Here is a 47129-nt window from a genome sequence, read left to right as displayed (position 1 = left end):
CCTGTCCTGTTGGAAATGCTTTTAGCGAGCATAGCAGCAGTTAGAGGAAATCCGTGAAATCAGTCAGAAAAAAATCTGCTTTCGAAGCAGATTTTTAGAACGCCTGAGGCGTTTAATCATCAGATTAAACGGTGAATGCGTTCGGTTCTGACTGATTTTGCGGATTTCCTCTTACTGCTGCTTGGCGCAGCGGCTGTATTTCCAACAGGACAGGTGCTTTTCACAGTCCGTCCCGGCTCACGGTAAGCGCCCCCTCCATCCGCGCCCGAGTCTAAAGCTCGTTCGCTAATTCCCGATTTAGTGGAAGACCTCTATATGATGTTTTACATTCTCATAAGTCCCCCGCACCATCGCTTCATTCAGCGCAAAGTAGTTATGCTTTCCATCCGACCGCAGATATTCCTCCGCCCTCTTTACAAGGCTGTTGAAACTGGCTGTCGCAATATTTACCTTCACGATTCCAAGCGAGATTGCCTTTCTAAAATCTCCATCCGTTATCCCGCTGCCTCCGTGGAGCACAAGTGGTACATTTGTCTTCTCATGAATTTCCTGCAGTACATCAAACGCAAGTTTGGGAGCAGACGGGTAATTGCCGTGTGCATTTCCAATGGCAACTGCCAGTGCATCAATCCCCGTGCGCTCACAAAACAGCTTTGCATCCTCCGGATTGGTACAGCGGATCCCATGGTCGCAGCTGCCGTCCTCACTTCCGCCTACCAGTCCCAGTTCTGCTTCCACAGTGGCACCATACTGTCTGGCCGCTTTCACAACTTCCTGTGTGCGTACTATATTTTCTTCAAAAGGATACGTGGAACTGTCAAACATGACTGACGTAAAGCCCAGTTCCAGCGCTTCTTCCACTGTATCCATGGTCAGTCCGTGGTCCAGGTGAACTGCTATATCCACCTTCGCCGCTTTGGCAGCATGCACCATCATCGGTCCCATCAGTTCAAGCGGAGAATGTTTCAGCCGGACCTCTGCAATCTGCAGAATTATGGGTGTATCCAGCTCTTCCGCCGCCTGGACCGCACCTTTTACCATCTCCATATTGCCCACGCTGAATGCACCGACTCCTCTGTTATTGTTTACCGCCTGTTCCATTAATGATTTCATCGTTACTAAGGACATTTTTTTGCTCCTCCCTATCTCTCTTGTTCCATTTCCAGCGCGCGTTTTCTGCCCAACTGCCTGTTCAACAGCTGCAGGCAGATGAAGGCCACCACCGCAAACACCGTTCCAGCCGCAAATACCGCATACATTTCATAGCCTCTGCCGGTCAGAACTCCTGTAATGGCCGGGGCGGCAATCGTCGCAATGACAATGCCAAACATAACAAATCCATAGTTCTCACCGGAATGCTCAAGCCCAAATATGGAGCTTGTAAAGGACGGAAAGCTACCCATAATCCCGCCGTAGCATCCGTACATCAGGATAATTGCAGCTGTTACCGCATAGGAACGTGACACACACAGTACGGCCATGGATGCCACGGATACTGCTAACACGCCTTTGATACATACCACTCTTCCCACCCGGTCAGCCAACGCAGGGAGTACAAGCCTTGTCCCGGCATTTACAATGGATCCGATCATAACCGCACCTACCGCAATTGAGGACGGAATCCCCAGCTCTATCTGATGGGTCTGGGATACCGGCGATATCATAAAATAGGAGACCAGGCCGCACAGCATAGTGGCCAGCAGAAGATAAAAATCACGGGTCCGCATCATTTCTGAGGAACTATACTGTTTCTGCACTGCCGCTTTTCCCTGTGTCTTCAAAAGCTCTGCCTCCGCTTCCTGCCTCCATTTCTTATCCGGCGCAAAGAAAAAGATACTGCTCAGCAGCCAGGATAATGTAATTGCCGCTCCGATCACAAGAAATGTAAGCCTGGCGCCGCCCATTTCCAGCAGCTGTCTGCTGATGGGGGCGAGGAAAAAGCCGCACAGACCGTTTGCCGTCACAACAATCCCGGAGGCGAATCCGGTCCTTCCCGGGAACCATTTCTGTGCCGTGGATATAATGGTGATATAGAGCATGCCCTGCCCGAATCCCTGCATCACTCCATAGGTAAGATAGATGGGAAGAGGCGACGGGACGATTAAGAATGCAGACAGTAAAATACCAGCCGCAAAGATTCCGCCTCCGATAAAAACAACCATCCGCGGACTTCGTTTATCCTGAATGCGCCCACCCACAATGTTTCCGAACACGAATGTGCAAAGTGCAAGATAGAAACACATCGATGCCTGTCCCTGTGTCCACCCGGCCTGTTCCATTACATAGGGCTGGTAGATGGACCAGACATGGGGGTACCCCGTAAAAAATATGGCAAAGGCGCCGGATATCATCATCAATCCTCTTTGTCTTTTCTGAGTTGTTGTTAATTTCATCATTCTTCTCTCTTATTCCTTTTTCTGTCAGGCCGTCCTTCTGCATCCGGTGCCGGTGCTGCCGGAAATTCCCGGCAGCGCCGCCGTACAATCGTTCACAGCCCTAATTACAGGGATACATTACCAGAGGTTCCTGTACAGCTGTCCGATATCCGCCTGACTGATCTCACGCCTTGTGTTCTGCGGGCTTCCGCTGTCCATTGCATCAAAGGCCATTTTTTCAATTACATCAAAGAATGCCTGCTTCTCAATTCCAAACTCTGCAAGCGTTGGTGTCTCCAATTCCTCTGTCAGCCTCACTGCTGCTGCCAGGAATATTTCTGCCGCTTCTTTTTCTGAATCCTCTAAAGATGCGGCGCCAATTGCCCTGCCCAGTTCTGCGAATCTGTCATATGCACCTTCCAGCGCATAACTTAAACATACCTTGATCAGCATGGCGTTGGAAAGACCGTGTGCTACATGGAACAATGCGCCTATGGGACGGCTCATTCCATGTATCAGTGTTACCGATGCATTGTTAAAGGCAATCCCCGCCTCCAGGGCCGCCACTGACATTTCCACTCTGGCTTCCTCATTTTTCCCGTCATGATATGCCGCCGGCAGATAACTGAAGATTCGTTTTACGGCGGATAGTGCAAATGTATCCGATAATGTCTGGGCTTTTCTGGAAGTATAAGCCTCCACAGCGTGACACAGTGCATCCAGTCCCGTTGCTGCCGTGATCTTTGGCGGCGCTGTCATGGTAAACTGCGGATCAATAACTGCCAGATCCGGCATTAGTACTTTGCCCTTTAAAAGCATTTTAATGTCTTTTTTTGTATCTGTTATAATTGTAAACTGTGTCGCTTCTGACCCGGTTCCTGCTGTGGTGGGTATTGCTGCCATGGGCGGCATCTCTGCGTCTATTATTTTCCCCATGTAATCAGAGATATTTCCACCGTTCACTGCCAGGGATCCGATCGCCTTCATGGAATCGATCGGACTTCCCCCGCCCAGGGCAATCAGGAAATCACAACCTGCTTCCCGGTACTGCTTTACACCATTTTCAATCATCGTATCCGTAGGTTCCCCTGTGATTTCTGAATAAACTATATATTCGATCCCCTGGTTTTTCAGTGCATTTTCAACCTTCGCACAGTTTCCAAGTTCAATCATTACTTTATCCGTTACCAGCATTGCTTTCTTTCCAAACTGCCCAAGCGTGGCCTCTGCCATATCAAGAGCTCCTGCTCCTGTTATCATCTGTCCCGGTACAATAAATTCTCTTCCCATTTTTCCTTCTCCTTCTATACTAAATTTTAGAATTCGGCATCGTGAAGCCAGGTATATCTTTCATCTTCACAGCGGTCTGTCTGCAGCCACGGATTGCCCTCCAGATGGCGGATCATCCAGCAGGTATACATCTGGAAGCCCGGTGCTGCTGCCTGTGGATGCAGTTCGCCTCCCGGTATGGCAGAAAAGCTGTTGTTGACACTTTTAAATACCTGATCCCCTACAAAGCTGGCTCCAAATCCCTCCGGTCTGTCAAACTTAAAAAGATATGTTTCCGGCTGCGGATGCCTGTGCGGAAGATAACCGGACCAGTTTCCCCGGTCATTCAGCACTTCTCCCAGCACCATGTTGGATTTTGGAGAAATTTCATGATCAAAAATGGTGTTTACTCTGCGTTTCGCCACATTTCCGAACTTGCCCTGGCAGGAATAGTTCCACGGGGCATCCTTGGGGCTATAAAGACGGGCTGGAAATTCTCTGTTGTTTTTTGTACACTGCACAAGAATCTCTGAGGCTTCTGCCGCCTCCACTTCCACTGCTGTGTCTTTGCAGACATGCACGCACCAGGGCCCCTCTGTAAAGACATCTTTTCTGCTGACTGTTTCCTGCCTTTGTTCCCATCTACAGGTGATTTTCCCTGACAACAAAAGCACTGCCGTCTCTTCCCCTGCCCGGAAAAATTTTCTGGTCTCGCCCGCTGCCATGTGGTACACGCGAATGTCCATCATCATATCTTTATACTCGTTATCATAGGTTGTAAGAATCATCTCTCCATTTTTATCAAACTCCGGATATCCAAATACGCTGCTCATGCTGAATCCTCCTTTTTTACAATCAATAGTTTCTCGCTGCGTTTCTGCCTTCCAGCACGCCTTCACATGCTTTTCTTACAGATTCTTTTTCAGAAGTTGTGGCAATTCCTACGTTCCACCAGGATTCATATCCGTCCGTCATAGTTTTCGGAATGACCTTCAGGTCGAACAGGCAGGCAATATCCTGTTTCTTTGCGTCCTCAAGAGCCTTCTCCAGTTCTCCGATTGTTCTGCATGTATATGTTTTTAGTCCATAGCCTTCTCCGATTTTTGCATAGTCTACCGGGATCAGATCTCCGCATGGCTTCCTGCCGTCTGTATAGCGGAATTCGGTTGCCAGGCTGCCGATTCCGTGGTTCATTTCCAGATTGTTGATACAGCCAAAACCGCAGTTGTCAAATATCAGGATGTTTACCTTTTTCTGTTCCTGCATAATCGTCATGATTTCACTGTGCAGCATCTGGAAGCTGGAATCGCCCACTACGCAGTATACTTCGTTGTCCGGCTCCGCAAATTTTACGCCCAGCGTGGCCGCCACCTCGTATCCCATGCAGGAATAGCCGTACTCTGCATGATAGCCGCCTCTTTTGTCCGTGGTCCACATTCTCTGCATACAGCTAGGAAGGGAACCGCCTGCCGTAATGATTGTCGCATCCTGATCAATGACTCTGCGGATCGCCGCAAGAGCCGCCGTCTGGGTAATCTTTCCGTTCGTAAGCCGGACAAATTCAGGAACCGTTCTTGGATCTCTGGCCTGAATCATAGGCTCAAAATCATCCCCTGTGTATTCGATTCCTGCAAGACGTACCATCTCTTCATCCCAGATGCGTTTTGCTTCTTCGATTTCACCGTTGTAAGAGGATACATATCCTTTTGCCCTTAATTTTTCTGCCAGCGCCTCTACTGTTGCTTTGGCATCTCCCACTGCTTTTACTGCGTCCATTTTATATGCATGAAAACGGCAGTTGTTAATCGTAACAAACTGCGCTTCTTCATTTTTAAACAACCACTTCGAGCTTGTTGTAAAGTCTGACAATCTGGAGCCGATGGCAATCACCACATCCGCATCCCTTGCGATTACATTGGAAGCATAAGTACCGGTCACTCCAATACCGCCCAGACAGTAGGGATGGCTGGATCTGCACGCACTCTTACCTGCCTGGCTTTCTCCGAATGGAATCCGGAATTCTTCGCAGAACTGTTCAACCGTCCCGCCGGCCTCGGAGTAGCGTACACCGCCGCCTACAATCACAAGCGGCTTCTCTGCGTTTGCAATAATCCCGGCTATGTCGTCCAGTTCTTCTTCCACCGCTGCCGGCCTGGTGATTCTGTGCACCCGCTTTTTGAAGAAATATTCCGGGAAATCAAAGGACTCCCCTTCTACATCCTGGCACAGTCCGATACAGCATGCACCTGTCTCTGCCGGATCTGTCAAAACTCTCATGGCATTGATCAGGGCCGTCATGATCATCTCCGGACGAGTAATTCTGTCCCAATACTTGCAGACCGGTTTGAACGCATCGTTTGTTGTTGTTGCCAGGCTGCTGCTCTGCTCTAACTGCTGCAGCACCGGATCCGGCTGCCTGGATGCAAAAGTGTCTGCCGGGAATACAAGCAGCGGTATATTATTTACGGTTGCTGTGGCACAGGCCGTCACCATGTTGGCTGCTCCCGGTCCGACGGAAGATGCACAGGGTATGATTTTTCTGCGGTTATTCTGCTTGGCAAATGCAATGGCCGTGTGGCACATTCCCTGTTCATTCCTCCCCTGCATCACCCGCAGGCTGCCCGGATTGCTGTCCAGTGCTTCGCCCAGTCCTACTGCAATCCCATGTCCGAAGATGGTAAAGAATCCTTCTACAAACTTTGTTTCCACACCATCCATGCACACATACTGCTGATCCAGAAATCTTACAATTGCCTGTGCTGTCGTCATTCTTACTGTTTTATTCATAACGCTCTTTTCTCCTTTTCTACTCTGCAATCGCTTCGTCACGCTCACTCTGCCGCGCCGTCCTATACTCTGGCGATCATCTCGCCGAACTGTTCTTTTTCCTCTTTGATAAAGGCATGAACCGCGTCCGGTCCGGGAAGTGAGTCTGAGCAGTTATTGCTCCTGACCATCATGGACGCTTCTGCAGATCCGAATTCCAGACAGTCTATAATATCCCAGCCCTGGTACAGTCCGTATAAGAAACCAGAACCGTATCCGTCTCCTCCGCCAAATCCTTTTCTGGCTTCCACCGGAAACGGTTTGATGCTGAAACTCTGTCCATCGTCCGTATAGGCCGTAGAGCCTTTCATGCCATGCTTGATCACAACAATTCTGGCTCCGCAGGTCTGCCAGTATGCGGAGCTCTCCGCATCTGTCATGCCCGGCTGAATCAGCTTTTCTGTCAGGTCGAATTCCTCTCTGGAACCCATGATGATGTCTGCTTCCTTTGCTACTATGGAATAGTAGATTGAAATCTCATCACTGTTCTTCCAGTTGTATTCTCTATAGTCGATATCAAAAATGATTCTTGTGCCGTTCTTCTTTGCCAGCAGGACTGCTTTGATTGCCGCCTCTCTGGATGGGCTTTCAGCCAGTGCCGTGCCGGAGATCAGGATGGCCTTTGTATTTTTTATGTATGTTTCATCAATATCATCTACGTGGAGCTGCAGATCCGCGATACAGTTACGGTACATTAGAATACTGCTTTCCTTCGATGAGAGCATCTCGGTAAATGTCAGTCCCAGCTTTTCGCCGTTTGTGCATCTGGTAATGTGGGAGGTATCGATTCCCTGTTCGTTAAAATAGTCGACTACATAATCACCGAACTGATCATCGGATACCTTGCCGAGAAATCCCGCCTTCAGGCCGTGACGGGTAACACCGACTGCAATGTTGGCCGGAGAGCCGCCCACGAACTTCTCAAACATATGTACATTCTTCAGAGGTTTAAACTCCTCTTTTACCTGCTCGTTGTATGCAGGGTTAAAATCAATTGCTACACGTCCAAGCAGGACAAGGTCCATTGGTCTTGATTCATCAAATTCGATATACTTCATGTTCTCTTCCTCCATTTTTTAATGATTGGCTGCTTCTTTTTTGCGTGTCCATTTTCCTTTTCCTTCGTGCTTTTATATTAGCACGCCAAATATTTGCGTGCAAGTTATTTTAACACACTTTTGCTTTTTCTACTTTTTGCATAATTTTAAAGAGGTTTTTTTGATATGTTCTCATTCCAGGACCTTAATCGCACGCTTTGCACGCAAAGTTATTAAAAGGCAAAACTTTGGTACAAGGAATGAATCCCTGGAAAAGAGCACCAAAACAGAATTCCTTGGCACCGATACCAGTTATGTTGTATCCAGCGGATATATTTATCCCATTTTCGGGGCGTTCCGCAGCCTGTTGAAATATGATGTAATCAATCAGGAGGTTTCCCGCCTGTTTGATCCTCTTGAAGTGTGGAATGAAGTAGGGGTAAGTATTGTGCAAAATACATTTGAAACTTACACAAACCCGCAGTTAGCGGGCAAAGATAAACAGCTGTGGCTGTCAAATTACAGAATTGTGGAAACACAGAGTTTGAGAAAACTTTTAAGTGAAGCACGATGATTCATGTATGACTGTATGAAGGATAATTTTTGTACCGGTATAATCAGACTGCTGTCCTCGTCTTATTGCTCAACAGGGTAATATGACGGGAACAGCAAATGACCATGCAAATATTTAGCCCAGTACTCTGGCTGACAATTCTTTTACTAAAAACTGCCTGATATATAAATTATTTTCTTCATTCAGCGTTGGCATAAATGCCATATATCTACATTTCTGAAAGCTCTCTCCGTCCAGGCTGAAGGAATAGCCAGTCACACATTTTGGATTGCAGTCCTCCGGATTGATCAGTCTCTTGCAAACAGACGATTTCCGGATGTCTTTTTTCATCTTTTCGGGCAGATCATTAAGAAAGTCCGCATACTTTCCGAGATTCTCCGGATAAATACGTAGTTTCACTCCGGTTTTTCTGAATACAAAAGTTGCCAGTGTCTTTTTTGTATCACAGAAAACATAAGAAACAACAGGTCCGCTCTTGGCTGATTTTATATCACATTTACAATTATTCTGCGTCAGATAATCATTTAATTCCTTTACAAATTCCTGATTTTTACTGTCAACACTTGCAAGAAATAAATCAAATTTTTCATCCATATTATATATACTCTCCTTTTATTTTTCCTCTACAGGTATCCATATCTGCGCCAGATAATCCGGATCGTAGGGATTTCCGCTGCTGTACCACTCCAGCTCCGGACAATCTGCATGATTAAAAGGATAATTAATCAGCCATTCTCCTGTCAGATATCTCCACCCGTTTTGTATCCCCTGGGGCACCGGTCCTCTGCAGTCAAAGATTGCCCATGTTGCCTGAGGAACCACAAACTCGCTGAATCCCCGGGGCACTTCCCGGTCCGTCATCACCATGATAGAGTACTCCGCTTCATTCGATCGCTCATCCAGATCTCCAAGCAGGCCAAACAGGCCCTGGGGTTTGCCCACATCCATGGATATCAGTGAAGAAAAGGTGCCATCTCTTTGACATTCACTCCAAAATGCCGGGATTTTAGTCAAATGCGCATCGTCCGCATGTGAAATCCGAATGCTCTTCCCCGCCAGACGGAATGCATCTTTTTGCTCCAGTTTCCAGGAATACTGCTGTTTCATTGAGATCTGCATCTTGGGCAGAATCCGCAGCTGATTCTCATCACGCCTGGCCTCTATGGGGGATATCCCATGAAACTGCTGAAATGCCTTTGTAAATGATGTGGGAGAATCGTATCCATATTTGTAGCTGATATCCACTACTTTTAGATCTGTACTCTTCAGATCATATCCTGCCAGAGTCATTTTTCTGGAACGGACATACTCTGCAAAACTTATGCCATTCATATATGAAAATACTTTCTGGAAGAAGCCATACGAGCAGCCGGCTATTTTAGATATCTCCTGCACATCAACAGGTTCTTCCTTCCTCTGCAGATGGTTTTCAACATAATCAATAATGATCTGTAACTTTTCATTCCATTCCATATAGCTGTTCCTTTCGCCTGCAGTTCTATTATTCTAACATTTATATAATAAGGTTTCATCTCATTTTTAGTACTCATTGGATAGCATCATTTCTTTACAATATTATAATCTCCTAAATATACTTATAAAGTTTCCCATAAAAGCCCTGCCCATACTTGCTTTACAGTACACGGTACATTACCCGGTATACGGAGTTTTCCTCTGATTAGAAGGAATTTATTCCCACTATAAAAAGGACAGAACCTTATAACAGCTCTGTCCCTTTTTATAATCGGAGTCTTTGTTGTCCGGCGATTATCTATGTTTTCCTCTATTTCTTCAATGGTAAATCTGTATTATCCGTAAAAGAACCGATTGCTATTGTGACAATATCGACAATCCAGCCGATTCCAAAACACCCTGCTGTAAGAAACCAGATCAAACCTGTTCCTATTTTACCCACATAAAACCTGTGTACGCCCAGATATCCAAGTAATATACACAGTACCAATGCAACCATTTTGCTCCTTGAACTGCAAACCCTTACATATTGCGGGGTTTGATACCCGCTATATACATATCCCTCATCTGCATACCCAGGATTAGTTACACCCTGCGGATTACCATATCCATTCCCCGCTCCATTATCCTGTGCTTCCTGCGGTTGTTCATAACCGCAATAAGCACAAGTCGCCCCCTCTAAAGGCGCTCCACATGCCGGACATGTACCTGCCATAATTTTTTCTCCTTTACTAATACGATTTTTAGGCATTTGATAAATGCCATAAACCCTTGATTTTACTGGGTTTTGTTACTTGATTTATATAAATTCTCTCTCCACAAGTGGTAAAATATAGGTAACAACACCAATACATCTTACAACCTATGGAGGAGAAAATTTATGACTGTTAAATATCATCAGATTGCTTTAAGTGACTTTTTTCAGACTGTCAAAACAAACTTATCAATGATTCACCCTCATTAGTTGATCACAACTATAGTTCTGACTCATTTGCACTCTCATCTTAATACAAAATACGAATTACATTTTCACATAACATGAGTATATCAAATTCGACTCCCATTCTCAATCTAAATCAGTACTTAAAATTAATTATTTACCTTCCTTTTTATAATATCATGATCTATCTATTTATTGCTTTCCCTTTATCTTCCCATAATATGAATTTGCAGTATAAAGAGCCGCCGCCGGATTATGTCCCAGAACACGGTCTTTCACCACCAGAGTCGTAACCGGTGCTTTTGAATACTTATAAAAAAGGCTGTCATGTCCCACACATAGTCCCATTAGGATATTAAGATCTGTTTCTTCTTTATTCAGTCTCATGGCCTGATGAATCGGGTTACACATATTAACCCCCACCGCCTTGCATTCCTCCGGGATTCCAACTTCCGTCTTTTCCACCGCGCCCGCTTTACACGCAACCCCAAACACTTCAAACCCATGGCTTCTTAAAATCTGAGCCAGTGTTCTGGATTCGTTAATTAAGCCAACGCATGTGGCAATACCCAGTTTATGATAATTCATCCGTTTTGCAAACTCTATGGTCTCTTCTACTCTGGTCATCTTGCAGTAAAATTCGTACTCTACCTCTGCGGCATTCAGCATAATACGCTTATTTTCTTCATCATCATATTCTTTTATCGCTGCGTCCATCAGTTCCGGGTCTCCATTCTCTGTCGTCAGGCAAAAATTAGGATAAGCCTTATTCCCCACATCACAATTAACCATTCCGCAATCTATGCAGCTTCTTGTAATCTTATCAGTCATTATCTTTGTATCTCCCATTCTTTACTATACAGCTTTTCAAAGCAGCTCCTGATATCCGGTCAATCATTATCTTCATTCTCTTTATAAGTACAGGGTGCGTAAGTAACACATTTACCACACACCTCGCTTCCCATTGTATTCTCTGCGCCCTCACTGTTTAGATAAGAACTGCCGTATTCTGTATGTTTCATAGCGTTTTCCCGGCACATATCATAACACTTTTTTCTGTCATAACAATCATATGTAAGTGCATGAGCAGGACAGTGTTCCACACAGACTCCGCAGACTCCTTTTTGCTTGTACAGACACTGCTCCATCTCCATAGGTTTTCCTGGTTCAACATCCAGATTCGTCACAATTGTCGTAAGTCGTCCGCAGCATCCTGCTTTCGTGATCAGCATATTGTTCAGGCCAAATGTTCCGATTCCTGCGGCATAAGCAAAATGCCTGTGTGACCAGTTACTTTTTAGTATCTTATTATCAAAAACAACTGCTTCCGGTGCAGTCAAACCATTGTATCCATGCTTCTTCAACAATTCTATCACTATATTACTAAGTGCGGGAAACATTCCATTGGTTATCTCATAAGCCTGAGCCCATTCTGCGGATGCAAGTTGATCTGTGCTTTTATTGCTCAGTGCAACCTTTTTCGTAAACGGTATAAAACAGCATAAAACTATCGAGGCATTCTCCATCACATCTTCCGGAAGCTGATGCGAGCGTCTCATCGTCTCAGTTAATATAATGATTTTACCATATATCTGCCTTCCCCTCAATGCAAAATGGCGGTCTACTAATCTGTAGACCGCCCCATTATCCTGTTATTAAAGGTTCACAACATTTTTAATATCTGCTTTTATTCTATTTTACATACTGGTTCCTGACAGGCCTCTGCATCCACTCCGACCGTTAATTCTGTGACTCGTTCGCCTGAACTGTATTTTCTTTGACTTTACAAAGTTTAAAGGAACCACTCCGGCTCTTTCCGTACCTTCATTAAATTGCTTTCCAGTCTTTCTACAAGACCCTCGAACGCAGGTCCGGAAGCCCCCCTTGCATGTGCCGGACAATTTTTTACACAGGCAAAACAGTCAATACATTTCGTTTCATCTGTCTGGCGGGGATTCTCCCTGTCAATCGCCTCCGTGGGACAGACTGAAACACAGGTACCACAGCCTGTGCAGGATTCATCCGCTATTGGATGGAAGGGCATAACTTTGGTTTCTTTATAAGGATGGTTCCCGTTTACTTCCAGTTTATGCTCCTCATGATCCTCACAGAGTGCTTCCTGAACCTTCTTCGCAAAGAGATCCATTTTCATTTCGTCATCAGCATCCGGACGGCCTGATGCAATTTTATCAGAAAATGTATGAGGTGCAATCCATGCAGCAGCTGCCATTCCGACAAATCCGTTCTCCTCGCAGATGTCCTTCACCTCCAGAAGTGCATCTTCGTACTCTCTGTTCCCATAGCTCACAGTGAAAATTGCAGGGGTGTGGTTTCCCTGAAGCTGACCGAAAATACCGCCCTCGATGGAAGGCAGCCTTCCGGCATAAACCGGCGCGCCAAAGATAACCAGATCACTGCCGGAAAATGTATAATTCTTCCGGCGGTTCTCCGGCTTTGTCATGTCTATTGCTTCATAATCCGCTGACAGCCGTCTGGCTATCCCTTCCACATATTTTTTGGTTCCCTGTGTGGGGCTGAAATAGATAGCAAAAACATTTTGAATCTTCATAACTTTTCCCTCCTATAATTCATTACATATCAGTCTCTGTTTCTGTCTATGCTTTACAATAAATGTTGAAAACACATCGGCTGTCAGCTTAAATGCAGCCATCTGTTTCTTTGTCCAGCTTCTGTTCTGACGGCACTCATCGAAGCCCACATAGCCAACCAATTCCCCTTCATCCAGCATTGCACACTGTAGCATGGAACGTATGCCCTGTGGTTCCAGCACAGTGAATACATCCGGATGTGTATTCTCAATCTCAGAACAATAGAAAATTCCGCTTTTATCGAAATTCTTAATATAATCACCAAGCTCATCTATGTAGGAAATATTTTGTAAATTTTTGATCTGTGGCTCCACCCCGCTGGCACACCATTCAAAGGTATTGGAACAGGTCAGTCCGTCATCAGAACTTTCAAAAATATAAGCACGGCTTACATCATAGGAACGGCCGATGATCTCCAGAAGCCGGTTGACAGAAGCCTCGATATCCGTTGCCGAATACAGAATCCGAAAAGCATACTGAGACAGGCGCATTCCTGTTGTCTGCATTTCTTCGCTGACTATATTCTCACCTATTGCCGTTTTTAGAATTTCGTCTGGTTTTTTCATAAACTCCGGAGTATAAAATGTCACTCCGCCGCGGCCAGCTTTTTTACGGGCATAAAGCGCCAGATCGGCATATTTGTAAAGTGTACGGTAATCTGCTTCACCAGGTTTTGAAAGTGCCACCCCAATACTGCAGGATATTGGAGCCACTCCTTCCACAGGCGTAATCATATGCAGATTGTCAAGCAGCTTTTCTGCCTTTTTTTCCACCTCCCTCTCACCTTTCATCTCCGACAGGAAAATCAAAAACTCATCCCCGCCTATGCGCCCAGCAACATCGTTTTCACATATATTGTCCTTAATAGCCACAGCAACATCGGAAAGCAGGTTGTCGCCCACAAGGTGCCCATAAGTGTCGTTAACCGATTTAAAGTTGTCGATATCCAGGATAAGAAGTGCCCTGATAGTCTCTATATTGTCTAATGCAAGCAGACTTTCCACCATGATTTTTACGGTTTCCTTATTGTAAAGTCCGGTAAGCGGATCTTTTTGTGCCTGATCAACCAACTCCTGCACCCGCTTTTTTTCATTGTCAATATCGACAATCACCCCCACAGCTTTAATAGGCTGCCCCTCAGAATTAAATTGGGTTGTAGCTCTGATTCTGCACCAGTAATACTGCCCGATTATATCCCTGATTCTAAATTCCGTCTCGGAATAGGGTACGCCAGCTTCAGTTTCCTGCATAATTTTTATAAACGCCTGAATATCGTCCGGATAAATATTATTTGAATTTGGTATTCGCTCGCTTATTTTTGTGTCTATGGCATCGTAGCCGAATTTTTTGTACCAGTTCTTAGAAAAAAGTAATGTATCCTTTTGGATATCCCACTCGAAAATAATATCAGTTGCCTGATCCATTATAACCTGGTGACGCTCAAGTGAGAGCCGCAAATCTTCCTGTTCCTTTTTCCGCTCGGTTAATTCAATAAGCAGGCAATAAAAATTTTCACCACCGTCACCATCCTCCAACAGCCGTCCCTTATCCAGAATCCACATCGGAGTCCCGTTTTTACACAGTACCCGGTACTCCAACTCAATATCCCGCCCTTTTCTCAGCTGCTCATGTGTGGTTGAAAGAAGTGTGGTCCGATCGTCAGGATGAACCATTTCAATAAAATTATTGTGAAATAATGTGCTTATTTCCTCACGGCTGTAGCCAAACATAGCCAGAAAACTGTCGGACATCGTAATAAGAGTAAGGTTGGAATCGTTTTTGCACTGGTGCGCTCCCCCTGGGATATTACGATTCAATACTTCCAGCTGACGATTACGTATATCCAACGTCTGACGCAGCTCTGTGCTGTCTGCTCTGGCAGATTTCTGCACATAGTAATGCCCCAGCTCCTGTCCCTCATCCGGACGTGACAAGTGCATATGGACCAGCTTCATTCCCTGCGGTGTTTTGTTCAAAAGCAGCGTAAAACGCTGCTTATTCTCCGAAAAAGTGCTGTCCTGCGGCACCGCTTTCACTCCTCCGTAAACCAGGCAGTAAGTGTCAGAACATGGCACTGCATTAAACCACTGTTCGGCAATATGGAACCCGTCGGAATATTCACTGAGTTCCCTCGACAGGGAGATCTCCAGATCCTCCAGGTTATAGCTGATTTCATCCTCTCCTGTACCTATACAGGATATATTTTCGTCCATGACATGCAGAAGGCTGTTGAAATCGCGCTGTACAAGATATTTATCTGATAAAATCCGGGCAAATTCCAATGCCTCGGCTTTCAGGTCATTTTGGCTTTGTCGGCTGGTTGGGATTTTTTCATGCTCCATCCGTTTCTCCTATCTTATAGATCTGCGTTTGTTTATGGCGGTTGCTGGTGTATGGGAAAATTATCTGCTTATATTTCTGCTATTAACTATGTTGCTTAATCCAATCTAATACTTTGCTCTGACCGCTTTTCCCCGATGCAATGCTTAAGCCTAAATCAACCAGTTCATCAACCGTATATTCTACTTCCATCCCGTTAAGTTCCATGGGAGTCAGCATTGCTAAAACACCAATTCTTTTATTTACATCATTGAATGCATGATTATTTACCAGCCCCAAACACAAACAGGCTGCCCTTTTCCGTTTGATATGGTGTATTTAATGCTGAATCTAATAAATTCTCATCCCTCAATCCATCCAGACCACCCGTTTGCCTGATTAACATACAATGCATACTTATAATCTGTTGTTTACTTAAGCTAATCATTTTGCAAGTTCCTCAAAAGCCCTCATATGCTTTTTTAATATTTTAGCAGATACTTCTTCTACGGTCTGATCATCCGCAACACTATCCTCTTCTATCTTACTGTAATCGAGAATTACATATCGGGGACTGTTGTTTTTTAAAATGACTGCTGCACCATTTTCATCAACTAATTTGGCTACTTTAGAAAAATTTTGATTTGCATCTGTCATTGATACTAAGCTCTTTAAATTAATCTGCATATTTTCACATCCTTTCCTAAATTTATTATACGCAATATATAGGATATATTCAACCTATAACTATATTTTTCTAATTCCCATGTTAAAAATGTTAACTATTATAGTGGAAAGTGCAAAAAGCTGCCAGCAATATACCCCATGGCATACTGTGACAGCTTTATACACTACTCCTTACATGGTCCGGTTGTATTCCTCACCACTAAAGTAGGCTCCAAAATCACCCGTTCCGGCTTGGAATCCTCATTTTCTAATTGTTTCAGCATCAGCCTCGCAGCATGCTCACTCATCTTGTCCACATGCTGACTGATTGTTGTCAGTTCAATCCCCTTCATAGCAGAGAACTCTATATTATCAAAGCTGACAATAGACAAATCTTCCGGAATCTGAAGCCCACCTTCCCTGCATCCGTCAATAAAACCAATTGCTGTCATGTCGTTAACCACTACCATTGCACTTGGCCTCACCTCTGATTCCTCCAGAAACTGCCGTGCAAGGCTGATACCTGTTTCCATCTTCAAGTCACTGTCATAGACATATTCCTCATGAAATGGAAGACTAAAGTTTCGAAGAGCCTGACGATAACCTTCGAACCGCTGCGAAGATGCGGAAGAGACCCCCGGCCCCCTGATAAAGCCAATATTTTTATGTCCGAACTCCAACAAATGCATAACCGCCATATATCCTGCCTGAAAGTTATCCGTCAGCACAGAATCTCCCGTATAAGATGGCAGTATTCTATTAACCAGAACCATCGGTACGTCCATGGAATCCAGCATATCCTTAACAATCTCTGTCTGGGCAGTAATCAGTATCAATCCAACAAAATTGAACTGTATCGTTATTTTTAGAAACTCTAATTCTCGCTGTACGTTGTATTCACTATTGAAAACCATGACCATATAGCCACGGTTATTCAATATTCTCTGAATGTTAAAAGCCAGGTCTGCATAGAAAGGATTTCGAATATCCCCCAATATCAAAGCCACTATATTCACACGGCCTTTACTAAGACTTTGAGCAATTGTGTTAGGTTTGTACCCTATCTCATCTACCAGATCCAATACTTTTTTCCGAAGCTCTGCGCCCACACCGCTGTTGCCGTTGATTGCACGGGAAACCGTAGACTTTGACACCCCCAGCATTTCTGCTACATCTGAAATGCTATATTTTCCATTTTTCATAAGCTTTTTCCCTTATATTTCCTCTGATATACAAATTCTATGATAATTTCCCTTTAAAATCAACCATTTTATTTGTTGTGCTTCTACTATATCACATCTACAGTTAATCTGCTGACAATGAACTGAACTATTATTGTCTTAATTTCGGCGCACGGCTATTCACCATAAGAATTGCTACCAGAATAATTCCCTGAATCAAAGAACGCAAACCTGCTGCCATGTTCATTGCCTGAAGTATATTCGTAATTAGAATCAGCACTAATGCACCCAACGCACCTCCGATAAATGTCCCCTTCCCTCCGGTCAGTTTTGTTCCTCCAATGACAACCGCTGCAACAGACAACATCGTATAACTGTTTGCCATATTCATCTGTGCAGTGCCCGCATATCCTACCAGCATAAGTCCTGCCAGACCAGCCACCGCGCCGGCAAAAACATAAGCTAATATAATGATGAATTTACTGTTAATTCCACATAAATTTGCAGCATTCCTGTTATTTCCTGCGAGAAAAAGGCTTCTGCCATACTTACTTTTTCTAAGAAAAAACACTTCCAACAAAACTAATAGGATAATAATAACTGTCGGAAGGATACGTAATGGGCCAACAAGTGTTTTCGAAATGCTCTGAAGCTCCGGACTGACAGTCACTGATGGCTGCCCTTTTGTGACCAAAATAGAGAATCCATTTACCACACTTGACATAATCAATGTCATAACAAGAGGAACGACCTTCAACACTTGTACTCCAATTCCATTCAGCAATCCTACTGCCGCTCCCATCAAAATCGTTGCCGGAACCATCAGCGCAAATGATAATGCACTTGACCCCACAGCCACCATTGGACCAAATAAGGCAGTCATTGACATAATTGCACCAATTGACATATCCAGCCCGCTATCTCCAGATATAATAACAGCCGCCTGTCCAATTGATGCCATGGTTAATATAGATGTTGTCATAAGAATACTTGAAATATTATTCATTGACAAAAAACCAGAGCTTAGAGCCTGTCCCAATATCATAAGAGCGATACTGCCAACAATTGCAGGCAGGTATGGATTATTGAGTTTTTTCGCTTTTTCCATTACTTTACACCTCCCTTAAATATGCTCTTTATTTTTGCCTTCAATTCTTTATCTGCTGCAATAATAGAGAACACAACGCCAATCAGGAGAATCAACCCCTGTATAAAGCTTTGTACAAAAGAACTCAAATTTGCAGAGACTACTATTGAAATCAGTATACTTAAGAAGGCTGCGCCAAATATTCCCCCCCAGATATTACCTATACCTCCATTCAAGGACACCCCGCCAATAACAGCAGCAGCTATGGAATTCATACTCATGGTGGCACCAATAGACGGACTCCCTGCACAGGTATTTGCGCTGATGCACACTCCTGCAATTCCAGCTGCAAGGCCAGCAAAGGTATGCACAAAAAAACGCAGTGCTACAACATTAACTCCTGATGCATATGCTTTCTTTACATCTTTTCCCAAAGCAAATAATTGAAGACCAGCCGGCATACTCATAACAATAATCCAAATTATGACCAACACCAATATCATAACAATCGGCATAGGAATCACACCAAGCAGATTACTGCTGTACCAGTCCGCAAAGCTGAAGTCAATTGAGCCTCCGGGATAAGGAAGTATCCATAAAGCAATACCTGCAAAAGCTGTTGATGTCGCAAATGTAGTTAACAAAGGATTCACGCGCATTACACCAATAATAAAACCATTCAACATACCGCAGAGAATTGCACAGCCCACTGCTATCAACACTGCCGCTGTGACCGAAAACCCTTTTTCACACAGTGTAACTATTACCACATTAACAAGAGATACAATAGAGCCAAGCGAAATGTCTGTTCCCGCCACTAAAATCGTTGCCGTAACACCTATCGCAACACAAATCGCAGCAGCATTTGTGGCAATAAATGATCGAAAAAATGATAGACTCAACCCACCAGTTATAATGCCATTAATACCTAAAAAAATAAGAAAGAGAAGCAGTGACGGAAATGCACTCCATCCCATAACTTTTTTCACCTTTGTCATACTTTCGCACCTGCCTCTCTATTTTCAATATCTTTCTGTGGCATGGAATTTACCGGCATGGAAGCTGCTGATATGTTTTCTCTGTTAATAGCATCTCCTTCCAGTACCGCTGAAATCCGTCCTTCATACATGACTATAACCCTGGATGTATCTACCATAGATGTAATGCTCACCAATTCATCATCATCGCTTGAAATCATGATAACTGCATTACCCTCTTTTGCAAGTCCCGCAAAGACCTGATGCAAATCCGTTCTTGCCTTGACATCTATTCCTTTTGTTGGGTCATCAGCAAGCAAAAGTCTCGGTTTCGTACACAGCCACCTTCCCACCACTACCTTCTGCTGGTTTCCTCCTGAGAGCGATGTGATCAGTTCACCTGGATTATCATAACGTACATGAAAATCATCCAGTACTTCTTTTGGATTATCAAGTTTATTATGTTTTACTAATTCCTGTACAACCGCAATATTCTCTGAAAGACTTCTCTCTTGAAAAGTTCCGTCTTTCTCCCTGTCGCCAGATATAAACGCAAATCCTCGGGACACTGCTTGTTTCGCATTATGAATTTTTTGTATCTTTCCATCTATTTCTATATCAATCCCCCCCCGAACACCATAAAGTGCACGAACCAAATCTGTCTGTCCATGCCCTTGCAGACCAGCTACATCGATGATTTCTCCCTTTCCGATTTCAAGGCTCTCTACGGTTCCATAAGTAGGAATAGGAATATGAGGTGCCCTGATAAACACATCCCTTTCTACATTTTGATGATGCCTCCCCTCACCGTGGTATGACTCAATTCTAGTCCCTACCATTAATGACAGGAGCTCATCTTCGCTTTTCTCTTTCATCTGATATGTCCCAAGAGTCTCGCCATTTCTCATAATAGTAACAGTATCACACATTGCATACAGTTCTACCATCCGATGTGATATAAAAAGAACAATACATCCCTGACTTTTCAAATCCCGAATAATCTCATCTACAATTTCCACATCTTCTCTATATAGTGCTGAAGTTATCTCGTCTATAACAAGAATTTTAGGTTCTTGAACCAGCGCCTTCGCTAATTCCACCATATATTGTTGGTTGGCAGCTAATTCCTCAACCTTTTTTCCTATAAGAGATTCCAATTTCATCTTTTTCAATATTTCAAAAGCCTTTTGTTTTAGCCTTTTTCTATCTGTAAACCTTCCCCTGACAGGGACATCACAAATACAGATATTTTCTTCCACTGTCAGGTTTCCAAATAGGCTCAGTTCTTGGCTCGTCATGATTACATGATGCTTTTTTGCATCCTTCGGTGATTTAAAATCTATGACCTTGCCTTGAAACAATATCTCTCCATTGTCCCTGCTGATCAGTCCACCGATAACTTTAGCCAGTGTTGACTTTCCCGAACCATTTCCACCTAATATAGCCCTGACTTCTCCTTCTTCTATTTCCATTTGCGCCTGTTTGATTGCCACTACCGCTCCATATCGTTTCGATATATTCCGAAAAGCAAGTCCCATAGCTCATCCTCCTGCTTATACTTCCTCTATGCCACATGTTATTAGAATAAAGTGGGCAAGTCCACTTCAATTCCCCATTTTCTCAGTCATAAGGGGCTGGCGGACTTTTCTCTCTTTGTCCGCCAGCCCATATTAAGTACGCCCATGCCTACTCCTTATTCGAAGAACTGGTCCACCTCTTCCTGAGTCAGCCATCCATCCAATGCTGCCGTATCTGCTGAATCCTTTAATAACTCTGTCGCTTCTTCTAATGTGATAGCCTTCGTTCCATTTAATCCTTCCATCCATGCTGCATCCTGGTCCCCATCCTTCGTAACTACATATGGAGGGTCAAGCATGATTGTATTTACCATGTTTTCATCCATCGGATTTGCAACCAGAATATCTTCTTTTACGGTCTTTCCCTGGAGCAAACGTACTGTTACATCCAGAGCAGTTACTGCACTGCCAGGTGCATAAGAAACACCGATTGTAGTGAGGTCAGACATGGATGCCCATTTTGTAAAGAATGATTTTGTATAATCACCTGTCATAATCTTTGGTTCTTTTCCTGCATTTTCATAAGCCTTGATAATTCCTTCCCCCATAACATCCTGGGCCAGAACTGCATCAATATTATCATAACTGGACAAGAATGTTGTCATAACTGACTGGGCATCTGTCTCCGACCAGTTTCCTGGTGCAGAACCCAATATTTTTATATCTGGATAATCAGCAAGAACATCTTTGTTCGCTTCTACACGCAATGTATCCGCCGCATTTCCAGAAACACCAGAGATTTCTACGATATCACCTTTTCCTTCCAGCTGTTTGGCAAGCCATACTGCCTGAATTTTCTGCCAGCTGTAATTGTTTCCACATACACAGATGGTTCCTTCATAAGCTGCAGGATCATTCGCAATTACTACCAATATTCCTTTCTTCTGCGCTTTTTCAACCGCAGATTTAATCGTAGTAGGGGAAACTGCATCAATCATAATTGCATCAACACCTGCATCAATCATTGCGTTAATCTGATTCAACTGCTCAGTTGCATCGCTGTTTGTATTTGAAACCATATAATCCGACAGAATACCGTCCTCCTTGTATTCCTTTGCCCTGTTTTCAAAATCTTCTACCATCTGTGCCCGCCAAGTATTTCCCCAGTATCCATTTGAAAAACCTACAACAAATCCACTGTCCTTATTGGATTCCGGAGTTGTTTCTTCTGTGTTCTGACTTTCCTTCTTGTCTTCTGCTTTTTCGGAATTTCCACATGCTGCAAGCCCAAAAACCATTAATCCAGCCAACAAAACTGCCAATACCTTTTTCTTCATAAATTTATCTCCTCTTCTTTTGATTGTCAAAGCGAATCCCCGGAATCCGCTTCTCTGTTTCCTCGTAACCTTACAGCGGCTCTGCCACCATCTCAGAAGGTGCCCAAACATTTGCTGAGGTAAAAATGTTACTCCATCTTTCGCTTCATTTAAAAGCGGATGACATCTTTTGTAAGGTTATAAAACTGGTATAAACTTTTTTGCTCCATCTTCAATAGCAGGCTCATGCCCCGGCAAAATATAATGTGCTGCCTGCCTGATTCTCTTAAAGCTTTCATAGGTCTCCGGCACCATAACCACTATATTCGGTTCCAGATTACCATTCACATTTTCAGCCACATTACAGATGTCCCCCGACACACATACCACACCATCCTCCGTATCAAATAGTACTGACTGGTGTCCTCTTGTATGTCCCGGTGTTGTTATGACCCTGACTCCGGGAATAATTTCAGTATCCCCATCCAAAAACTCCCACCGAAAATAGTTTACCGCGCTTTTGTCATAACATAGACTGTCATAAAACGGTGCCTCAGGAATCAGCGGAGAAAAAGCGGCTTCCCACTCCTTTTTCTGTATGTAGAATTTTGAGGCTGTGAATTTTCCATTGCTTCCACTGTGATCGCAGTGTAAATGAGTATTAATCACAATGTCTACCTCTTCAGGATTCCATCCCATAATTCGTTTCACCGCAGCTACTGTATCCTGTTCAGGAGTCTGTATGACCCCCGGCTCGGCTTTCCGATATTCTTCCAAATCTCTGATTCCAGTATCTACCAGAACCTTATGAACTCCATCTGTTGCACCTGCACACCAGATCGGAACAATAATACATTCGCCTTTCCCTTTATAATGTGTCATTGCTGACCGGTCAAGCTGAATGCTGCCTACCTGGATAGCTTTTACTATTCATTTTCTCATAATGTTTCCTCCTTTTCCAGATATCGTTTTCATATTTTCCCTTAAACACCACCATCAATTCCAGAAACCGTTTTCTTTCGTGATGGATTTACTATATCATCATTTTTTCCTAAAATCAACATATTTCTTTCGTTTATGCCAATTTTCATGTTGTATTTGTTAATTTATTTCATTTTTTTCTTTCATTTTTGTGCACTTTCAATATATATTCCCCATCCAAATATTCTTTTATTGTTATTTTATCTGACTATTCCGCTTTATTGTTTTATTTTCCTAGTAAAACAAGAAATATTCTGTATTTTTTGTTTATTATGTATATATTTATAATTCCAATTTGTGTTTTTTTACTATATTGACTTTAAAAGAATTCTGGAATAAGATGAATTAATAACGCAACCGTTTTCTTAAAAGGAGGGTCATTTATGTACTATGGGACTGAACTTTGGAAAAATCAAATTTCCTTCCAGTTAATACACCAAAAACTTGCAGATGGTCGAGAGATTGTTACATTTCCAGATATGCCCTGCAATTTATACGAAGCACTTTCTAATACCACCATGCTGTATCCTGACAAAATCGCTATTATTGATAACTTTGGCCGGCCATACAGCTATTCTCATCTCAAAGAAAAAATTGACTGTTTTTCCTCTTATCTCAAATACAGGCATGGCATAGAGAAAAAGAGCCGGGTCGCACTTATGCTATATAACAGTATTGAATTTTGTGTTGCCTTCCTTTCCCTTTCAAAACTAGGCGCCATAACAATTCCACTTCCTACCAAGTACAAAGAACAGGAAGTAAACTCACTAATTAGTAAATCTGACGTGCAATACATAATATGTGACAGAGATTTTTATACATGGTTCCGGGATTGTGAAAACAATGGAATTCCTGTTCTGTCATCGGATGACGCTCAAAATGGGTATGGTTTTTCCGCCTGTCGATATGCATCTGTCGCGGAAGCAGAATCCAACGGAGATTTAGATGATACAGCTATTCTTATGTTTACTTCCGGTACCACGTCTCAAAGTAAAGGAGTTGTGATTAAAAATTATAATATTATGCATGCTATTGTTTCTTATCAGAAGATTTTAGGTATAACGGAGAAAGATATTTCTATCATCCCGATTCCGATTTATCATATTACCGGATTAGTAGCCCTTCTGGGACTGTTCTTATATGCGGGCGGCACACTATATCTGCATAAATATTTTAACCCCAAAAGGGTTTTATCCTGTGTGAAAGAACATCACGTTACATTTTTACATGCATCACCCACTGTATTTTCGATGCTCCTTGCAGAATCTCAAAATTTTCCGGAACTGCCCTCACTAAAAAGCTTTGCCTGTGGCAGCAGCAATATGCCCAAGGAAAAGATACGTCAAATTCATGCCTGGCTTCCACATAGCGCATTCCATACAGTCTATGGACTTACGGAAACAACTTCTCCGGCTGCCATTTTCCCCGGTGATGCTTCCACAAGCATATTTATCGGATCATCCGGCTTCCCTGTCCCCGGCACCTGTTTTAAAATTCTGGATGAGCAGGGCTGTGAACTGCCTCCCGGTATCGTCGGCGAAATATGGATATCCGGTACCGTTGTACTCGATTCCTATTACAAAACAGATACACCTTCCCTAAAAGACAGATGGCTCGGCACATGCGATTTAGGATATTTCAACTCTGAGGGATACCTGTTTGTCGTTGACAGAAAAAAAGATATGATAAACCGAGGCGGCGAGAAAATCTGGAGCTTTGATGTTGAAAACGAGATTTACAAGATTAAGCATGTTGAAGACACCGCTGTTGTCGGCATTCCAGATGAAATATATGGTGAAGTTGCGGCTGCCGTAGTCAAGGTATCTCCCGGGGCCTCGCTCACCGAAGATATGATCAAGCAAAGTCTGACTGATAAAATAGCTAAATATAAGATTCCCGCCAGAATTATTATCGTAGATGAAATTCCAGTCACCCCAAACGGGAAAGTTGACAAGCAGACTATAAAAACACTATTTCAATCATAACAGGAGGATCATAACCATGAGGAAACCATTATTTATAACCGGCGATGAAGCTGCCGCCATGATACAGGATGACAGTACAATCGCAACAATCGGCATGACACTGGTCTCAGCATCTGAAACAATTTTAAAAGCAATTGAAAAATGCTTCTTAGACACGGGCAGTCCGAATCACCTCACCCTTGTCCATTCCTGCGGGCAAAGTGATCGCGACAGAGGAATTCAGCATTTCGCACATGAAAAAATGCTGCACCGCATTATAGGAGGACACTGGGGACTGCAGCCACAAATGATGGAATTAATCTCCAGCAATAAAATTCTCGCATACTGTCTTCCCCAAGGTCAATTTGCACAGCTGTACAGAAGCATGGCCGGAGGAGAACCCGGAAAAATCACAAAAGTCGGCCTCGGAACTTTTATTGACCCGCGCATAGACGGCGGAAAGATGAATGAAATCACCAAGTCTGCCCCCGATATCGTAGATATTATAACTATTAACGGGGAGGAGTATATGCGTTACAAACCGATCCCTCTCGATTACTGCATTATCCGTGGAACCTATGTCGATGAGATGGGTAATCTCACAACAGATGAAGAGGCAATGCAGCTCGAAGTATTTTCTGCTGTCATGGCATGTAAAAAATTTGGCGGAAAAGTAATCGCTCAGGCAAAATACAAAGTAAAATCCGGGACTCTCCACTGCAAACGGGTTACAGTACCTGGAATTTTCATTGATGCTGTTGTCATGTGTCCCAACCCAGAGGATGACCATCGCCAAACTCATAGCTTTGTATTCGATCCGGCATACTGCGGTGATATCAAAGTACCTGTTACTAACTCCGAGTCACTGCCCATGACAGTCCGCAAGGCAATCGGACGACGCGCTCTTATGGAGCTTTCAGCAAACGATGTTTTAAATGTAGGCACAGGAATTCCAAATGATGTTGTCGGCCCCATTATTGCAGAGGAGGGCATAGATGATGATGTAACAATCACTGTGGAATCCGGAATTTATGGCGGCATACCTATGGGCGGCGTTGACTTCGGGATCGCCAAAAATAATTTTGCATTACTTCGGCACGATGATCAGTTTGATTACTATAATGGTGCCGGTGTGGATGTCACTTATATGGGCGCCGGAGAAGTCGATTCCGAAGGTAATGTAAATGCAACCAGGCTCGGCCCAAATCCTACAGGTGCGGGCGGCTTTATTGATATTACAACCAATGCAAAACATGTTGTATTTTGTTCTTCCTTCACCGGCAAAGGACTGGACTGCTCTTTTGAAGGAGATAAGCTTCACATCAACAAAGAAGGAAGCCTCATTAAATTCGTAAATAAAATCCAGCAAATCTCCTATAATGGTGAAATTGCGAGAAAGAAAAAGCAGAAAATGCACTATGTAACTGAAAGGGCTGTATTTGAGCTGCGTGCCGAAGGACTTGTCCTCACAGAAATCGCACCCGGAATTGATTTACAACAACAGATTTTAGATTTAATGGAGTTCAAACCAATTATAAGCTCTGATTTAAAGGAAATGAATCCTTCCATTTTCCGTGAAAACGGTTCATTTGGTTTAAAGGATTTTATAAACAACACCTATTAAAAACATTTTCAAAGGAGGATTTACTTATGCGTTTAGAAAACAAAGTAGCTATTGTAACCGGCGCCGGAAGAGGATTGGGGAAGGGCATTGCGAAAAAGCTGGCCGAAAATGGAGCGAAAGTAATTGTTGCCGATATGGCACCTGCCGATGATGCCGTAGCAGAGATTCAGGCAGCCGGAGGCACTGCATGTGCATTCACCGTCGATGTCGCAAAACAAGATGAAGTACAGGCACTTGTACAGTTTGCCATTGAAACTTATGGCACGCTGGATATTATGGTAAACAACGCCGGAATTAACCGTGATGGAATGCTGCACAAGATGACTGCCGAAAACTGGGATTTGGTCCTTTCCATTGATCTGACAGGAACCTTCTATGGAACCCAAGAAGCAATTAAATATATGCGTAGTCAAAATTCTGGCAGAATCATCAACATATCCTCTGGAAGCTGGCTAGGTAACATCGGCCAGGCCAATTATGCTGCTGCAAAGGCAGGGGTGATAGGACTCACTAAAACAGCAGCCAGAGAAAATGCCAGAAAAGGGATTACCTGTAATGCTATTTGTCCAGGTTTTATTGAAACAGATATGACTTTAAGACTTAAAGAAGTAAATGATGGTGCCGCATGGGACAGTATGATGCAGCGAATCCCTATGAACTATGCCGGCAAGCCCGAGGATGTCGGAAATATGGTTGCATTTCTTGCATCTGATGAAGCAGCATATATCACCTCTGAAGTTATAAATGTCGGCGGAGGAATGATTGTATAGTATGTAAATATATCTGAAAATTGTCGTTTTTTCTATGAAAGGAGATTCATATAATGAAAGATGTTGTAATTGTAAGCGGGGTAAGACTTCCGGTTGGAAGTTATGGTGGCAGTTTAAAAGATTTGTCCGCAATTGATATGGGGGCTATGGTAGTTAAAGAAGCTGTAAACCGTGCTGGGATTCAGCCTTCCGATGTTGATGAAGTTATCATTGGACAAGTTGGCCAAATTGCAGAAAATGGATTTGTGGCAAGAGCTATCAGTTTAAAGGCCGGAATGCCTAAAGAAACAACGGCCTATTCCGTTAATCGGCAATGTGGTTCCGGTCTGCAAGCAATCGCGGATGCGGTCATGGAAATCCAGACCGGCTTTGCTGATGTTGTTGTTGCCGGAGGAGCAGAAAATATCTCTCAACTTCCTTATTATGTTAAAGATGCCCGGTGGGGTGCTCGTATGGGACACAAAACATTTGAAGATGGGGTCATTGACATTCTTACATGGCCTTTGGATGGTAATCACAATGGTGTAACTGCCGAAAATGTAGCAGCAAAATATAATGTTACCCGTGAGGAACAGGATATTTTTGCGCTGCAGAGCCATCAAAAGGCCTGCGCAGCAATAAAAAGCGGAAAATTCAAAGAAGAAATACTGCCAGTTGAACTTAAAGGGAAAAAAGGAGTTACTACCGTATTCGATACCGATGAGGGGCCAAGAGAGGAGCAGACCATTGAAAAACTTGCAAAACTCCGCCCTTGCTTTGTGAATGGCGGCACCGTAACTGCAGGCAATTCTTCCAGCTTGAATGATGGTGCTGCTGCCGTGGTTGTTATGTCATTGGAGAAAGCAAAAGAACTGGGGATTACGCCTAAGCTGACAATTGAAGGTTATGCAGTAGCAGGCTTTGACGCGGAATTAATGGGATATGCACCTAGGTTTTCCAGTGAAAAGCTTGCAGATAAACTCAAAATCGACCTGAGAACTGTTGATATGTTCGAGATCAATGAAGCGTTTGCCAGCCAGGCATTTGCTGTCAGCAGAGATCTGGGGCTGGATATGGATAAAGTAAATATCTACGGGGGCGGAATATCTATCGGACATCCTATCGGTGCTACCGGAGCAATCTTAACAGTCAAAGTTCTATATGAATTGATGCATACAGCTAAGAAAGATGCTATGATTAGCATGTGCATCGGAGGCGGCCAGGGGATTTCTATGTATTTCACCAAATATTAATTCTGTCCTAGAATGTTTGTGCTCCGATATATAATGCATTCCATTTTTATAAAGTATACGGTAAACCACAAGTACTGTGCCAGTGGTTTACCGTATACGTTTTTTGGCTTCTTTATTCTAATATAAACTATTGCTGCACATTCTGTTTTGACAAACTACGTTTGATCATTTTTGCTCTTTCCAGTGCTTCATCGATATTAGCACAGAAGTTTTCTTCGCCCACTTCTTCCACAAAGCCGGCCTTTTCCATAACACTCATCGGCTGCTGCTGAACATGGGAAAGCAACATGGTAATTCCTCTTTTTTTACTTCTCTCATACGTATTTTTCAGAGACTGTAGTGCGGTCACATCCATAGCCGGTACTCCTCGCATTCGGATAATAACGACTTTTGTATTGGCAGAAACTTCTACATCCATTATTTTATCTGCTGCTGCAAAGAACATTGGTCCAATGATCTCATATACCAGCGTATTCTTCGGAACAGCCTTCAGCCGAATACTGTCCGGATCATTTTGCTCATCGATATTTTCTTCCTCTAAATAACGCCAGCTTTTTACTTCCGTCACATCTGACATTCTCTTCAGAAACAAAAATGCTGCCACAACAATACCAACCTCGATAGCAACAACTAAATCAAAAACTACGGTCAAAATAAAGGTCACGATTAAAACAATGGAATCGCTTTTCGGTGATGTTTTGACCATAAAGTTAAACTCTCTCCAGCCACTCATATTATATGCTACCATAAACAGAATAGCCGCAATGGCAGGCATTGGAATCCATGCCGCATAAGGCATTAATACCAGTAAAATCAACAGCAGCGAAACAGAATGTACCATTCCTGCAATAGGTGTACGTCCACCATTTTTTACGTTGGCAGCAGTTCTTGCAATCGCACCAGTTGCCGGAATTCCGCCAAACAAAGCCGATACAATATTTCCAGCCCCCTGTGCCACCATTTCCATATTTGGTTTGTGTCGTCCACCAATCATACCATCCGAAACCACGCAAGAAAGCAGAGACTCTATTCCTGCCAGAACAGCGATGGTAAATGCATCCGGTAACAATTCCACAATCATGCTAAATGATACCGTAGGTACCGTAACACCTGGCAGTTTGCTGGAAATCGTGTAAAGATCACCGATGGTCTTCACATCCATATGTATTACTTTGACCATGATAATAGCAACAATCACTGCAATCAGCGATGCTGGTATTTTTCCAAAGAATTTGGGCCAGATAATCAAAATAGCCAGTGCAGCACCCCCAACGATAACTGCCTGCCAGTTAATTGTGCGAATCGCCGAAAGACAAGCAGTCAATTTTTCCATCGTTTCAACCGGTGATTCGGTCAGAGTAAGTCCCAAAAAATCTTTTATCTGCCCAATCAGAATTGTAATTGCGATTCCGAAGGTAAAACCAGTTGTAATCGTCGCCGGTATAAAACGGATCAAATTACCGAATTTTAAAAATCCCATGATAACAAGTAAAATACCCGCCATAATCGTGGCAACCACAAGTCCATCCATTCCATTTTTCGCTACGATACCCGCAACGATAGTCGCAAATGCTGCCGTAGGTCCCGCAATCTGTACATTGCTGCCGCCCAGAAACGAAACAACAAACCCTGCAAAAATGGCCGTATAAATTCCCTGCTCAGGTCCAACTCCCGAAGCAAGCGCCAATGCAATCGACAATGGTAAAGCAATGATTGCAACAATGATACCAGATATAATATCTTTTACCAATTGCTCTTTGGAATAATTTTTTAAAGTGTCAAATAGTTTTGGTGTAAATCCATTCATAGTGCCCCTCCATTAGATAAGTAAGCCTCGAAAGGCTCAACTTTAAAAGGGTAACACAAAACTATACCTATTACTATGAAAAACAGGATTGCACTTAATTTTATCCAATTGGTTCCATCATGTTAAAAACCCCACAAGCCAGTAAGCACTGGACTTGCGGGGTTTTAACGCTCTATTCAAACTTTGAGCAGAATACAAATTTCAAAAACAGGATATACTCGATTTTCATAAATTTTTATCGCTTTACTTCGAATGTATATTTGTATTTTATTATCTGATGCTGTTTTTAGTATCAAAATAGTATCAATCCTAGGGGGATTCAGCTTGTACTTGTATAAATTAATTTGCCCCTATCCCTCTCAAAATTATTTTTCATTTTATACAAGTTCTTCTGTATCAAAATCATCTTCTTGCAGTATATTTTCGAGTACATCTTCATCGATCTCAATACCATTTACAATATCATCTGCAATCACATCTATTACCGCATCATCTTTATCTGATTCTTCAACGTTTGGATTGCTTAATGACGTATCTCTAAGAGAATTCTTCATTTTCACGCAACAAGGTTTAAATGTTATAAACGTTAATCCACCGCCTATAGCTCCGCCAAGAACTGGAATTGCTTTCTTAAAGAATCCAGCAAAAACATCTTTTGTCATTTTAACACCAAACCATCTAGAAACGCTCTTTACAATTGGATAAATGGTTCCCTTGGTTAGTGCCTTCTTCATCAGTTGCTTTTCTACTCCATTTGCCAATGCCCTTGCCATTCCCTTAATTGCATTGTTTGCTCCAGCAGCGCCATACATAACTCCCATGCATAGAATAAGTATGTTTACTGTTTAATGCCTTTTCAAAATTATCGTCCGCTGACACCAAATTGTATTGTTCTCCAAAAATCCAATAATTTTGCTCTATAGTAGTTTGAATATGCAATCTTTCACTCGAAAATTTGCTATAATCAAATACCAATTTTTTAAGTAGTTCAATTATAGCGTATCTATTTTCTATCATCTTAATTGTAGAAATTATCCTGCTCATACTTGTTTTCTTTAGAACCCCTGCAAGTGAAGCCCTTTCTTCAGCGCTCAATACTGTTATGCTTTCAATAATAGTAATTATGTTTTCCCTTTCATCCGTATCTAATCTCCCCTACCTTTACCCAGCGTGTTCTTTCGTGAGCCAAGTGTTGTGTTTTAACTTCGGCTGCATATCTCTGGTGTAAACGGCCACAAATTCAGAAAATGTCATATCGAAACGACACAAAACACGTCCCCCGCTTCTCGTCTTTATAGGCTGCCATGCTGCCACTTCCCTTCTAATTCGCTTTTGTTATTCCATAAAACTTTTCTTCGTAACTTCCAGCTTACCCTTCTTGCGATAGTAAGAAAACCTTTTGCTTCTAATTCTTCATTCATCTGTCGTACCAGTTTGTAGGCAAATGGTTTTGAGATGCCTAATTCTTCTGCAATTTCCCCGGCTGTTACAAATAAAGTGTTGTTCAATAATGAATCTCCTTTTTGATTTACGGCTTCCGTTTGTATCGTCTGTTGCCAGTGTTTCAACTGACCTCAACCGCTCATACGGCTATGGGATTGCTCCTTTTTGAGATTCCTACCATTTACAGGAGGTATGTTTCCACAACTGTATTTTTAGAAATTGTGAGTTTACAGAAATAAATTCATATAAATCAAAAAAATTAACTACAGTTCCTGAATTAACTCAAGGTTTTAGTGCTTGTGAAATTTATAATTGTCTTTTTAAAAGATGTTGCTTAGAAAATATTTTTTTTAGTATTGGCAGATTAATTCATACCTCTTTTGATAATATGTTATTTTTTAAATGTATATTTCATAGAATTTGTTTTAATAATGTGGAGTTTATAGGTAAAACTATTTTGAATCAGACATCTATTTTCTCCCCATCACGTAATTTTAATATTGCATTCCGTATTACTATGGAAGATTTTAGTATTGACTCAAGATGTAAAATCACTGCTTTTTCATTTCATGATATAGTCAATTTTTCTAATATACGATAACTTAAAATATACAAAATATGGAAAAGTTCTATATATGAAGAAGTAGCCAACACCTATTATTCTATAGAACAAATATGGGCTTCTAATCATATTCGAGAAGAAGATAAGCATATTGCTAATTTTTATTATCAGCGTAAGAAAGCAGAAACAAGAAGTAAAAAAGGCATATCCGCTATACCTTGTTTTTTACTAGAATCAACTATTGTATATGGCGAGAAACCTTCTAGGGCTTTTATAAGTATCACTTTATTGATATTTTTATTTAGTATTATTTATATGTTTACAGGCTTCACTGCTACTTCATCAAAACCACCAATAAACTACTTTTATAATTTCAATTTTTCATTTAACTTTCAGTTATTAAATGATTGGTTTCAGAGTTTATTTTATAGTTTCTTTACACTTATAACCGTAGGGCAAGGAAGTGCATCCCCTTCATCAAGTGCCACACAATTTGCTATGTCGATTGAATTATTATGTGGTTCGATTTTAATGACCTTATTTACCGCAACCTTATTCAGAAAGTATACTAAATAAAATCATTTTATGATATAGGTATCAAAAGGGTATCACGCCACACACAAAGAGCCGGAAAGTCCGCTATCTAAGCGGCTTCCCGGCTCCCTATCTACTATTCAAACTCGGCAAGTTCAATGCTTGTATTAAGCATATCTATTTAGCTTTCGCATATTAACTGCCTTTATTTTATCTCTATTACACATTTTATTTTGACTTACTGATTTTCTGTTGCCACTCTGCTATTATACACAAACCACTTCAACAATTCAATTCTTTTATCAGAACAAAATACTTGTAATATCTTGGTATCTGTCAATCACACGATATATCTCAATACAATCTTTTTTGATAAGATAAAGTGTGATATAGTTTCCATGTATCAGATACTTATAATTCGTTTTGAAGCTTACTCGCTTTGACAAATCTGCTCCCATTGTCGGGAATTGCTGTAGATTTTCAAAGCTTTTGTAAATTTCGTCTACTGTCTTTCTTGCTGCTTCCGCATTGTCCTCTGCGATATAATCCCGAATTGCTTTCAAATCAGCCGCTACAAGAGGATTAATCCTTAGTTTCATCAATCGTTATTCCTCCATTGCAGACTTCAGTTCATCAAGGCTCATCCAACCTTTTCCATCTGTAACAGCTTCTTCTGCTTCCTGCAATTTAGCTAACAACTTTTTCTCTGCTCTGTCTTTTTCATAATCCTCTATATCAAGGACTACAAATTTTCCTCTACCATTTTTCGTTAAGAAAACCGGCTCTCCTACCTGACAATTTTTAAGCACTTCATTATAGTTTCTTAAATCAGATACTGGTAAAATACTGGACATATCATCATCTCCTTCTCTGACACATATTATTTCTGCTTACATCTTTATTATACAAAAAGATGCTGTAAAATTCAACTTAAGATTTTACAGCATCCATGTTTTTGTTTAATTGAACATAAAATGAATATTTTTATCATTGTACTATATCTTGTGCTGTTTTCCTATTTCTTTTAAAGGATTTTATTTCTCGCACCACTGGTGTGATTTTTTGCAACTAATTTTTTATAATCTTATCCCTGCAACACATTATGTCCCCAATTATCACCTTTCACTTTTTTCCTTTTTCTTGAGCTCACGCATTTTTGAATCCGTATGATCTGCAATCCATCTAATAATGCGATATTTCTTTCCGAACTTAAAATGCAAATATTTATTAAATGTCCTTAACACTATATCAAAATATTCATTTTGAAATTTATTAACCATTTCCCATTCTAACTCTGAAATAATATCTATTTTTGTATAGTGAATATTGTTACGCAACTTTCTATTTACTTTAAATGCAGCTTTTTCATTAATACTATCCTCTATTTCTCTTTTGATTTCTTCAACCATTGGAGTGTCCAAATTTTTAATGTTACTTCCGAATTGTTCAATTAACATTGCTTTAAGTTCCATCAATGAATGCGATATATTTATACAAAAGTCCTTTGTTTCAATTCTAAAGTTAGGAATAAAATTATCAATCCCCCAATTCTTTTTCTTGAAGGCTCTGAAAACTTTCTTCTATTAGCTTTTCAGGAATCTGTGCCAATGAATTAAATGTATCTACTTTGACTTTGTCCATGTTTGCCCAATCCCAGAAACTAAAATTTATAGCATATAATTTTTTTTCATCTGCCTTTTCAGTTGTAAGAACTAAATCATACATATAATGTTCAAAATCAATCCCCATCTCCTCTCTTAGCTTTTGCGTATGACTCCCACCTATTAAAGCATTTTTCTTTAGAAATCTCAAACGAAACTCTTCAAGTAATTTTTTAACATCTTTACTAACTGCTGCACGTTCTATTAAATCCGCCTTTATTAATTCATGTAAAAATACAGAATAAAAATACACTTCCACATATCCATACAATTCTTGTATGAAAATATTTTTTACCTTACTCTGTGTTTGAAAACATAAATACAAAGTAAACATATCTTGTATTACTTCTGTTGCTACATCTTTCTTTTTATCCATTATAAATTTTTCTACACTCTCCTTAAAGTCCTCTGTATGTCTCAATATTGTTTTTCCACATCTTAAAATTAGCACACACTTTTTCTAAAACCTTTTCCTTGGCAACAATAATTTTAAATTTTAAAATGTAATTTGTGATAAAATAGCAAATGACAGGCAATCCTTAGACTACCTGCCATATAAAATAAATTATATACACTTGTATCACTCAAATTCTATCGTCCCCGGCGGTTTCCCCGTCAGATCATAGAAGACCCGATTCACATGATCCACCTCATTCACAATCCTGCTTGTCACCCGATGCAGCACCTCCCAAGGCACTTCCGCCGACTCCGCAGTCATAAAGTCGATCGTATTCACCGCCCGCAGTGCCACCGCATAGTCATAGGTTCTCTCGTCCCCCATCACCCCAACAGACCGCATATTCGTCAATGCAGCAAAATACTGGCCAACAATCTTATTCATCCCGGCCGCATCCATCTCTTCGCGGTAAATCGCATCCGCATCCTGTACGATCTTCACCTTCTCAGCCGTGATCTCTCCGATTATCCTGATCCCCAGTCCCGGTCCCGGGAATGGCTGCCGAAATACAAGTCTCTCCGGAATTCCAAGTTCCAGCCCGGCTTTACGCACTTCATCCTTAAACAAGTCTCTCAGAGGCTCTATTATCTCTTTAAAATCAACATAATCCGGTAACCCGCCTACATTGTGGTGAGACTTTATCACCGCGGATTCACCGCCCAGACCGCTCTCTACCACATCCGGATATATGGTCCCTTGTACGAGGAAATCGACTGCCCCAATCTTCTGAGCCTCTTCCTCAAATACACGGATAAACTCTTCGCCGATAATCTTCCGTTTTTCTTCCGGCTCAACTGCTCCTGCAAGCTTACTGTAAAATCTCTCCTGCGCATTGACCCGGATAAAGTTCAAATCATAATGCCCTTCGGGTCCAAAGACTGCTTCCACCTCGTCCCCTTCATCCTTCCTTAAAAGACCATGATCCACGAAAACACAGGTGAGCTGCGATCCAATAGCTTCTGACAGCATGACTGCTGCCACAGAAGAATCCACACCACCGGAAAGCGCACAGAGTACTTTGCCTGTTCCTACTTTTTCCCTGATTGATTTTATCGTCTCTTCTACAAATGCATCCATTTTCCAGTCACCGGCACAGCCGCAGACATTTTTCACAAAGTTGTTGATCATCTTTGTGCCTTCCACCGTATGCAGCACTTCCGGATGGAACTGAATCGCATAAAGTCCGTCCTCTTCCCTCTCCGCTGCAGCCGTCGGGCAGTCCGCCGTATGAGCAGTAACCTCAAATCCCGGCGCCGCCTGGGAAATATAATCAAAGTGGCTCATCCAGCAGATCGTCGGTGTCGATACCCCGGCAAATACTTTAGAGCCCGGTTTATCAATCATCACTTCCGTCTTACCATACTCGCGCACGTCTGCATGTTCTACTCTTCCGCCCAGTACATGCATCATAAGCTGTGCCCCATAGCACAGGCCAAGAACCGGAATCCCCAGCTCGAAAAGCTCTTTTGTATAAGTCGGAGAGTCCTCCTCATAACAGCTGTTCGGGCCACCTGTCAAAATAATTCCCTTAGGGTTCATTTCTTTGATTTTCTCTATATCTGTTCTATAAGAATAGATTTCACAATACACGTTGCATTCTCTGACACGCCTTGCGACTAACTGATTATACTGCCCTCCGAAATCCAGGACAATCACTAATTCGTTTTTCAAATTTATCCTCCTGTTAACATCCAATATCTAAACCTGTTTTAGATTTACTTTCCTATTATAAGGTAGCGTTTTATGATTTACAAGACTCTCTTATCAAAAAATCAGTTAATATGCCTGTTTCCTGTTACTTTCCAGGTCGTGCCGTACGTTACGCTGCTGGATATTGCAACCAATAAAATAATGGTTTCAGGGCATCCATAGCCTGTTTCCAGATCTCATTTCCAGCCAAATCCAGCCGGCATATTATGTTTGAACTATTATTTTCCCTCTTTTTTCCTGCTTATATACTCCGCATAAGTTTCCATTTTCCACCATGATACCTGATCATCATGAAGACGGCACGGAAGCACCAGTCAATTACCATAGCCACCCAGATACCGAACACACCAAGTCCCATGTATCTTCCGAGAATATAACTGAAAACAATTCTAAAGATCCACATAGAAGCAATGGATATAATCATCGTTACCTTTGCATCTCCGGCGGCCCGCAATGTTGACGGCACTGAAAATGCCATTGGCCAGATAATCATACAGCTGATGCTGTGGAAATACAGGATCTGTTTTGTTGTCTCCGCCGTCAGGTCCGACAGATGGTAAGCCCTTAATATCAGCGGCAGCAGCAGGAAAATCACTGCATTCATGACCCAGATAAGCGCATACACAATTCCTACAAGCTTCTTAGTATAATAGTGTGCCTGCTCGTAATCTCCGGCTCCTACACACCGGGCGATAACGGAAGTGATCGCCAGATTCAGCGCCATTCCCGGAAGTATCTGGAACAGGGCTACCGCGTTGCTTACCGCATTTGCCGCGATTGCATAGGTACCGAATGTAGACACCAGGCTCAGCACCAGTATTTTTCCCAGCTGGAACATGCTGTTTTCCAGACCGTTGGGAACACCGATCGACATCATCCTGCGTATCATCCGCCAGTCCGGCCGGTAGCGCAGGCTCCGGCTGATATGCAGCTGGCGTTTCTGATCGGCCAGCAGCACGGTGATCAGAACTGCTGCCACGATCCTGGATACAAGCGTAGGGATTGCAACGCCTTCTGTTCCGCGGTGAAAACCGTATATCAGAATCGCATTTCCGCCGATATTGATAATATTCATAATGATGGATACCTGCATGGATACCTTTGAATTTCCCATGGCCCGGAATGTGGCGGCCCCGGCATTGTATAATGCCATAAATGGAATCGATGCTGATACGATCAGCAGATATGTATTCGCATGTGCCATAACGTCCGCGTCGATTGCTCCGAACACCACATGCAGGATAAACCATTTTCCGCAGTAAATAATGGCCATGATGCCCACCGCCACGATTGTAATAAACCATACAATCTGGTTGGAGGCTTCGCATGCGGATTTGTCATTCTTCTGCCCCAGATACTGCCCGGATATAACCGCGCCGCCGGTAGCCAGGGCGGCGAAGGCATTAATAAACAGTACCATAATGTTGTCAACCAGTGACACACCAGATACTGCCGCCTCTCCAACGCTCGCTATCATAATAGAATCCGCCATACCGACCAGTACTGCAAGAAGCTGCTCGATAATCAGCGGAATAATCAATGCTCTCAGTGCCTTATTGTCAAATAGACAGGCACTTCTGTCTTTTTTGTTTTTCATACTCTCATTCCCACTGCTCTTTCATCCCCGATAACCTTGTTACACTTTGCTGTTTTATTGCAGACAGCTTTTACTGTCGTGCTGCATTTTACAATTCCTTTACCTGCCCAAAACAAAAACTTCTCAGCGCGTATCATTATACGCCGAGAAGTTTTAAGATGCAAGTAATACACTCTGTTTGATTAATATCGTCCTTATTCCGCAGTTTTATTAAGCCTCCGCGCTGCCGGGTATTATGCCGCTGCGTACTTGGAGATCTCCTGTTTCAGTTCTTCGCAGTCCTCATCATAGATCTTCAGTTCAATCGGATTATTGAAGCCAAGATTCATAATTCCAAGGATAGACTTGGCATCTACAACAAATCTGCCTCTCTTCATATCCATATTAAAAGGATACTTTGCAACCTTGTTTACGAAATCAAGCACTTCTTCAGGATTCTGAAATTTTATCATCATTTCACTCATTGTTTTCTCTCCTTTTTCAGATTATCTATTATATCTTTCATTAGCTTCTGCTTTCATGTTATCGACATCATAGCACAATTTTTTCCATATACAAGGACGAAATTTCTGAAAAAGGTAGAAATATTTAATGGACTGACTTACGAAACTCATTTGGAAGCATACCTACTTCCTCTTTGAATACCTTGCTCATATACTTGGGATCGGAATATCCGGCCAGTTCTGCGATCTGATTCAGCTTCAGGTGTGTATCCGTCAGAAGCTGCGTTACTTTCTCGATCCTCAGTTTCCGGATTGTCTCGGAAAATGTGGTGCCGGTCTCTTTTTTGAACTGTGCGCTCAGATATTCCTCGGATACAAACAGCTTATTGGCTACTTCCTCCAGAGTAATGCCCTGATCGTAGTATTTCCGGATCATCTGCTGGGCCTTCTGTACGAGGACACTGACCGGGACTTCTTCTTCCTCGTGGAAGCCCAGATCAAGCAGTGCAAAGAATTTTTCCAGGCTGCGTTTTATCTGATCCCAGCTTACTGCCTCAGATACTTCCCCCAGTATCCCCTGTATCTGCAGTTCCGCATCCAGTTCCTGAATATTGCCTCGTGAATTTGCTACGGCCCAGTTAAAACGTATCAGGGACTTTTTTATTTCTTCGGGCAAATGCGGAGCCTCCGGATAATATCGGAACAGATTACGGTAACATTCCTTTAATGTTTCCCAATCGCCCCGCTTCATCGCCTGGCAGGCCTTGTCTTCCAGCTCCGCGGGATGCTTCAGCGGGACAACTTTTATTTTTTCGATCTCTTCTTTTCTGAGCAGGGTTCCCTTATTTAAAAGAAGATTCCACTCCTTTTCTTTCTGCATCTCGCCGACAGCTTCCGGCAGATCCAGGATACGATTCAGACTTTTCCAGATACAGACCACAGGACTCTTCAGATTACTGCACAGCATGGGCACCACCGAATTCTGGAAATACTCATATAAACTGCATTCCGCGGGAAGCCGGTAGAGAATCATCAACAGCATCTGCCAGCCATCGGCCTCTATTACGGATGAATCAAACTTTACCGTATGTGCCCCCACATTCTCCAGCATATCTTTTGCCGCCTTTTTCTGCTCTTCATACCCGTCTCCCAGCCATAGAACGAAGACCTCTGCGGGATCCTCCACGGAGAATCCGTATTTTTCCCTTGTCATATTATGAAACTGCCTGTCCGGAGTCAGCTGTCCGTTCAGACAGCCAATAAAAATACTGGAAGCAGTAAATACTTTATCCTGGCTTTTCTCTTTATTCAGCGTCTCCTCTATCTGCCGCAGCGCCCTCTTCAGCTCAGGTATCTTGATTGGCTTCAGCAGATAATTTTCTATATTAAGCTCGATAGCCTGTTTGGCATAATTAAAATCTGAATAGGCGGACAGAATCAGCACCTTGCAGCCATTTTGCTCCTCACGGAGCTTTCTGAGCATCGTAAGTCCGTCCATTTTTGGCATCTGTATATCCAGTATAACCAGATCCGGCTCCATTCTCCGGATCAGCTCATACCCTGCTTTTCCATCTTCGGCCTTACCGGCCAGTTCATAGTCCGGATTGATTTTATGTAATATCTTTGCAAGACCTTCTCTGATCGGCGCTTCATCTTCCACAATTACAATTCTCACTGCAGTTCCTCCTTCCTTGGTACAAACAGATGCACCTTCGTCCAGCTGCCCAGCATACCTTCAAAATAAATGGTAGCATCATCCCCATAGTACAGCTTCAGGCGCTTCCTGACATTTGTAATTCCCACGTGCCCATCCATATCCTGCTGCTCGTCATTCAGTCTTTTCAATGTCTCCGGCGTGATGCCACAGCCATTATCTTCTATAATAATGTGGATCTGTTCTTCCGTCTGGCGCATCACAATCGTCAGACGGCATTCTCCGTCCTTTCCGCCAAATCCATGTTTAATCGAATTCTCCACAAAGGGCTGAAGCAGCAGTTTGTGAATCCTATATCCCATCATTTCTTCCGGCACCTGTTTCTCTATCTTCATTGGTTTTCCGAGTTTTGCTCCCTGCAGCATACAGTAATGCTCCAGCCAGCCCAGCTCCTGCCGCACCGTAGTAAGCCCGCCTGCATTCTTTACCGTATAGCGCAGAATGTCGGCAAGTGCCCCTACCATTTCGCTGATATCATATTGCTCATTCTCGATCGCTTTCCAGTTGATCGTATCCAGTGTATTGTACAGAAAATGCGGATCTATCTGTGCTTCCAAAGCCGACAGTTCGGCATTCTTCTGCTCCACAACCGCCGCTTTCACCTGGCCTATCAGATTGTCAATGTGGATGACCATCTCATTGAACCCGGTACCGATTCTCCGTATTTCCGGCGGCATACGCTGTGGGACCGCAATGCTGACGCTAAAATCGCCCTCCTCCAGCTCATTCATGGCTGACACCAGCGAATCCACTGCCGACAGATACGACTTGGTTGACAGATAGATCAGAAATACCATAATCACACAGGACGCCACTGCAATCACAAACAGAAACAGCATCTGCTCCCAGATTGCCCTGTTATAATCGGCCAGCGGCTGCTCATTCCAGATGGTAAATCCGCTTTTGTCATTCACCATACTGGTATATTTATTCTCTATCGAATCCTTCTGAAAGGTAAACTTTTTTCCGATATCAGATGCCTCCGGAGAACTGATTACGGTATTCCCATCCAGCAGGTAAGACGCATTATACGTTCCGGAAACCAGGGCATCTTTAATCTGCTCTTCATTAATGCTGATTACCACGATCCCCAGGGGTTCATTAATATTTCTGTAGTCTATCAGTTTCCTGCCTATCTGAAATAAATACGTTTTCTTTTCATTTGCAGACACCGGTGTCGTAATCCCCTGGTAAACATAACCTTTCTCAATTTCAGGGATGGTTACTTTATCCGCCCATATACTGTTTGAAGAGGAAGAGTTCAGCCGGTCGTAAAAAATAATGCGCCCGTTCCTGAGTAAAATCGTGATCCCTTCCACCCCAGGATTACTGTTGCAGATATGGCTCAGCTCATGCCGCAGCGTACTGCTGTTCACATCCAGGTCATCCTGTTCGCTTATGATTTCCAGAACTGTATCTATAATCGTATCATCGGTACACATATCATACAGGATAGTCTCATACTTGTCTAACACCATGTTCAGGCACTGATTGGAGTTGTAAAGATTGCTGCTGATACGGCCGTCTATATTATCCTGCAGACTGCTCCTGAGTCTCATCTGTGAAACAAAAGCGAACAGGCAGACCGGTATCAGCGCTGCCAGCAGAAAACCGAGGGACATCCTTGTTCTCAGAGTTCTTTCCCGTTTCATAAGTGTCCCCTCCTGATCTCAGCCATCCTTTCGGCCGCCTCGCCCAGGATTTCATCTTCCGTCTTCTCCCCGATAATTGCCTCTCCCATTGCATCCGTAAGTACTCTGGATATGTAGGGCCATTCCACGGAGAACTCTCTTGTCCTGGCAGATTTGACAATCTCAATCATACTGCGTTTTAACGGATCTTCCGCATATTGGTTCTCAAGCACATCCTGCCGGGGCGCCATATAGGCAGACCGCTCCATATAGGAAACCATTCTGTCCTTATCGCTGACATACCGTAAAAATTTGACCGCTGCATCCTGGTGCGCTCCCTTTGTAACACCAAATACTTCCCCTCCAAGTACCGATATCCGGGTTCCGTCATCCGCGGCAGGAAGCGTTGTCACGCCATATTTCAGATAGGGGCTGGCATCCCTGATGGAATCAATCATTGTTGTGGAGTTCACCATCATCGCTATATTTCCCTCAACAAACTGCTGCAGCAGGTCTCCTTCCGTCAGACTGATCGTCTGTCTGCTCATAGCCCCGGATTCTGTCAGCCGGCGCAGAAGCTGGAATGCCTGTCTGCTTTCACTGGAATCCAGTGAGTCAACATCTCCACCCATGGACCATAAAAGCGGAAGAAAACTATATACGCTTTCCTCGCTTTGCACTGCAGGCAGGGCAAAACCACAATGTCCGTCCGCAGACAGCTTCACTGCGGTATCGTAGAGTTCCCGCCATGTCTCAGGCACTTTGGCCCCGTGTGCATCCATAATCTTCTTATTGTAATAGAGCACAGTGCAGTTCATTCCATATGGCAGCCCCATCATCCTGCCGTCCACACTGCAGGCTTCCTTCACTTCCGGCAGATACTCCTCCAGCCCTTCAATCTCACCGGTCAGATCTGAAAAAGGCTCCATTGCATGTAAGTAATGAAAATCCGATGAATCTACCAGTGCCAGATCGGGCATGTTGCCGTCCGCCATGCTGAGAGCCAGACGTTTCTTAAAATCCTCATCCGGTACATACTGGGTGGATACTTCGATCTCATCCTGAATACGGTTGAATCCATTTACCAGATTTGCCAGTTCTTTTTTATCGTAGCTCTGGCTCCAGTAATACCAGAGTGTAATCTCTTCTTTTTCTGTTTTTACAGTTTGTTCTTCCTTCGCACATCCTGCTGTCCCCCCTGCCAGTAAAAGAGCAAGCAGAAGTGCGCAGATTCTATTATATCTCTTCACAGCCATTTCTCCCCTTTGTGTTCAAGCTGAATCAGTTTATATTCTACAGTAGATATTATACCATAATCACAGACCCCCTGAAACCCCTCAGGCACCTGGCCGCCGCCTCTTGTATTTACAAAGAGTGTTTGAAGAGCCCCGCCTGTTTCCTGACACAATAAAATGCACCTTAAGTACCGAGCCTGAAGTATTCGGCGCTAAAGGTGCATCCTATTTGTAATTCTCTTTTTCACTTTAGTGCTGATGCAGATACTTTTCTCTGGTAGCAAGTCCGCCGCGTATATGACGCTCAGACTTATTCATGTCCAACACTTTTCGTGCCTCTCCCGCCAAACCAGGATTAATCTGAAGGAGCCGTTCCGTCACATCCTTATGTACCGTACTCTTGCTGATTCCGAACTGTTTCGCCGTCTGCCGCACTGTGGCACTGTTATCTATGATATAATTGGCGATTTCCACGGCTCTTTCTTCAATATAATCTTTCAAAAAAATCCCCCTGCAATCATTGTTTTTACAATGTATGCGCGGGGGAGAAAGAGTATGACTTGCTAATTGCCACATGATTGTTTTCTTTTCATACAAGCGGTAGGAACTGACTCGGATTAATTCACTGCAGAAAATCTTTTATACTTTCTCATAGAGTATCTGCCCCTCCTTATGAATTAAATCTCTAAGTTCCTGGTCTGTCATCTTTTTACTTCAAATCCCAGCTCTTCCAGCATCTGCATATCCTGCTCTATGGTAATCCCCGCCGTGGTAAGCATATCTCCTGTAATAGCAGCATTGGCACCGGACCGGAAGCACCTTCTCCCTTTATCTGCCATCAGCCCGCGCCCGCCCGCAAGACGGATAAACGCATCCGGCACCAGGAACCGGAAGACCGCCGTTATCCTGCACATGTCGTCTACAGTCAGCCGGGGATTCTTTTCGTAAGGAGTGCCTGGAATCGGATTCAGCATATTCACCGGAATGGAACGTACGCCCAGTTCTCTGACTGTGACTGCCAGATCAATCCGGTCCTCCATCGTCTCCCCCAGCCCGACAATCCCTCCGCTGCAAACGTTCAGTCCCGCGCGCCGTGCTGCTTTGACTGTATCGATCTTCTCTTCGTAGGAGTGGGTTGTACAGACCTCTGGAAAATAATTTTCGGAGGTCTCCAGATTATTATGTACGCGGCTTGCCCCCGCTTCTCTGATCTTTTTAAACGCAGCCTCATCTAAAAGCCCGAAGGAAACACAGACTGAGATATCCACATTCTCCCTGATCGTTCGGATACTTTTACACACTGCATCCACCTCACTGTGGTCAAGTCTTTTCCCGGATGTTACGATAGAATATCTCATAACTCCCCGTTCTGCGTTATATTTTGCCTGTTCCAGCAGCTGGTCTGTGTTCATAAGAGGATAACTCTCAACCTCTGTGGAATAAAATGCGGACTGCGCGCAATACTTACAGTTTTCGGAACATTTTCCATTTTTACCGTTGATGATTGTGCACAGATCGAATTGATTTCCGCAGAACTTCTGCCGGATCTCGTCCGCTGCGTCACATAAAGGATCAAGCGGCATTTCCGCCAGCTGCAGGGCGTCCTCTTTTGAAAGCAGTTCACCGGCCAGCACTCTGTTTTTCATTTCCTTCAGTAAGTTTTCCATTGTTTTGTCTCCCTTATTGTCATTCTTACCGTTTATATTATAGAATGCCTTTACAATTGTCAACATTTCTCTTCTGCAAGTTTACATTTCCCGCAGAATATTATTGCTATGCAAAAAGTTCTTCATAAAGTCTTTTCGCATAATTATCTGTCATACCGCTGATATAATCGGTAATCATTAAAATCCTTAAATACAGTTTTTCATCTTCGCTTTTTCCGACAGATTGGTTCCGATACATGGATTTATAAAATTCCGATACCGTATCCATAATTCTTCTGTCAATATAGCTGCTTTTCCCATTCGTGTCATACCCAATTGCTGCCGGCATAAACTGGTCCAGCAGGGAATTGATCACGCGCCGTCCAAATAATTCTCTTCGGGTTTTCACCGAGCTGGTATAGATTTTCCTTTCACTCAGATCCGAGACTGCCTTAATTATATAACCGGACACAGTATCATGAAACAGATCCCCATCAAAATCGCCCTGCATGATCTGGCTGTAGTTTTTAACAAAGGTTTGCCCCGCATCTCTTATCATCATTCCCTGTATGTACTGATTCCATCTTTGCACAGCCGCCAGCCCCGGTTTTTTGGTATTTTTTGTAACCTCCTCCTGAAACATTTCCGTCAGTTTATGAATGCATTGGCAAACCTCCTGCCTGTTTTGCGCATCCCCTTCAAAACTCCTCAGGCACCGTTCAAATGTATCCATGACCTGCTCGAAACTGATCACTTTCTTTACCATTGCGTCTTCCAAATCAGAGGTCCGATATGCGATATCGTCAGCCGCTTCCAGAAGATAAGAAAGCGGATGGCGGCAGCCGTTCATCCCGGTTTCACGGTTTACTGCATCAAATAATTCCTTCTCAGAAAAGTTATAGCCGATTTTCTTATAATGATTTGGATTACAATTCCTTAGTTTATCGGAGGAAATCGGATATTTGATGATGGTTCCCAATACACTGTATGAGAGATTAAATCCATTTTCTTTTCCTAAATACGGGGTCTTTGATAACAGGCGTATAGACTGTGCATTTCCTTCAAAAGTATACAGATCCTGAAGCTGCCAGTTTGACAACATCTCCGTCACTTTTCGATCTCCAAGGGTTAAACCTTCCAGATTGGTCTGAAACCACTCCCGAATCGTGTATTCCCCGAAATGGCCAAAGGGCGGATTGCCTATGTCGTGAACCAGACCTGCGCACAGAAGCACTTCCGAAAGCTCCTTCTCGGAATGTTCTTCAAACCATTGATCCTGTTTACACTCTTTTACTTTTGCAAACGCATATTCCCCCAGTTTCTTCCCAATCGCCGACACCTCTAAAGAGTGCGTCAGACGTGTTCTCACATAATCATCATCATCGAGTGGAAAGACCTGCGCCTTATCCTGCAGTCTGCGGAAAAGAGTGCTGCATATAATAGTATCATAATCGTTCCTGTACGCAATGCCGCCCTCTTGTTCCGTTTCAACAAAATGATTTTTTGAAAGTAATGTCTTCCATTCCATAAATCTCATCTCCTTCCTAAAGACCTACAAAAGTTCGTTTCCGTTTTTACATACTTCGTAGATTTCGTCATATTTATCTTCCAACAAAGGTTTCCGTTTTTGCTTTTGTTTTTTAAAGCGCTTTATAGATAAAATAAGGAAGAATCCATCCTGCAAATCCAGGAACAGCAAGCAGAGCGCATAGCACTATCGGCGGATGAACCTAGCTTACCGTGAGCCGGGACGGACTGTGAAAAGCACCTGTCCTGTTGGAAATACTTTTAGCGAGCATAGCGGCAGTTAGAGGAAATCCGCGAAATCAGCCAGAAAAAATCTGCTTCCGAAGCAGATTTTTAGAACGCCTGAGGCGTTTAATCATCAGATTAAACGGTGAATGCGTTCGGTTCTGGCTGATTTTGCGGATTTCCTCTTACTGCCGCTTGGC

At 43.0% G+C, this 47129-nt stretch carries 43 protein-coding genes; 5 read left to right on the top strand and 38 right to left on the bottom strand.

What is annotated here, in order from left to right; all coding sequences use genetic code 11:
- Nucleotides 1–297: 297 nt before the first annotated feature.
- The 6 genes from HMPREF0240_RS11220 to iolC all read right to left on the bottom strand — a co-directional run bounded on the left by HMPREF0240_RS11220 (nt 298) and on the right by iolC (nt 7528).
- Nucleotides 298–1128, bottom strand: a complete 831-nt coding sequence (locus HMPREF0240_RS11220) for a class II fructose-bisphosphate aldolase (RefSeq protein ID WP_009003539.1) — start codon at nt 1126–1128, stop codon at nt 298–300.
- Between the two features lie 14 nt (nt 1129–1142).
- Nucleotides 1143–2396, bottom strand: a complete 1254-nt coding sequence (locus HMPREF0240_RS11215) for an MFS transporter (RefSeq protein WP_009003538.1) — start codon at nt 2394–2396, stop codon at nt 1143–1145.
- 117 nt (nt 2397–2513) lie between these two features.
- Complete coding sequence (locus tag HMPREF0240_RS11210) at nt 2514–3665, bottom strand: iron-containing alcohol dehydrogenase (protein WP_009003537.1); 1152 nt, start codon at nt 3663–3665, stop codon at nt 2514–2516.
- A gap of 26 nt (nt 3666–3691) precedes the next feature.
- Nucleotides 3692–4477 carry a 5-deoxy-glucuronate isomerase gene (locus HMPREF0240_RS11205; RefSeq protein ID WP_009003536.1) on the bottom strand — a complete coding sequence of 262 codons (786 nt, stop codon included), beginning with the start codon at nt 4475–4477 and terminating at the stop codon, nt 3692–3694.
- A 22-nt stretch (nt 4478–4499) separates the two neighbouring features.
- Complete coding sequence (gene iolD / locus HMPREF0240_RS11200) at nt 4500–6431, bottom strand: 3D-(3,5/4)-trihydroxycyclohexane-1,2-dione acylhydrolase (decyclizing) (protein WP_009003535.1); 1932 nt, start codon at nt 6429–6431, stop codon at nt 4500–4502.
- Between the two features lie 62 nt (nt 6432–6493).
- Nucleotides 6494–7528 (bottom strand): 5-dehydro-2-deoxygluconokinase, encoded by a 1035-nt coding sequence (iolC, locus tag HMPREF0240_RS11195; RefSeq protein WP_035313122.1) that lies wholly within the window; start codon nt 7526–7528, stop codon nt 6494–6496.
- A gap of 160 nt (nt 7529–7688) precedes the next feature.
- On the opposite strand from iolC, the gene HMPREF0240_RS11190 reads away from it, so the two are divergent.
- On the top strand, nt 7689–8081 hold the full coding sequence (locus HMPREF0240_RS11190) for an AIPR family protein (RefSeq protein ID WP_242833330.1): 393 nt from the start codon (nt 7689–7691) through the stop codon (nt 8079–8081).
- 114 nt (nt 8082–8195) lie between these two features.
- Here HMPREF0240_RS11190 and HMPREF0240_RS11185 read toward each other — a convergent pair whose 3' ends face one another.
- The 15 genes from HMPREF0240_RS11185 to HMPREF0240_RS11115 all read right to left on the bottom strand — a co-directional run bounded on the left by HMPREF0240_RS11185 (nt 8196) and on the right by HMPREF0240_RS11115 (nt 23048).
- Nucleotides 8196–8675, bottom strand: coding sequence for a hypothetical protein (locus tag HMPREF0240_RS11185; protein ID WP_009003532.1), 480 nt, complete (start codon nt 8673–8675; stop codon nt 8196–8198).
- 18 nt (nt 8676–8693) lie between these two features.
- Nucleotides 8694–9554, bottom strand: a complete 861-nt coding sequence (locus HMPREF0240_RS11180) for an AraC family transcriptional regulator (RefSeq protein ID WP_009003531.1) — start codon at nt 9552–9554, stop codon at nt 8694–8696.
- A gap of 310 nt (nt 9555–9864) precedes the next feature.
- Nucleotides 9865–10269: a TM2 domain-containing protein gene (locus tag HMPREF0240_RS25005; protein WP_242833329.1), complete on the bottom strand. Its 405-nt coding sequence runs from the start codon at nt 10267–10269 to the stop codon at nt 9865–9867.
- A 417-nt stretch (nt 10270–10686) separates the two neighbouring features.
- Nucleotides 10687–11325, bottom strand: a complete 639-nt coding sequence (locus tag HMPREF0240_RS11170; RefSeq protein WP_035313210.1) for a DUF1847 domain-containing protein — start codon at nt 11323–11325, stop codon at nt 10687–10689.
- Between the two features lie 59 nt (nt 11326–11384).
- Nucleotides 11385–12053: an epoxyqueuosine reductase gene (locus HMPREF0240_RS11165; protein WP_148486325.1), complete on the bottom strand. Its 669-nt coding sequence runs from the start codon at nt 12051–12053 to the stop codon at nt 11385–11387.
- Nucleotides 12054–12286: 233 nt separating this feature from the next.
- Nucleotides 12287–13063 carry an EFR1 family ferrodoxin gene (locus tag HMPREF0240_RS11160; protein WP_009003527.1) on the bottom strand — a complete coding sequence of 259 codons (777 nt, stop codon included), beginning with the start codon at nt 13061–13063 and terminating at the stop codon, nt 12287–12289.
- 12 nt (nt 13064–13075) lie between these two features.
- Entirely contained in the window at nt 13076–15445 is a 2370-nt protein-coding gene (locus HMPREF0240_RS11155; RefSeq protein WP_009003526.1) for a diguanylate cyclase, read from the bottom strand.
- An 82-nt stretch (nt 15446–15527) separates the two neighbouring features.
- A complete protein-coding gene (locus HMPREF0240_RS25310) occupies nt 15528–15722 on the bottom strand; it encodes a type II toxin-antitoxin system death-on-curing family toxin (protein ID WP_009003525.1) in 195 nt (64 codons plus the stop codon).
- A gap of 144 nt (nt 15723–15866) precedes the next feature.
- Nucleotides 15867–16109, bottom strand: coding sequence for a type II toxin-antitoxin system Phd/YefM family antitoxin (locus HMPREF0240_RS11145; protein ID WP_009003523.1), 243 nt, complete (start codon nt 16107–16109; stop codon nt 15867–15869).
- 164 nt (nt 16110–16273) lie between these two features.
- A complete protein-coding gene (locus tag HMPREF0240_RS11140; RefSeq protein WP_009003522.1) occupies nt 16274–17290 on the bottom strand; it encodes a LacI family DNA-binding transcriptional regulator in 1017 nt (338 codons plus the stop codon).
- Between the two features lie 130 nt (nt 17291–17420).
- Nucleotides 17421–18377 (bottom strand): ABC transporter permease, encoded by a 957-nt coding sequence (locus HMPREF0240_RS11135; RefSeq protein WP_009003521.1) that lies wholly within the window; start codon nt 18375–18377, stop codon nt 17421–17423.
- Complete coding sequence (locus tag HMPREF0240_RS11130; protein ID WP_009003520.1) at nt 18377–19354, bottom strand: ABC transporter permease; 978 nt, start codon at nt 19352–19354, stop codon at nt 18377–18379. Before HMPREF0240_RS11130 ends, HMPREF0240_RS11135 begins: the two co-directional genes overlap by 1 nt.
- Nucleotides 19351–20805 carry a sugar ABC transporter ATP-binding protein gene (locus HMPREF0240_RS11125; RefSeq protein WP_242833328.1) on the bottom strand — a complete coding sequence of 485 codons (1455 nt, stop codon included), beginning with the start codon at nt 20803–20805 and terminating at the stop codon, nt 19351–19353. The genes HMPREF0240_RS11130 and HMPREF0240_RS11125 overlap by 4 nt, the downstream gene beginning before the upstream one ends.
- 221 nt (nt 20806–21026) lie before the next feature.
- Nucleotides 21027–22187 (bottom strand): ABC transporter substrate-binding protein, encoded by a 1161-nt coding sequence (locus HMPREF0240_RS11120; RefSeq protein WP_035313119.1) that lies wholly within the window; start codon nt 22185–22187, stop codon nt 21027–21029.
- 177 nt (nt 22188–22364) lie between these two features.
- Nucleotides 22365–23048, bottom strand: coding sequence for an N-acyl homoserine lactonase family protein (locus tag HMPREF0240_RS11115; protein WP_009003517.1), 684 nt, complete (start codon nt 23046–23048; stop codon nt 22365–22367).
- A 482-nt stretch (nt 23049–23530) separates the two neighbouring features.
- On the opposite strand from HMPREF0240_RS11115, the gene HMPREF0240_RS11110 reads away from it, so the two are divergent.
- The 4 genes from HMPREF0240_RS11110 to HMPREF0240_RS11095 are packed head-to-tail and all read left to right on the top strand — an operon-like array spanning nt 23531 to nt 28737.
- A complete protein-coding gene (locus HMPREF0240_RS11110) occupies nt 23531–25132 on the top strand; it encodes a class I adenylate-forming enzyme family protein (protein ID WP_009003516.1) in 1602 nt (533 codons plus the stop codon).
- Nucleotides 25133–25148: 16 nt separating this feature from the next.
- Nucleotides 25149–26735 (top strand): acyl CoA:acetate/3-ketoacid CoA transferase, encoded by a 1587-nt coding sequence (locus HMPREF0240_RS11105; RefSeq protein WP_009003515.1) that lies wholly within the window; start codon nt 25149–25151, stop codon nt 26733–26735.
- Between the two features lie 26 nt (nt 26736–26761).
- A complete protein-coding gene (gene fabG / locus HMPREF0240_RS11100) occupies nt 26762–27505 on the top strand; it encodes a 3-oxoacyl-ACP reductase FabG (protein ID WP_009003514.1) in 744 nt (247 codons plus the stop codon).
- Nucleotides 27506–27558: 53 nt separating this feature from the next.
- Nucleotides 27559–28737, top strand: a complete 1179-nt coding sequence (locus HMPREF0240_RS11095; RefSeq protein WP_009003513.1) for a thiolase family protein — start codon at nt 27559–27561, stop codon at nt 28735–28737.
- 127 nt (nt 28738–28864) lie between these two features.
- Here the strand turns inward: HMPREF0240_RS11095 and HMPREF0240_RS11090 are convergent, their stop codons facing one another.
- From HMPREF0240_RS11090 to HMPREF0240_RS11015, 17 genes are all read right to left on the bottom strand, one after another.
- The gene (locus tag HMPREF0240_RS11090) at nt 28865–30544 is read right to left on the bottom strand and encodes a SulP family inorganic anion transporter (RefSeq protein WP_009003512.1); all 1680 of its coding nucleotides are present in this window, start codon (nt 30542–30544) and stop codon (nt 28865–28867) included.
- A gap of 377 nt (nt 30545–30921) precedes the next feature.
- On the bottom strand, nt 30922–31356 hold the full coding sequence (locus HMPREF0240_RS11085) for a hypothetical protein (RefSeq protein WP_050794532.1): 435 nt from the start codon (nt 31354–31356) through the stop codon (nt 30922–30924).
- Between the two features lie 349 nt (nt 31357–31705).
- Nucleotides 31706–31759, bottom strand: a complete 54-nt coding sequence (locus HMPREF0240_RS25000) for a hypothetical protein (RefSeq protein WP_242833336.1) — start codon at nt 31757–31759, stop codon at nt 31706–31708.
- A 77-nt stretch (nt 31760–31836) separates the two neighbouring features.
- Nucleotides 31837–32052, bottom strand: a complete 216-nt coding sequence (locus HMPREF0240_RS11080; protein ID WP_009003510.1) for a MarR family transcriptional regulator — start codon at nt 32050–32052, stop codon at nt 31837–31839.
- Between the two features lie 1333 nt (nt 32053–33385).
- Nucleotides 33386–33682, bottom strand: a complete 297-nt coding sequence (locus HMPREF0240_RS11075; RefSeq protein ID WP_347462593.1) for a type II toxin-antitoxin system RelE/ParE family toxin — start codon at nt 33680–33682, stop codon at nt 33386–33388.
- A 6-nt stretch (nt 33683–33688) separates the two neighbouring features.
- Complete coding sequence (locus HMPREF0240_RS11070) at nt 33689–33937, bottom strand: type II toxin-antitoxin system prevent-host-death family antitoxin (RefSeq protein ID WP_009003508.1); 249 nt, start codon at nt 33935–33937, stop codon at nt 33689–33691.
- Between the two features lie 261 nt (nt 33938–34198).
- Nucleotides 34199–34540 carry a hypothetical protein gene (locus tag HMPREF0240_RS11065; RefSeq protein ID WP_035313115.1) on the bottom strand — a complete coding sequence of 114 codons (342 nt, stop codon included), beginning with the start codon at nt 34538–34540 and terminating at the stop codon, nt 34199–34201.
- 79 nt (nt 34541–34619) lie between these two features.
- Nucleotides 34620–35120: a hypothetical protein gene (locus tag HMPREF0240_RS11060; protein WP_035313113.1), complete on the bottom strand. Its 501-nt coding sequence runs from the start codon at nt 35118–35120 to the stop codon at nt 34620–34622.
- A 204-nt stretch (nt 35121–35324) separates the two neighbouring features.
- Nucleotides 35325–36872: a glutamine-hydrolyzing GMP synthase gene (gene guaA / locus HMPREF0240_RS11055; protein WP_009003505.1), complete on the bottom strand. Its 1548-nt coding sequence runs from the start codon at nt 36870–36872 to the stop codon at nt 35325–35327.
- A 280-nt stretch (nt 36873–37152) separates the two neighbouring features.
- Nucleotides 37153–38508 carry an MATE family efflux transporter gene (locus tag HMPREF0240_RS11050; protein WP_009003504.1) on the bottom strand — a complete coding sequence of 452 codons (1356 nt, stop codon included), beginning with the start codon at nt 38506–38508 and terminating at the stop codon, nt 37153–37155.
- 233 nt (nt 38509–38741) lie between these two features.
- Entirely contained in the window at nt 38742–38972 is a 231-nt protein-coding gene (locus HMPREF0240_RS11045; protein ID WP_009003503.1) for an HPr family phosphocarrier protein, read from the bottom strand.
- Nucleotides 38973–39096: 124 nt separating this feature from the next.
- A complete protein-coding gene (locus HMPREF0240_RS11040) occupies nt 39097–40626 on the bottom strand; it encodes a response regulator (RefSeq protein WP_009003502.1) in 1530 nt (509 codons plus the stop codon).
- On the bottom strand, nt 40623–42317 hold the full coding sequence (locus HMPREF0240_RS11035; RefSeq protein ID WP_009003501.1) for a sensor histidine kinase: 1695 nt from the start codon (nt 42315–42317) through the stop codon (nt 40623–40625). Before HMPREF0240_RS11035 ends, HMPREF0240_RS11040 begins: the two co-directional genes overlap by 4 nt.
- On the bottom strand, nt 42314–43546 hold the full coding sequence (locus tag HMPREF0240_RS11030) for an extracellular solute-binding protein (protein ID WP_009003500.1): 1233 nt from the start codon (nt 43544–43546) through the stop codon (nt 42314–42316). Before HMPREF0240_RS11030 ends, HMPREF0240_RS11035 begins: the two co-directional genes overlap by 4 nt.
- 234 nt (nt 43547–43780) lie before the next feature.
- Nucleotides 43781–44032 carry a sporulation transcriptional regulator SpoIIID gene (spoIIID, locus tag HMPREF0240_RS11025; RefSeq protein ID WP_035313108.1) on the bottom strand — a complete coding sequence of 84 codons (252 nt, stop codon included), beginning with the start codon at nt 44030–44032 and terminating at the stop codon, nt 43781–43783.
- A 200-nt stretch (nt 44033–44232) separates the two neighbouring features.
- The gene (bioB, locus tag HMPREF0240_RS11020) at nt 44233–45198 is read right to left on the bottom strand and encodes a biotin synthase BioB (protein WP_009003497.1); all 966 of its coding nucleotides are present in this window, start codon (nt 45196–45198) and stop codon (nt 44233–44235) included.
- A gap of 106 nt (nt 45199–45304) precedes the next feature.
- Entirely contained in the window at nt 45305–46705 is a 1401-nt protein-coding gene (locus HMPREF0240_RS11015; protein ID WP_009003496.1) for a deoxyguanosinetriphosphate triphosphohydrolase, read from the bottom strand.
- Nucleotides 46706–47129 lie beyond the last annotated feature (424 nt).

This window comes from Clostridium sp. D5, assembly GCF_000190355.1.
Classification (GTDB): Bacteria; Bacillota; Clostridia; order Lachnospirales; family Lachnospiraceae; genus Faecalicatena; species Faecalicatena fissicatena_A.
The sequence above is the reverse complement of the archived record's forward strand: the minus strand, read 5'-3'. Positions and strand labels throughout refer to the sequence as shown.

Bases quoted from the DNA above. Each gene is read 5' to 3' on its own strand.
- HMPREF0240_RS11135 (WP_009003521.1), bottom strand. From the start codon at position 18,377: ATGGAAAAAGCGAAAAAACTCAATAATCCATACCTGCCTGCAATTGTT.
- HMPREF0240_RS11090 (WP_009003512.1), bottom strand. From the start codon at position 30,544: ATGAATGGATTTACACCAAAACTATTTGACACTTTAAAAAATTATTCC.
- HMPREF0240_RS11140 (WP_009003522.1), bottom strand. From the start codon at position 17,290: ATGAAAAATGGAAAATATAGCATTTCAGATGTAGCAGAAATGCTGGGG.
- HMPREF0240_RS11050 (WP_009003504.1), bottom strand. From the start codon at position 38,508: ATGAAAAACAAAAAAGACAGAAGTGCCTGTCTATTTGACAATAAGGCA.
- HMPREF0240_RS11155 (WP_009003526.1), bottom strand. From the start codon at position 15,445: ATGGAGCATGAAAAAATCCCAACCAGCCGACAAAGCCAAAATGACCTG.
- HMPREF0240_RS11070 (WP_009003508.1), bottom strand. From the start codon at position 33,937: ATGTCCAGTATTTTACCAGTATCTGATTTAAGAAACTATAATGAAGTG.
- HMPREF0240_RS11120 (WP_035313119.1), bottom strand. From the start codon at position 22,187: ATGAAGAAAAAGGTATTGGCAGTTTTGTTGGCTGGATTAATGGTTTTT.
- HMPREF0240_RS11105 (WP_009003515.1), top strand. From the start codon at position 25,149: ATGAGGAAACCATTATTTATAACCGGCGATGAAGCTGCCGCCATGATA.
- HMPREF0240_RS11180 (WP_009003531.1), bottom strand. From the start codon at position 9,554: ATGGAATGGAATGAAAAGTTACAGATCATTATTGATTATGTTGAAAAC.
- HMPREF0240_RS11035 (WP_009003501.1), bottom strand. From the start codon at position 42,317: ATGAAACGGGAAAGAACTCTGAGAACAAGGATGTCCCTCGGTTTTCTG.
- HMPREF0240_RS11205 (WP_009003536.1), bottom strand. From the start codon at position 4,477: ATGAGCAGCGTATTTGGATATCCGGAGTTTGATAAAAATGGAGAGATG.
- iolC (WP_035313122.1), bottom strand. From the start codon at position 7,528: ATGAAGTATATCGAATTTGATGAATCAAGACCAATGGACCTTGTCCTG.
- iolD (WP_009003535.1), bottom strand. From the start codon at position 6,431: ATGAATAAAACAGTAAGAATGACGACAGCACAGGCAATTGTAAGATTT.
- HMPREF0240_RS25005 (WP_242833329.1), bottom strand. From the start codon at position 10,269: ATGGCAGGTACATGTCCGGCATGTGGAGCGCCTTTAGAGGGGGCGACT.
- HMPREF0240_RS11065 (WP_035313115.1), bottom strand. From the start codon at position 34,540: ATGTTAATTGAACAATTCGGAAGTAACATTAAAAATTTGGACACTCCA.
- bioB (WP_009003497.1), bottom strand. From the start codon at position 45,198: ATGGAAAACTTACTGAAGGAAATGAAAAACAGAGTGCTGGCCGGTGAA.
- HMPREF0240_RS11045 (WP_009003503.1), bottom strand. From the start codon at position 38,972: ATGAGTGAAATGATGATAAAATTTCAGAATCCTGAAGAAGTGCTTGAT.
- HMPREF0240_RS11170 (WP_035313210.1), bottom strand. From the start codon at position 11,325: ATGACTGATAAGATTACAAGAAGCTGCATAGATTGCGGAATGGTTAAT.
- fabG (WP_009003514.1), top strand. From the start codon at position 26,762: ATGCGTTTAGAAAACAAAGTAGCTATTGTAACCGGCGCCGGAAGAGGA.
- HMPREF0240_RS11060 (WP_035313113.1), bottom strand. From the start codon at position 35,120: ATGGATAAAAAGAAAGATGTAGCAACAGAAGTAATACAAGATATGTTT.
- HMPREF0240_RS11215 (WP_009003538.1), bottom strand. From the start codon at position 2,396: ATGATGAAATTAACAACAACTCAGAAAAGACAAAGAGGATTGATGATG.
- HMPREF0240_RS11160 (WP_009003527.1), bottom strand. From the start codon at position 13,063: ATGAAGATTCAAAATGTTTTTGCTATCTATTTCAGCCCCACACAGGGA.
- HMPREF0240_RS11115 (WP_009003517.1), bottom strand. From the start codon at position 23,048: ATGACACATTATAAAGGGAAAGGCGAATGTATTATTGTTCCGATCTGG.
- HMPREF0240_RS11185 (WP_009003532.1), bottom strand. From the start codon at position 8,675: ATGGATGAAAAATTTGATTTATTTCTTGCAAGTGTTGACAGTAAAAAT.
- HMPREF0240_RS11210 (WP_009003537.1), bottom strand. From the start codon at position 3,665: ATGGGAAGAGAATTTATTGTACCGGGACAGATGATAACAGGAGCAGGA.
- HMPREF0240_RS11095 (WP_009003513.1), top strand. From the start codon at position 27,559: ATGAAAGATGTTGTAATTGTAAGCGGGGTAAGACTTCCGGTTGGAAGT.
- HMPREF0240_RS11145 (WP_009003523.1), bottom strand. From the start codon at position 16,109: ATGCAGATTAATTTAAAGAGCTTAGTATCAATGACAGATGCAAATCAA.
- HMPREF0240_RS11015 (WP_009003496.1), bottom strand. From the start codon at position 46,705: ATGGAATGGAAGACATTACTTTCAAAAAATCATTTTGTTGAAACGGAA.
- HMPREF0240_RS11130 (WP_009003520.1), bottom strand. From the start codon at position 19,354: ATGACAAAGGTGAAAAAAGTTATGGGATGGAGTGCATTTCCGTCACTG.
- HMPREF0240_RS11125 (WP_242833328.1), bottom strand. From the start codon at position 20,805: ATGGAAATAGAAGAAGGAGAAGTCAGGGCTATATTAGGTGGAAATGGT.
- HMPREF0240_RS11075 (WP_347462593.1), bottom strand. From the start codon at position 33,682: ATGAAACTAAGGATTAATCCTCTTGTAGCGGCTGATTTGAAAGCAATT.
- HMPREF0240_RS11085 (WP_050794532.1), bottom strand. From the start codon at position 31,356: ATGTATGGCGCTGCTGGAGCAAACAATGCAATTAAGGGAATGGCAAGG.
- HMPREF0240_RS11220 (WP_009003539.1), bottom strand. From the start codon at position 1,128: ATGTCCTTAGTAACGATGAAATCATTAATGGAACAGGCGGTAAACAAT.
- HMPREF0240_RS11165 (WP_148486325.1), bottom strand. From the start codon at position 12,053: ATGAGACGCTCGCATCAGCTTCCGGAAGATGTGATGGAGAATGCCTCG.
- HMPREF0240_RS11110 (WP_009003516.1), top strand. From the start codon at position 23,531: ATGTACTATGGGACTGAACTTTGGAAAAATCAAATTTCCTTCCAGTTA.